54 protein-coding genes, 4 tRNA genes and 6 pseudogenes (1 of these 64 only partly in view) are annotated in these 56,520 nt (G+C 64.6%); 30 read left to right on the forward strand and 34 right to left on the reverse strand.

Annotation, left to right across the window (positions count from 1 at the left end; genetic code table 11):
• Positions 1-286 (forward strand): annotated as a pseudogene (locus tag N415_RS31480) (hypothetical protein); the annotation flags it as partial.
• Between the two features lie 191 nt (positions 287-477).
• On the opposite strand, the gene msrB reads toward N415_RS31480, so the two are convergent.
• From msrB to N415_RS14620, 4 genes are read right to left on the reverse strand one after another with little or no spacing between them, the layout of a single operon-like run.
• Positions 478-888 carry a peptide-methionine (R)-S-oxide reductase MsrB gene (gene msrB, locus N415_RS14605; RefSeq protein ID WP_068107097.1) on the reverse strand — a complete coding sequence of 137 codons (411 nt, stop codon included), beginning with the start codon at positions 886-888 and terminating at the stop codon, positions 478-480.
• Positions 889-897: 9 nt separating this feature from the next.
• Positions 898-2,235 (reverse strand): arabinofuranan 3-O-arabinosyltransferase, encoded by a 1,338-nt coding sequence (gene aftC, locus N415_RS14610; protein ID WP_239645552.1) that lies wholly within the window; start codon positions 2,233-2,235, stop codon positions 898-900.
• A gap of 13 nt (positions 2,236-2,248) precedes the next feature.
• A complete protein-coding gene (locus N415_RS14615; RefSeq protein ID WP_068183051.1) occupies positions 2,249-3,808 on the reverse strand; it encodes an alpha/beta fold hydrolase in 1,560 nt (519 codons plus the stop codon).
• Positions 3,809-3,832: 24 nt separating this feature from the next.
• Positions 3,833-4,588, reverse strand: coding sequence for a pyrimidine reductase family protein (locus N415_RS14620; RefSeq protein ID WP_068182896.1), 756 nt, complete (start codon positions 4,586-4,588; stop codon positions 3,833-3,835).
• Between N415_RS14620 and zapE the strand changes: the two genes are divergently transcribed.
• Complete coding sequence (gene zapE, locus N415_RS14625; RefSeq protein ID WP_068182898.1) at positions 4,587-5,663, forward strand: cell division protein ZapE; 1,077 nt, start codon at positions 4,587-4,589, stop codon at positions 5,661-5,663. The genes N415_RS14620 and zapE overlap by 2 nt on opposite strands.
• Here the strand turns inward: zapE and N415_RS14630 are convergent.
• The 3 genes from N415_RS14630 to N415_RS14640 are packed head-to-tail and all read right to left on the reverse strand — an operon-like array spanning position 5,620 to position 7,412.
• A complete protein-coding gene (locus tag N415_RS14630; protein ID WP_068182901.1) occupies positions 5,620-6,156 on the reverse strand; it encodes a GNAT family N-acetyltransferase in 537 nt (178 codons plus the stop codon). The two genes, zapE and N415_RS14630, sit on opposite strands and share 44 nt — an antisense overlap.
• Complete coding sequence (locus N415_RS14635; protein ID WP_068182904.1) at positions 6,144-6,653, reverse strand: hypothetical protein; 510 nt, start codon at positions 6,651-6,653, stop codon at positions 6,144-6,146. The genes N415_RS14630 and N415_RS14635 overlap by 13 nt, the downstream gene beginning before the upstream one ends.
• Positions 6,654-6,674: 21 nt before the next feature.
• Positions 6,675-7,412 (reverse strand): Clp protease N-terminal domain-containing protein, encoded by a 738-nt coding sequence (locus tag N415_RS14640; protein ID WP_068182907.1) that lies wholly within the window; start codon positions 7,410-7,412, stop codon positions 6,675-6,677.
• Between the two features lie 147 nt (positions 7,413-7,559).
• On the opposite strand from N415_RS14640, the gene N415_RS14645 reads away from it, so the two are divergent.
• The 5 genes from N415_RS14645 (at position 7,560) to N415_RS14670 (ending at position 13,023) form a co-directional block, all read left to right on the forward strand.
• Positions 7,560-7,844: a DUF732 domain-containing protein gene (locus N415_RS14645; protein WP_068183054.1), complete on the forward strand. Its 285-nt coding sequence runs from the start codon at positions 7,560-7,562 to the stop codon at positions 7,842-7,844.
• Positions 7,845-7,946: 102 nt separating this feature from the next.
• The gene (locus N415_RS14650) at positions 7,947-9,437 is read left to right on the forward strand and encodes a sodium:alanine symporter family protein (protein WP_193376453.1); all 1,491 of its coding nucleotides are present in this window, start codon (positions 7,947-7,949) and stop codon (positions 9,435-9,437) included.
• 222 nt (positions 9,438-9,659) lie between these two features.
• Complete coding sequence (locus N415_RS14655) at positions 9,660-11,294, forward strand: fatty acyl-AMP ligase (protein ID WP_068182911.1); 1,635 nt, start codon at positions 9,660-9,662, stop codon at positions 11,292-11,294.
• A gap of 375 nt (positions 11,295-11,669) precedes the next feature.
• On the forward strand, positions 11,670-12,596 hold the full coding sequence (locus N415_RS14665; RefSeq protein WP_068182916.1) for a cytochrome c oxidase assembly protein: 927 nt from the start codon (positions 11,670-11,672) through the stop codon (positions 12,594-12,596).
• Between the two features lie 49 nt (positions 12,597-12,645).
• Positions 12,646-13,023, forward strand: coding sequence for a DUF732 domain-containing protein (locus tag N415_RS14670; protein WP_068182919.1), 378 nt, complete (start codon positions 12,646-12,648; stop codon positions 13,021-13,023).
• Between the two features lie 6 nt (positions 13,024-13,029).
• Here the strand turns inward: N415_RS14670 and N415_RS14675 are convergent.
• A pseudogene (locus tag N415_RS14675) lies at positions 13,030-13,242 on the reverse strand (methyltransferase); the annotation flags it as partial.
• Between the two features lie 122 nt (positions 13,243-13,364).
• On the opposite strand from N415_RS14675, the gene N415_RS14680 reads away from it, so the two are divergent.
• Both N415_RS14680 and N415_RS14685 read left to right on the forward strand, forming a co-directional pair.
• Complete coding sequence (locus N415_RS14680; RefSeq protein ID WP_239645554.1) at positions 13,365-14,012, forward strand: hypothetical protein; 648 nt, start codon at positions 13,365-13,367, stop codon at positions 14,010-14,012.
• On the forward strand, positions 14,009-14,962 hold the full coding sequence (locus N415_RS14685; RefSeq protein ID WP_068182929.1) for an alpha/beta hydrolase: 954 nt from the start codon (positions 14,009-14,011) through the stop codon (positions 14,960-14,962). The genes N415_RS14680 and N415_RS14685 overlap by 4 nt, the downstream gene beginning before the upstream one ends.
• Here N415_RS14685 and N415_RS14690 read toward each other — a convergent pair.
• Entirely contained in the window at positions 14,959-15,879 is a 921-nt protein-coding gene (locus N415_RS14690; protein ID WP_068182930.1) for a cation diffusion facilitator family transporter, read from the reverse strand. The genes N415_RS14685 and N415_RS14690 overlap by 4 nt on opposite strands.
• Positions 15,880-15,929: 50 nt before the next feature.
• On the opposite strand from N415_RS14690, the gene N415_RS14695 reads away from it, so the two are divergent.
• The 6 genes from N415_RS14695 to N415_RS14720 all read left to right on the forward strand — a co-directional run bounded on the left by N415_RS14695 (position 15,930) and on the right by N415_RS14720 (position 19,496).
• Positions 15,930-17,099 (forward strand): glycosyltransferase, encoded by a 1,170-nt coding sequence (locus N415_RS14695; RefSeq protein ID WP_068182933.1) that lies wholly within the window; start codon positions 15,930-15,932, stop codon positions 17,097-17,099.
• 269 nt (positions 17,100-17,368) lie between these two features.
• Positions 17,369-17,659 (forward strand): hypothetical protein, encoded by a 291-nt coding sequence (locus tag N415_RS32260; protein ID WP_068182936.1) that lies wholly within the window; start codon positions 17,369-17,371, stop codon positions 17,657-17,659.
• Between the two features lie 123 nt (positions 17,660-17,782).
• Positions 17,783-18,085 (forward strand): hypothetical protein, encoded by a 303-nt coding sequence (locus N415_RS14705; protein WP_068182940.1) that lies wholly within the window; start codon positions 17,783-17,785, stop codon positions 18,083-18,085.
• A gap of 109 nt (positions 18,086-18,194) precedes the next feature.
• Entirely contained in the window at positions 18,195-18,542 is a 348-nt protein-coding gene (locus tag N415_RS14710; RefSeq protein WP_068182943.1) for a DUF732 domain-containing protein, read from the forward strand.
• Between the two features lie 93 nt (positions 18,543-18,635).
• Entirely contained in the window at positions 18,636-19,136 is a 501-nt protein-coding gene (locus N415_RS14715; protein ID WP_068182946.1) for a hypothetical protein, read from the forward strand.
• 75 nt (positions 19,137-19,211) lie between these two features.
• Positions 19,212-19,496, forward strand: a complete 285-nt coding sequence (locus N415_RS14720) for a hypothetical protein (RefSeq protein WP_068182947.1) — start codon at positions 19,212-19,214, stop codon at positions 19,494-19,496.
• 21 nt (positions 19,497-19,517) lie between these two features.
• On the opposite strand, the gene N415_RS14725 is transcribed toward N415_RS14720, so the two are convergent.
• On the reverse strand, positions 19,518-19,907 hold the full coding sequence (locus tag N415_RS14725) for a hypothetical protein (RefSeq protein ID WP_068182951.1): 390 nt from the start codon (positions 19,905-19,907) through the stop codon (positions 19,518-19,520).
• Positions 19,908-19,976: 69 nt separating this feature from the next.
• Here N415_RS14725 and N415_RS14730 point away from each other — a divergent pair, with 69 nt between their 5' ends.
• Both N415_RS14730 and N415_RS33235 read left to right on the forward strand, forming a co-directional pair.
• Positions 19,977-20,420, forward strand: a complete 444-nt coding sequence (locus N415_RS14730) for a hypothetical protein (protein WP_152531391.1) — start codon at positions 19,977-19,979, stop codon at positions 20,418-20,420.
• Between the two features lie 161 nt (positions 20,421-20,581).
• The gene (locus N415_RS33235; RefSeq protein ID WP_068182956.1) at positions 20,582-21,148 is read left to right on the forward strand and encodes a PE family protein; all 567 of its coding nucleotides are present in this window, start codon (positions 20,582-20,584) and stop codon (positions 21,146-21,148) included.
• An 815-nt stretch (positions 21,149-21,963) separates the two neighbouring features.
• Here the strand turns inward: N415_RS33235 and N415_RS14740 are convergent.
• The 3 genes from N415_RS14740 to N415_RS14750 all read right to left on the reverse strand — a co-directional run bounded on the left by N415_RS14740 (position 21,964) and on the right by N415_RS14750 (position 22,228).
• Positions 21,964-22,038, reverse strand: a tRNA-Val gene (locus N415_RS14740).
• A 14-nt stretch (positions 22,039-22,052) separates the two neighbouring features.
• A tRNA-Cys gene (locus N415_RS14745) sits at positions 22,053-22,126 on the reverse strand.
• A 29-nt stretch (positions 22,127-22,155) separates the two neighbouring features.
• Positions 22,156-22,228: transfer RNA gene (locus tag N415_RS14750), tRNA-Gly, on the reverse strand.
• Positions 22,229-22,405: 177 nt separating this feature from the next.
• Here N415_RS14750 and N415_RS14755 point away from each other — a divergent pair.
• A tRNA-Val gene (locus N415_RS14755) sits at positions 22,406-22,477 on the forward strand.
• A 97-nt stretch (positions 22,478-22,574) separates the two neighbouring features.
• Here N415_RS14755 and N415_RS14760 read toward each other — a convergent pair.
• Entirely contained in the window at positions 22,575-23,675 is a 1,101-nt protein-coding gene (locus N415_RS14760; RefSeq protein ID WP_068182959.1) for a site-specific integrase, read from the reverse strand.
• 1,086 nt (positions 23,676-24,761) lie between these two features.
• On the opposite strand from N415_RS14760, the gene N415_RS30740 reads away from it, so the two are divergent.
• Positions 24,762-24,920: a hypothetical protein gene (locus N415_RS30740; RefSeq protein ID WP_239645555.1), complete on the forward strand. Its 159-nt coding sequence runs from the start codon at positions 24,762-24,764 to the stop codon at positions 24,918-24,920.
• 689 nt (positions 24,921-25,609) lie between these two features.
• Positions 25,610-26,212, forward strand: coding sequence for a septation ring formation regulator EzrA (locus tag N415_RS14765; RefSeq protein WP_239645556.1), 603 nt, complete (start codon positions 25,610-25,612; stop codon positions 26,210-26,212).
• Positions 26,213-26,361: 149 nt separating this feature from the next.
• On the opposite strand, the pseudogene N415_RS30745 reads toward N415_RS14765, so the two are convergent.
• From N415_RS30745 to N415_RS14770, 3 genes and pseudogenes are all read right to left on the reverse strand, one after another.
• Positions 26,362-26,669: pseudogene (locus tag N415_RS30745) on the reverse strand (type II toxin-antitoxin system PemK/MazF family toxin).
• Positions 26,656-26,745, reverse strand: a pseudogene (locus N415_RS30750) (antitoxin); the annotation flags it as partial. The pseudogenes N415_RS30750 and N415_RS30745, both read right to left, overlap by 14 nt.
• 330 nt (positions 26,746-27,075) lie before the next feature.
• Positions 27,076-28,578, reverse strand: coding sequence for a fatty acid--CoA ligase family protein (locus N415_RS14770; protein ID WP_068182961.1), 1,503 nt, complete (start codon positions 28,576-28,578; stop codon positions 27,076-27,078).
• A gap of 975 nt (positions 28,579-29,553) precedes the next feature.
• Here N415_RS14770 and N415_RS14775 point away from each other — a divergent pair.
• Together N415_RS14775 and N415_RS14780 are read left to right on the forward strand one after the other, a co-directional pair.
• Positions 29,554-30,726, forward strand: a complete 1,173-nt coding sequence (locus N415_RS14775; RefSeq protein ID WP_068182964.1) for an acyl-CoA dehydrogenase family protein — start codon at positions 29,554-29,556, stop codon at positions 30,724-30,726.
• Positions 30,727-30,926: 200 nt separating this feature from the next.
• A complete protein-coding gene (locus tag N415_RS14780) occupies positions 30,927-31,619 on the forward strand; it encodes a GntR family transcriptional regulator (RefSeq protein ID WP_068182966.1) in 693 nt (230 codons plus the stop codon).
• A gap of 406 nt (positions 31,620-32,025) precedes the next feature.
• Here the strand turns inward: N415_RS14780 and N415_RS14785 are convergent, their stop codons facing one another.
• Positions 32,026-33,168, reverse strand: coding sequence for a cytochrome P450 (locus N415_RS14785; protein WP_239645557.1), 1,143 nt, complete (start codon positions 33,166-33,168; stop codon positions 32,026-32,028).
• 347 nt (positions 33,169-33,515) lie between these two features.
• Entirely contained in the window at positions 33,516-34,253 is a 738-nt protein-coding gene (locus N415_RS14790; protein WP_068182968.1) for an FCD domain-containing protein, read from the reverse strand.
• Between the two features lie 828 nt (positions 34,254-35,081).
• On the opposite strand from N415_RS14790, the gene N415_RS14795 reads away from it, so the two are divergent.
• The gene (locus N415_RS14795; protein ID WP_068183065.1) at positions 35,082-36,311 is read left to right on the forward strand and encodes a CoA transferase; all 1,230 of its coding nucleotides are present in this window, start codon (positions 35,082-35,084) and stop codon (positions 36,309-36,311) included.
• A gap of 277 nt (positions 36,312-36,588) precedes the next feature.
• Here N415_RS14795 and N415_RS14800 read toward each other — a convergent pair whose 3' ends face one another.
• From N415_RS14800 to N415_RS14835, 8 genes are all read right to left on the reverse strand, one after another.
• A complete protein-coding gene (locus N415_RS14800; RefSeq protein WP_068182971.1) occupies positions 36,589-38,109 on the reverse strand; it encodes a class I adenylate-forming enzyme family protein in 1,521 nt (506 codons plus the stop codon).
• 8 nt (positions 38,110-38,117) lie between these two features.
• On the reverse strand, positions 38,118-39,281 hold the full coding sequence (locus tag N415_RS14805; protein WP_068183068.1) for a CaiB/BaiF CoA-transferase family protein: 1,164 nt from the start codon (positions 39,279-39,281) through the stop codon (positions 38,118-38,120).
• A gap of 198 nt (positions 39,282-39,479) precedes the next feature.
• Positions 39,480-39,941, reverse strand: coding sequence for a MaoC/PaaZ C-terminal domain-containing protein (locus N415_RS14810; protein WP_068182975.1), 462 nt, complete (start codon positions 39,939-39,941; stop codon positions 39,480-39,482).
• Entirely contained in the window at positions 39,938-40,354 is a 417-nt protein-coding gene (locus N415_RS14815; RefSeq protein ID WP_239645559.1) for a MaoC family dehydratase N-terminal domain-containing protein, read from the reverse strand. Before N415_RS14815 ends, N415_RS14810 begins: the two co-directional genes overlap by 4 nt.
• A gap of 23 nt (positions 40,355-40,377) precedes the next feature.
• The gene (locus N415_RS14820) at positions 40,378-41,463 is read right to left on the reverse strand and encodes a zinc-binding dehydrogenase (RefSeq protein ID WP_068182981.1); all 1,086 of its coding nucleotides are present in this window, start codon (positions 41,461-41,463) and stop codon (positions 40,378-40,380) included.
• Positions 41,463-41,894 carry a PaaI family thioesterase gene (locus N415_RS14825; RefSeq protein ID WP_068182983.1) on the reverse strand — a complete coding sequence of 144 codons (432 nt, stop codon included), beginning with the start codon at positions 41,892-41,894 and terminating at the stop codon, positions 41,463-41,465. Before N415_RS14825 ends, N415_RS14820 begins: the two co-directional genes overlap by 1 nt.
• A gap of 177 nt (positions 41,895-42,071) precedes the next feature.
• Positions 42,072-43,220 carry a thiolase family protein gene (locus N415_RS14830; protein WP_068182986.1) on the reverse strand — a complete coding sequence of 383 codons (1,149 nt, stop codon included), beginning with the start codon at positions 43,218-43,220 and terminating at the stop codon, positions 42,072-42,074.
• A 33-nt stretch (positions 43,221-43,253) separates the two neighbouring features.
• The gene (locus N415_RS14835) at positions 43,254-44,117 is read right to left on the reverse strand and encodes an enoyl-CoA hydratase-related protein (RefSeq protein WP_068182990.1); all 864 of its coding nucleotides are present in this window, start codon (positions 44,115-44,117) and stop codon (positions 43,254-43,256) included.
• Positions 44,118-44,450: 333 nt separating this feature from the next.
• Between N415_RS14835 and N415_RS32710 the strand changes: the two are divergent.
• Positions 44,451-45,131: pseudogene (locus N415_RS32710) on the forward strand (glucose 1-dehydrogenase); the annotation flags it as partial.
• A gap of 12 nt (positions 45,132-45,143) precedes the next feature.
• Here the strand turns inward: N415_RS32710 and N415_RS14840 are convergent.
• Positions 45,144-45,908, reverse strand: coding sequence for an SDR family oxidoreductase (locus N415_RS14840; RefSeq protein WP_068182993.1), 765 nt, complete (start codon positions 45,906-45,908; stop codon positions 45,144-45,146).
• A 433-nt stretch (positions 45,909-46,341) separates the two neighbouring features.
• On the opposite strand from N415_RS14840, the gene N415_RS14845 reads away from it, so the two are divergent.
• The 5 genes from N415_RS14845 to N415_RS14870 all read left to right on the forward strand — a co-directional run bounded on the left by N415_RS14845 (position 46,342) and on the right by N415_RS14870 (position 52,013).
• The gene (locus N415_RS14845; protein ID WP_239645561.1) at positions 46,342-47,262 is read left to right on the forward strand and encodes an acyl-CoA dehydrogenase family protein; all 921 of its coding nucleotides are present in this window, start codon (positions 46,342-46,344) and stop codon (positions 47,260-47,262) included.
• A 17-nt stretch (positions 47,263-47,279) separates the two neighbouring features.
• Positions 47,280-48,266, forward strand: coding sequence for an acyl-CoA dehydrogenase family protein (locus tag N415_RS14850; RefSeq protein ID WP_161630311.1), 987 nt, complete (start codon positions 47,280-47,282; stop codon positions 48,264-48,266).
• Positions 48,263-49,864: an AMP-binding protein gene (locus N415_RS14855; protein WP_081665264.1), complete on the forward strand. Its 1,602-nt coding sequence runs from the start codon at positions 48,263-48,265 to the stop codon at positions 49,862-49,864. The genes N415_RS14850 and N415_RS14855 overlap by 4 nt, the downstream gene beginning before the upstream one ends.
• A 181-nt stretch (positions 49,865-50,045) precedes the next feature.
• Positions 50,046-51,197, forward strand: a complete 1,152-nt coding sequence (locus N415_RS14865) for an acyl-CoA dehydrogenase family protein (RefSeq protein ID WP_068183011.1) — start codon at positions 50,046-50,048, stop codon at positions 51,195-51,197.
• 36 nt (positions 51,198-51,233) lie between these two features.
• Positions 51,234-52,013, forward strand: coding sequence for an enoyl-CoA hydratase-related protein (locus N415_RS14870; protein WP_068183014.1), 780 nt, complete (start codon positions 51,234-51,236; stop codon positions 52,011-52,013).
• Positions 52,014-52,034: 21 nt separating this feature from the next.
• Here the strand turns inward: N415_RS14870 and N415_RS31930 are convergent, their stop codons facing one another.
• A complete protein-coding gene (locus N415_RS31930) occupies positions 52,035-52,466 on the reverse strand; it encodes a carboxymuconolactone decarboxylase family protein (protein WP_161630312.1) in 432 nt (143 codons plus the stop codon).
• A gap of 147 nt (positions 52,467-52,613) precedes the next feature.
• On the opposite strand from N415_RS31930, the gene N415_RS14880 reads away from it, so the two are divergent.
• A complete protein-coding gene (locus tag N415_RS14880) occupies positions 52,614-53,447 on the forward strand; it encodes an acyl-CoA thioesterase domain-containing protein (RefSeq protein WP_068183019.1) in 834 nt (277 codons plus the stop codon).
• A gap of 30 nt (positions 53,448-53,477) precedes the next feature.
• On the opposite strand, the gene N415_RS14885 is transcribed toward N415_RS14880, so the two are convergent.
• The 5 genes and pseudogenes from N415_RS14885 to N415_RS14905 all read right to left on the reverse strand — a co-directional run.
• Positions 53,478-54,308 (reverse strand): SDR family NAD(P)-dependent oxidoreductase, encoded by an 831-nt coding sequence (locus N415_RS14885; protein WP_068183022.1) that lies wholly within the window; start codon positions 54,306-54,308, stop codon positions 53,478-53,480.
• Entirely contained in the window at positions 54,305-55,534 is a 1,230-nt protein-coding gene (locus N415_RS14890; protein ID WP_068183025.1) for a cytochrome P450, read from the reverse strand. Before N415_RS14890 ends, N415_RS14885 begins: the two co-directional genes overlap by 4 nt.
• Before the next feature lie 4 nt (positions 55,535-55,538).
• A pseudogene (locus tag N415_RS32715) lies at positions 55,539-55,652 on the reverse strand (SDR family mycofactocin-dependent oxidoreductase); the annotation flags it as partial.
• Positions 55,653-55,889: 237 nt separating this feature from the next.
• Entirely contained in the window at positions 55,890-56,483 is a 594-nt protein-coding gene (locus N415_RS14900; protein WP_068183031.1) for an acyl-CoA dehydrogenase family protein, read from the reverse strand.
• 15 nt (positions 56,484-56,498) lie between these two features.
• Positions 56,499-56,520, reverse strand: the 3' end of a protein-coding gene (locus N415_RS14905) for an acyl-CoA dehydrogenase family protein (protein WP_068183035.1). 1,127 nt of this gene lie beyond the right edge of the window; 22 of the gene's 1,149 nt are visible here — the last part of the coding sequence; its start codon lies off the right edge, out of view — the gene reads right to left on this strand; it ends in the stop codon at positions 56,499-56,501.

Below are 56,520 nucleotides of genomic sequence, written 5' to 3' on the forward strand. Positions count from 1 at the left end.
CATCTCCGGCAATGGCGGCGCCGGCGGCATCGGTGGGTTCGGCTACACGACCGGCGGGCACGGCGGGGCCGGCGGTACGGCTGGGCCGATCGGCAACGGCGGAGTCGGCGGCGCCGGCGGGGAGGGCCTGGTCACCGGGGGCAACGGCGGTGACGGCGGCGTGGCCGTGCTGATCGGCAACGGCGGCAACGGCGGCAGCGCCGGGGGCGGCCCGACCCCGGGCACGCCCGGCAAAGGCGGCGCCGGCGGCAGCCTGTTCGGTCAGCCCGGGATGGACGGGGTGTAGGCGCCGGGCGCGCCGGGTGGGCGGTTCACGCCTCACCCGTCACTTTTGTCACCGGACGGTCGGGGTTGGCTTTCTGCCCGCCTCACAGCGACAACTCGCGGGGGGGCGCCGCGCGGGCACCTACCGCGCGGCCAATCACGTTGTCGCTCTGAGGCGGGCACAGCGGCACATCCCGCAACCGGAGAACGCCCTTACGCGCCCGTCGGCACCAGGCGCAGCGAGATCGAGTTGATGCAGTACCGCTGATCGGTCGGCGTCGGATAGCCCTCGCCGGCGAACACGTGGCCCAGGTGGCTGTGGCAGTTCGCGCACAGCACCTCGGTGCGCGTCGTGCCCATCGAGTGGTCGGGGCGCAGGATCACCGCGTCCGAGTTCGCCGGGTCGAAGAACGACGGCCAGCCGCAGTGCGACTCGAATTTCTCTGTGCTGCGGAACAATTCGGCGCCGCAGGCCCGACACTGGTAGATGCCTTCCGTCTTGGTGTCGGTGTACTCACCGGTGAACGGCCGCTCGGTGCCGGCCTGGCGCAGCACGTGAAACTCTTCGGGGGTGAGCTTCTGGCGCCACTCGTCGTCGGTCAGCTGAAGCTTGGGGGAAGTCATGCGTCCACGCTAGCTCGAATGGCGGTGACCCGCTGCGCCCGGCTCCGCCGCGCTTGCGATCACCGCGTCGCGCTCGCGGTCAACGGGCACCCACGCCGGATCGATGCCTTCGTCCAGCCGGTTTTCGGCCTTGGCGTCCAGGTAGCGGAAGTAGAGCACCGTGAACACCACGATCAGCAGCAGCGACCAGCCGTAGGTGATCTTGAGGTAGTGCAGCGCGCGGCCGTACCGCATGTGTTGGTAGATCAGCCAGTCGTCCAGCGCCAGGAACCCGTAGACACCCAGCCACGCCGGCCAATTGCGGATCAGCGAGTTAGGCAGCACCACCGTCATCAAGAAGGGGAACAGCATCATCGAGTAGTAGCCCTGGGCCAGCGGCAGCACCAGCCAGGACCACAGCAGCAGCACGCCCGACGAGCTGGTGTACCAGAACAGCGGGTCCAGGGTTCGGTAGTAGCGGTACAGCAGCCACAGCGCGCCGATCGCGAGCAGCGTGAACAGAACCCGCAGGAACACGATCAGCCAGGTGGGCAGCCCGAAGTACACCCCGTTGCCCTCGATCGAGCTGTTGAAGTAGTCCCGGACGCCGCCGATGTAGGGAAGCGTGCGGGTGACGAAGTCCATCGGGTCGCTGACCAACGGCCACGCGGCCGCGTTGATGACGACCGGGACCACGATCGCGGGCACCAGGGTCCGCCACTGGCGGTTCAGCAGCGGCAGCAACAGCAGCGGTCCCAGCACGGGTTTGAGCGTCAGCGTCAGCCCGATGACCGCCCCCGCCCACCACTGATCGCCCACCTGGCCGTCCAGCAGCCACCTCAGGAAAAGCACCTCGGCCAGCAGCACGCAGCCGTTGATGTTGGTGAACACCAGGGTGCTGGTCACGCTTTCGGTGCAGAACATGGCCAGCAGTAAGGCGGGCGCGGCCACCGAGGACAGCGTGAATTTGAACAACCGCAGCAACAGATACCAGGCGAGCAGGATCGCGACGGTGTTGATTCCGATGAACAGATACCGCGACGGCGTGAAGGACAGGTACCCGAAGGGCGCCATCAAGAGCGTGCCGCCGGGCGGATACAGGTAGTGCGGGTCGACGTAGTCGAAGTGCTCGTTGTAGATGTCCCAGCCGCGCCGGAAGTTCAGCACCGCCCGGTAGACCGGCTTGAAGTCATCGGTGATGTTGCCGTTGAGCGTGAGGATGATGCTGCGGTGCAGCACTGACATGATGGCCAACGGCCACAACACCGACCGCACTACCGTCGCGGTGCTCGGTGCGCTGGTGCGGGGACGGAACGCGGCCAGCACCGAATCGCGCAGGCCGGTTCGGGTCGAGTCAGCTGCCGTCACGAAGCGCAAAGTATCAGGCGGGACAGTAGGTGTCGGTCCCGGGCAGTTTGCCGCTGTTGAGATAGCCGATCAGCGGCGCGACGGCGCAGGGCGAATAGATGCTGGCGCCGTGGCCGATGCCCTGCCACATCACCCGCTTGCTGGCCGCGTTGGCGTTGATGATCATGGCCGCGGTCGCGGCGGCTCCCTCGTTGCCGACGATCGGGTCGTTCTGCACGCCCGCCAGCAGGACGTCCACCTTGAGGTCCTTGGGCGGCGCGGGCGGCGGAATCGTCGGCCAGTGCACGCATTTCACCAAGTTCAGCGCGGCTACGGTGCCGAACTGGGGATACAGCTTCGCCCACGCCACCACGAGCTCGCGCACCCGGTCCGGGGTCGGCCGGTTGATGGAATCGCTGCAGGAGTTGACGAACTGGCCGTCCGAATCGGTGAGGGAGTAGGCGTGGGCGATCAGGTTGTTCAGCTGGTTGGCGTCCCCGGAGCGGGCGGCCGCCAGCGCGCCGGCCAGGCTCTGGGTGGCGCCGACGCGTCCGCCGGAGGGGAATCCCAACGCGACGGTGATCGCAGTGGCCACCGCGGACACCGGCGCGCCGCCGGGCCCCTTGCCCGCGCGGGCGTCGGCCAGCATCGCGCTGATGGCGCCCTTGGGGTCCGGGCCCAGCGGGCAGTTGACGGCGACGCACTGGGCGGCGAACGCGTCGAGCGCGGCCTGCTGGCCCTTGACCTGTTGCTCGGCGGCGGCCTCGGCGTTGACGCCCAAGGCAATTGGGGAGTCGAGGATCAGCCGGGCGACCCGGTCGGGCCGCGACGCGGCATAGGCCAGCGCCACCTGGGCGCCGTTGCCGATCCCCACCAGCGCGACCGCCGGCACGTCCCACAGGCTGCGCAGCCGCTCGATGTCGGAGGCGGCGTGCGAGTTGTCGTAGGCCGAGGAGCCCGGGGCGATGGCGTCGGTGCAGTTGGTGGTGGCGGTGTTGGAGAGGTCGGACAGGTTGGCGACCGGGTCGTCGCCGGCCTGGAACTGCGCCTGGTCGCGCATGGCCTGGCGGTCGAGCTGGTCGCGGCAGTCGATGGGGCTCGACATGCCGATGCCACGGCGGTCGACGGCCACGATCGGGTGGGTTTGCAGCACGTCGGCGCCGCCCCGGGCGAGCCAGGCGGGCAACTGCGTCGACGACGGCAGGTCCGAGCCGGTGGTGAAGACGAGCGGCCCGGCGTCGTGCGGCGTCTTGTCCGAGCGCGCGCGGACCACGCCGATGCTCAGCGTTCCCGACCCGCCGCCCGTCGGGTCGAGGTCGGCGTCGTAGTTCGCGCAGTCCAGCTGCACGCCGGGCGCCGCGGGGACAGCCGCGTCGCCGAACACCTTCGCCGTGCAGTCGCGCCAGGACAGGTCGTTCTTGGGGGCGGCGATCGGCGGCGGACCGGCCGGCGGGGGCTTCGAGGTGGGCACGCCCTGGGGGCGGGCGCCGGAATTGGTGGCGAAGCGCGGGTCCGCGCCCAGGCCGGGGACGCAGCCGGCGATCAGCGCGCTCACCGCCACCAGGATTGTGGCGGACGCGATCTGCCGACTCATGCCGACCACAGTAGCTTCGACTTTTCAGCCCCGGACGTAACGGGCGTATAGGTAGCCGGCGTCGTCGGTGAGCAGGTGGGCGCGGCGCATCCGGGTCAGCACCTGGCCCGGGCCCGTCGCGATGCGCCGGGCCAGCCCGCCGACCAGGTAGGGCGCGATCGTCAGGCACAGCTCGTCGAGCAGGTCGCGGTCGACGAACGCGCCGAGCAGCATCGGCCCGCCCTCGGTCAGCACGTGGCGCATTCCGCGCGCCGCCAGGGCCGCCAGCAGGGCGGCCTCGTCGACCTGACCGGGATCGCCGCCGGAGCACTCGAGCACCTCGCACAGGTCGCCGAGTCGCCGGCTCGTCTCCGCGGCCGACGCCGCGCAGGTGAGCACCAGGGGCGGCACCTCGGTGCGGGTGAACACCGCCATGTCGCGGTCGAGGCGGCCGGACTTGGTGACGATCGCCAGCTGCGGGACCTCGCTTTGCCCGCGGGTCTGCCGGGCCTGTCGCTGCGCGACGGCCAGGTGCGCGCCGGAATAGCCCTCGATGCGCACGGTGCCCGCGCCGACCACGATCACGTCGGCCAGTTCGCGCAGCAGGTTGAAGATGTGCCGGTCGCCGGGCCCGCCCATGGTGCCGCTGCTGCCGTCGGCGGTGGCGCCGCCGTCCACGCTGGTGATGAAATTCGCCCGCACGCATGTGCCGTCGGTGTCCGGATAGCCGTACAGGCGGGCGAGTTCGGCGTCGTCGATTTCCCGCGTCGACCCGAGCAGCGTCAACCGGGTCTCTGGCATGAGCTTGATTGCAGCACGCCGCTACAGTTCGTGCATGCACGGGGGCCGCGTGGGGCATCTGGTGGATCGGCATCCGACCGTGTCGCCGGAGCGATTGATCGCCCAATTGCGGCCGCCGCCAACGTTCGCCGACGTGAGCTTCGCGTCGTATCGGCCCGATCCAAGGGAACCGAGCCAGGCGGCCGCCGTCGCGGCCTGCCAGGACTTCTGCCGGCAGGCCGTGGAGCGGCGGGCCGGCCGCCGAAAACTGTTGGGCAAGCGCGCCGTGCTGCCCGGCGTCGGGCTGTATCTCGACGGCGGCTTCGGCGTGGGCAAGACCCACCTGCTCGCCTCGGCCTACTACCAGCTGCCGGGGGAAGGGCCCGAGCCGCCAACGCCCAAGGCCTTCGCCACCTTTGGCGAGCTCACCCAGCTCGCCGGGGTGTTCGGCTACGTCGAATGCATCGACATGCTGGCGGGTTACACCGCGGTGTGCATCGACGAGTTCGAGCTCGACGACCCCGGCAACACCACCCTGATCTCGCGGCTGCTGTCCTCGTTGGTGGAGCGGGGGGTGTCGGTGGCGGCCACCTCGAACACCCTGCCCGAGCAGCTCGGCGAGGGCCGCTTCGCCGCCCAGGACTTCCTGCGCGAGATCAACACGCTGGCAAGCATTTTCACCACGGTGCGGATCGAGGGGCCCGACTACCGGCATCGCGGGCTGCCGCTGGCGCCGCAGCCGCTGTCGGACGAGGAGGTCGCCGCGCGTGCCGCGACCGTCGACGGGGCGACGCTGGACGATTTCGACGCGCTGTGCGCGCACCTGGCCACCATGCACCCTTCGCGGTATCTGACGCTGATCGAGGGCGTGACGGCGGTGTTCCTGACCGGCGTGCACGGCATCGACGACCAGAACGTGGCACTGAGGCTGGTGTCGTTGACCGACCGGCTTTACGACGCCGGCATCCCGGTTGTCGCCTCCGGCGCGCCGCTGGACACGGTGTTCAGCGAGGAGATGCTGGCCGGTGGCTATCGAAAGAAATATCTGCGGGCTACGTCGCGGCTGGTGGCGCTGACCCAAGCTCGCGAACCATGAGGTAGTCGTTCTCGAGGCGGGCGCCCACCCGAAAGGTCCTGGTGCCGTTGACCGTAAAGCCATGCTTGGCGTAAAAGCGTTGCGCGCGTTGGTTTGCCTGGTTGACGCCCAGCCAGACGCGCTGCGCGCCCCACTTCTCGGCGGTGGCCACGCTGAGCTCCATCAGCGCCGCCGCCGCCCCGGTGCCGTGGTGTTCGGGCAGCACGTAGATCTTCGACAGCTCGGCGGAGTCGGTGCCATCGCGAATCACCATGGCGTAGCCGATGATTCGGCCGCCGCGCGCGGCGGTGATGATCGCGCGGTCCGGGTCGGCCAGGTATTCGGCGAAGCGCTCCGCCGACAGGTTGGCGTCGATGAACGACGCGATGTCTTCAGGAGCGGTAGTGGGCGGGCAGGCTAGCGGAAAGGTTTGCGCGGCAACGGTAGCCAGGTCCCCGGCGTCAACCGGGCCCGTGGCGACCGTCAGAGATTCCCCGCGGATCAAAGATTCCATTGGGCGAGGTGATAGCCCGTCTTCTTGTCCAGCAGGACCACGGTGGAGACCGGGTCGCGGTAGGCGTCCCAATACACCGCTCCGCGCACGATCGCCCCGTTCGGCGCGTTGACGAGCACGTTGTCCAGCGCGTCGGGCGCGTCGGAGGCCCGCGGCTTGTAGGCGTCGGCGAACGGGGTGACGCCGTCGAAGCTGAACTCGGTCGCCATGATGAACGGATTGGGCACCCGGACCGCGCGAATCGTCACATCGGCGCGGTCGACGGTGCTGCCCGGGAAGCTTTTGATCGGAACGCCCTCGCGGGTGTAGCCGAATCCCGGCGGCGGGTCGCACGGGGCCACGCTGCTGACGGTGACGTCGGCGACGTACTTGCCGGTGTCCACCCGCAGGGTGTCACCGAGGTGACCGATCGGCGCGTCACCCGCCCACGCGCGCGGCGCGGAGACGTTCGCGACCGCGACGATCAAGATGGACAAGGCAATCAGCCAGCGGTGCATCCTCGCATGATTGCACAGGCGCTACGGCGAAGGGGAGGGGTCGGTCCCGGCGCTCAGCGATTCGAGCGCATCGACCAAATCCGTTTCGACGCGCTCCTTGTCGACGCCGCACCGGTGCAGCGGTCCCGCTCCGTCCTCGAGTTCGAGCAGCGCCAGCAGCAGGTGTTCGGTGCCGATGTAGTTGTGGCCCAGCCGAAGTGCCTCGCGGAAGGTCAGCTCCAGCGCCTTGCGCGCCGGGCCGCTGGACGGGATGAGCTCAGGGGGTTCGCCGGCCGCCGGGGGCAGGCTGACGGCCGCCCGGATGGTGTCGGGGTCCACCTTCTGCCGCTTCAGCAGCACCGTCGCCAGCGCGGCCGGGTCGGTGAGCAGGCCGAGCAGCAGGTGGTCGGGGGTGATCTCGCTGTTGCCGGCCTCGTGCGCGGCGTTCTGGGCCGCCACCACCGCGCTGCGGGCCCGGGGCGTGAACCGCCCGAAGCCCTGCTCGGGGTCCAGCGTGGTGGGCTCGGCGCGGGGAACGAACCGCTTTTGGGCGGCCTGCTTTGTGACGCCCATGCTTTTGCCGATGTCGGTCCAGGAGGCGCCCGACCGGCGGGCCTGGTCGACGAAGTGCCCGATCAGGTGGTCGGCGACCTCGCCGAGGTGCTCGGCGGCCAGGACGGCGTCGGCGAGCTGGTCCAGCACGTCCGGGTGCACCCGTTTGATGGCGTTGATCAGCTCGTCGAGGCGGACGGGATAGGCGATCGGGGTCGGTTCGGACATGCCGTCAACGGTAGGTTGACGAACGCGCGGTTGTCAACCTCAAGTTGACGCCTCGTTTCGGGTGCGGCCGTCCGTCCCCTCTGGCACGATCAGGGGGCTGTGAAACCGCTGATTCTCACGCTTACGAGCCTTGCCGCCCTGGTCGGCATGGCCGCGCCCGCGCGGGCGGACTACACCGACGACGCCTTCCTCACCTCGCTGCGCGCGGCCGGCATCACCTTCCCCGACCCGGGGCCCGCAATCGGTGCCGGGAAATGGGTGTGCGACGCGGTGGGCAAGGGGACGCAGATGGTGGACGTCGTCAAGACGATCCAGGCCCAGAATCCCGGGCTGCACGGGGACAACGCGGCCCGGTTCACCGCGATCGCGGCCAACGTGTATTGCCCGCAAACCCTGGCCGCCAGCGGCGGGAAGGTCGACGGCGTCTCGTAGCGTCACTGGATCTTTACAAACACGCCGGCCAACGGCGGGTTAACGAAACCTGACGTCAACATTTCACGCTTAGTCTGCTGCGAACAGCGGCCCAGGTGGGGGATGGATTTGGACTTCGTTCAGTCACGGGTCATCGACCCGCTGAGCAATGCCCTGAGTTGTCATGTCCTCGTTTACCTGTTGATCGGCGTCGGCGTCTATTTCACGGTCCGCACCCGATTCATTCAGATCCGTTACTTCGGGCGCATGCTTCGCCAGCTCCGCAGGTCCCATCGCCAAGACGGTGGGATCTCGTCTTTTCAGGCCTTCTGTGTCGGCCTCGCGTCCCGGGTAGGCACCGGAAACATCGCCGGCGTCGCGATCGCGCTCACCGTGGGAGGGCCGGGCGCGATCTTTTGGATGTGGGTGGTGGCCGGGGTCGGCATGGCGACCGCGTTGATCGAGGCCACCCTCGCCCAGGTCTTCAAGGTCCGCTCGGGCGACGGCGCCTTCCGGGGCGGGCCGGCGTTCTACATCCAGCGCGGCCTGCGCTCGCGGGCGGGCGGCGTCTTCTTCGCCGTTCTGCTCGTGGTCACGTTCTCGACCGCGTTCAACATGGTGGAGACCAACGCGATCAGCGGGGTGCTGAAGTCGTCGCACGGCGTCGACATCGGTTGGACGACAATGGGTCTGGCCGTGCTGGCGGCGGCGGTCCTGTTCGGCGGGGTGCGCAGCGTCGCCAAGTTCGCGGAATGGGTCATCCCGGTCGCCGCGCTGACGTACGCGTCGCTGGCGTTGGCGATCGTGGCGGTCAACATCTCCGCGCTGCCGGGGGTGCTCGAGGAGATCGTCGGCGGGGCCTTCGGGATCAGGCAGCTGGCGGGTGGTTTCGCCGGCGGCATCGCGACGGCCATGCTGACCGGGGTCAAGCGCGGCCTGTTCGCCTGCGAGGCGGGGATGGGCAGTTCGCCCAACATCGCCGGCGCCGCGACGGTGTCACATCCCGTGGAGCAGGGCCTGATTCAGTCGCTCGCCGTGTTCGTCGACACCATGGTGATCTGCACGGCGACGGCGTTCATCGTGCTCATGGCGGGTCCGGGCGTTTACGATCCGGCGCGTACCGGCTCGATCGCGGGCGCCAGCCTGACCCAGTCGGCGATCGCCGCCGGCCTCGGATCGTGGACCACCGCGGTGATGACCGCCGTCGTCTTCGTGTTCGGATTCGCCTCGGTGCTCAGCAATTACGTGTGCGCCGAGGCCAATCTGTTCTTCCTGGGCGGACGGCACCTGGCAACCAACGGGCTGAAAGTCGTGACGCTAGGGGCGATCGTGTTCGGCGCGATGTCCCAGCTGAAGTTCGTCTGGGCGCTCGCCGATCTGACGATGGCGCTGATGGCCATCGCCAACCTGGTCGCGATCTGCCTGCTGAGCAAGTGGGCGTTCGCGACGGTGCGCGACTATCACCGCCAGTCCATGCGCGGCGGCCATCCCGTCTTCATCGCCAGCGAGGCCGGGCTGCCCGGCACGCTCGCCGGCGACATCTGGGAAGTCCCGGAGCGCCGGCAGGTCGGTGCACTGCCCGAGTCGTTGCGGCTGAGCCGGCCCGCGGCGTAGCCGACGACCGGGCTCGGCGCCGATTGTCACAATTAGGACCGCGTTCCGCGCGCTGCGCTGTGTGCAGGGCATCGGCTCGATAAAGTCGGCGCGTCTGACACGCCATCTGGGCTGAATACGAAGGGTTTTAGCACTCTCGCAGTCATCGTCGACGCCAAAAGTGCTCGACGACGGCCGACCCCCAGCGGCTTGCCCCAAAAACACCTAAGCCGAAGGAATGTCGTGAGCCGATTCACCGAAACGATGTACTACAACGCCCGGTGGAGTCCCAAGGGGATGGTCACCGGGGAGCCGCACGCGCCCGCAAGACATACCTGGGCCGAGGTGCACGAGCGGGCCCGCCGCGTGGCGGGTGGACTGGCCGCGGCGGGCATCGGGCACGGCGACGCTGTTGCCGTGCTGGCAGGCGCACCCGTCGAGATCGCGCCCACCGCGCAAGGCATCTGGATGCGCGGCGCCAGCGTGACCATGTTGCATCAGCCCACCCCCCGCACCGACCTGGCGCGTTGGGCCGAGGAGACAACCGGCGTCATCAACATGATTTCGGCGAAAGCCGTTGTCATCTCGGAGCCGTTCATGGCCGCAGCGCCGGTGCTGTCGGGTCTCGGAATCACGGTGCTCACCGCCGCGACGCTGCTCGCGAACGCCCCCGTCGGCCCCGTCGACACCGGCGACGACGACGTGGCGCTGATGCAGCTGACGTCGGGCTCGACGGGGTCGCCCAAGGCGGTTCAGATCACGCACGCCAACATCGTCGCCAACGCGGAAGCGATGATGGTCGGCTGCGACTTCGACCTCGATACCGACGTGATCGTCAGTTGGCTGCCGTGCTTCCACGACATGGGCATGACGGGCTACCTGACGGTGCCCATGTACGTCGGTGCTGAGCTGGTGAAGGTCACGCCGATGGACTTCCTGCGCGATACGTTGTTGTGGGCCAAGCTGATTGACAAATACAAGGGCACCATGACCGCCGCGCCCAACTTTGCGTACAACCTGCTGGCCAATCGGTTGCGTAGACAGGCCACGCCCGGGGACTTCGACCTGTCCTCACTGCGGTGGGCGCTCTCGGGCGCCGAGCAGGTGGACCCGCTCGACGTCGAGGACCTCTGCGAGGCCGGGGCGCCGTTCGGCTTGAAGCCCGAAGCGATCGTCCCCGCCTACGGCATGGCCGAGACGACGGTTGCGGTGTCGTTCTCCGCGTGCGGAGGCGGCATGCTCGTCGACGAGGTGGACGCCGACCTGCTGGCCATCCTGCACCGCGCGGTCCCCGCGACCCGGGGACATACCCGCCGGCTCGCCTCACTGGGCCGGCCGCTGGAGGGGTTGGAGCTGCGGATCCTCGACGAGGAGGGGAGCGTCCTGCCGGCGCGCGGCGTGGGCGTCATCGAGGTACGCGGCGAACCCGTGACGAATGGCTACACCACAGTGGCCGGGTTCGTCGCCGCGCGGGATGAGCGGGGCTGGTATGACACCGGCGACCTGGGCTATCTCACTGAGGACGGCAATGTCGTGGTGTGCGGGCGGCTCAAGGACGTCATCATCATGGCTGGCCGCAACATCTACCCGACCGACATCGAGCGCGCCGCCTGCCGGGTGGCCGGGGTGCGGCCGGGCTGTTCGGTCGCGGTGCGACTCGACGCCGGGCAATCGCGCGAGACGTTCGTGGTGGCGGTGGAATCCAGGGAGTACGACGACCAGGCGCAAATGCGCCGCATCGAGCGCCAGGTGGCGCACGAGGTGTTCGCCGAAGTCGATGTCCGCCCCCGAAACGTGGTGGTGCTGCAGCCCGGGATGATCCCGAAAACCCCGTCGGGCAAGCTGCGGCGCACCCACGCGCTGGGCCTCGTCAGCTGAATCGGCAATCTTGGTCTCACATCGAAACCACGCGGGCCGGCACCAACCCGCGGTCGCGGCCAAGCGCGGCGCCGCGCCTTTTACGACGGTGGCGTAGCCGAGGAATCGCTCTTCGGGCCGTCGGAGAACGTAGGAAGTTGCACCGGTTCCGAATCGCGACTGGCGTCGGGGACGACCTCAGGTTCGTAGCGATGTGAAAACAATTCGGACGAATTCATGTATGCGCGGTCCTCAAATTGGTTCGTGCGATCGATTCGTGAGCTGCTCATCTCCACAGAAAATGTCGATGGTGGCAGTGCCCAAGACGAACGTCTTACCAACCAATCTACATGCGAGCCCCGAAGCGGCGGCTGAGCCGGCAATAAGCTAAGGACCATGCGCGTCGATCCGGGCCCGCTGACGTGGTCCGCCCTGGTGCAGAGCTGGCAGCTGGACCTCGCCTCCGCGGCGGCGATCGTGCTGGTGGCCGCCGCCTACGCCTGGTGTGCCCGGCGCGGTCGCAGCGTGGGATCCGCGCAGGCCGGCTGCCTCGTGGCCGGCGTGGCGGTGTGGGCGCTGGCGACGATGAGCGCGATCGGCGTCTACGCCTACGCCCTGTTCTGGGTGCGCGCGCTGCAGGTCCTGCTGCTGCTCTACGTCGTGCCGTTCTTCATCGCGCAGGCCAAGCCGGTCACCGTGCTGCGCGACGCGCTCGGCCAGCCCGGGCGCGATCGCCTCGACCGGCTGCTGGCGAGCCGGTTCGCGCGGGCGCTCGCGCACCCGCTGACCACGTCGCTGGCGATGCTGGGCACGCCGTGGCTGCTCTACCTGACGCCCTGGTATACCGCGTCCCTGCAGAACGAGTGGGTCGGCGCACCCACCCGAATCCTGTTGGTAGCGATCGGTTTTGGCTACTTCTACGCTCGACTGCAGGCAGACCCCGTTCCGCGCCGGTACTCCCAGGCGATCTCGCTGCTGATCACCGTCGTCGAGGCCCTCGGCGACGGGGTGCTCGGGTTGGTCGTCTGGCAGGGCTCGTTGATCGGCGCGGCGTACTACGCGCAGCTGCACCGATCCTGGGGTCCCGATCAGCGCCTCGATCAGACGATCGGCGCGGGCGTCCTGTGGATTCTCGGGGACCTGGTCGGCTGGCCGTTCGTGCTGCTGCTGATGCGTGCCCTGACCCGGGACGAGAAGGCGCACGCGGTCGCCGTCGACGCGGAGCTGGACGCGGCCGAAGCGACCGAGACCGAAAGCGCCGAGCCGTCGGGATTGTGGTGGGAAAACGATCCCCAACTGCGCGAGCGATTCCGGCGCGGCTAGGTCGGCCGAGGATGCGGGAACCGCACGAGTCTGGCACGATGGCGGCGTCATGAGACTGCTGTGGGGGATAGCAACCGTGGTCGCCGTGCTCGGCCTGGCCGCGCCGGCGCACGCCGATCCCGACGCCGACCCCAACGCCGCCGCCGCTAGCGACCCGGCAACCGACGCGGACTTCCTTACCGCGCTCAAATTCGCCGGGATCTCCTACCAGGACCCGAACGCCGCGATATCGGCCGCCAAGACGCTGTGCCAGTTGGAGGACACCGGGGCGACCGAGGACGAAATCATCGGAAACCTTCAGCAGCGCAACGGGTTTAGCGGAAATGGCGCCGCCAAGTTCACGGTGATCGCGGTCGGGGCCTACTGCCCCAAGTACATCACCGGCGAGGGCCGCGGCCCCAAGCCCGAGGGCGCCGTCGGCGACTAGCCCCGGTTAGACCGCGCGGCCCTCGATGATGCTGAACCGCGACGCGGTGTCGATGACGCCCGTCATCTCGAAACCGGCCTCGTCGAACAGGCGGCGGTATTCCGCGGCGGTGCGTTCGCGGCCGTTGTTGATGACGAGCATTTCGATGTCCACCCATTTGGCGACCGACTCGCAGTCGTCTTCGGGCATGACCGTCTCGACGAGCAGCACGGCGGCCCCGGGGGGTGGCCGCCGGCTTGTCGAGTGAAGTCATGTGCGGATTCTTACCACGGAAGGGATTCGGCATCCGCTATGTTGCGCGTGACGTCGGCAACCGCCGACCACGGCGACAGGAGCCAATGGTGAGCAAAGCATCGGTTATGGCGGCCGGGATCGCGGCGAGCGCGCTGGTGGTCGGCGCCGCGGCCACCGGCTGTCAAAGCAACAAGTCGTCCAGCCCGTCGTCGGCACCGGCGTCGGCGACATCCTCGACAACGTCGACCCCGGCCGCGTCATCGAGCAGCGCCACCCCGCGGCCCTTCGACTACAGCAACATGCTGATCAAGCCGACCGACATCGTCATGCCCGGCGATACGTTCACCCTGTCGCAGACCCTGCCGGTTCCCAATCCGGCGGGAACCGAAGGCGTGTTCATGAATCAGGCCGGCACCCGCAAGGTCGACGACACCATCTACGTCTATCCCGACGCCGCCGCGGCATCTCAGGCGCTCGACCAGAGCGCCAAGGGGATTCAGGAGCTCAGTGTGAAGGCGGCGCCGACACCGGCCGACGTGGGCACCGGCGGCCAGCTCGCCGTCGGCCCGTCGCCGGACGGCGCGAAGTCGAAGGCGATCGTGATGTTCACCGAGGGCAAGGTCTTTGCGGTCCTCGAATTCGAGAGCCCGCCGGACGATCCCGTGCCGTCGGACGTTGCGCTCGACCTCGCGAAGAAGCAGGACGCCGCAATCAAGAGCGGGCTGCCCGACTGCTGCGCCGCGAGGCCGTCGTGAGAACGGGTTTGGCCTCGCTCGGTGCGGCCGGCCTATTGGGGTGGGGGGCCGCGCGGGCGATGGCGTCGCGAATAGCGCGCAACCCGGATCCCCTTCCGCGGGAACGGCTTCTGGCCGAGCCCGAGGGTGAGCAGGTTTCCATCACCCGGCCCGACGGCACCGTCCTGAACGCGTTGGTCGCGGGGCAGGGGCCGCCGGTGGTTCTCGTGCACGGCTACACCGCCCGGATCCTCGAGTGGAATTTCGTGTGGGACGAGCTGCAGGCCAGGGGCTTTCGCGTCATCGCGTTCGACCAGCGCGGCCACGGACGTTCCACACTCGGTTCCGACGGCATCGGGTCGGAGCCGATGGCGGCCGACCTCGCCGCGGTGCTGCAGCACTTCGACGTTCACGACGGCGTGCTCGTCGGGCACTCGATGGGCGGATTCGTCACCATCCGCACCGTGCTCGACCACGCCGACGTGGCGCCCCGGCTCCGCGGGCTGGTGCTGTTCGCCACCTGGGCGGGTCGCATCCTCGACGGGGCACCGCAGAACCGGCTGCAGATCCCGCTCCTGCAATACGGCATCCTTCAACGGATGATGCGCAACGACACCGTCGCGACGCTGTTCGGTGCCGCACAATGCGGCACGCGCCCCGCACCGACGATGGTCTCGGTGTTCATCGACTTCTTCAACCAGCACCTGGACGAACACGGGCCGCTGCTCCCGATCGTGCGGGCCTTCTCGCAGGAGGACCGGTATCCGCGGCTGGGCGAAATATCGGTACCGACGGCGGTGATGGTCGGCTCCGCGGATCGCACCACGCCGACCAGTCATTCGCGCCGCCTCGCCGAGGGCATTCCCGGCGCCCGGCTGGTGACGGTGCCCGACGCGGGACACCTGCTGAACTGGGAAGCGCCCGACGAACTGATCAAGGTCGTCGAATCGTTTCCGGCGCAACGGGTTTAGGCGGCCCGCGCGGTCCAGCTGAAGCTGTGCATCTCGGGAATCAGAGGCGTCAGCGCGGACGCGACGCTGCGACCGACGCGATCAGCTTCCGCGAGTGGGGTTTTCGGGTCAAGGAAGCCTTCGACCTCGACCCGTAGGGTGCGACCGGTCCAACGGGCCCGCGCGTGCGCGTGCACGACGCCGGCAACCGAGGCGGCCGCGGTTTCGGCCGTCGTGATGATTTCCGGGTCGACGCCGTCGAGCAGCCGGTGCGCGATGTCGGCGGTCACCTCCCAGCCGACGTGGCAGATGAACGCCGTGACGACGATTCCGGCGACCGCGTCCGCCCAGCCCCAGCCGAGCGCCACGCCGATCAGGCCCAGCATCGCCCCGGCCGAGGACAATGCGTCGAGCCAGGAATGCTTGGCGTCGGCCACCATGGTCGCCGAGCGAATCCGCCGGCCCACCGCCAGCTTGTAGCGGGCCACCAGTTGATTGCCCGCGATGCCCACCGCCGCGGCGGCGATGCCCCAGCCCACGTGCCCGGTCCCGCCGTGGCGGAGCAGCTTGGTGACGCTTTCGAATCCGGCGACCGCGGCGCTGCCCCAAATCACCAGCGCCACACCGATGCCGGCGAGGTCCTCGGCGCGTTCGTAGCCGTACGGATAACGCTCCGTGGGCAGTTTGCGGGACGCCCGGAAACCGACGAACACCAGGGCGCTGGTCGAAACGTCCGACAGGTTGTGCAGCGCGTCGCCGAGCAGCGCCACCGACCCGGACACCAGCGCGATGGCCAGTTCGACGAGGCCGGTCAGCGCCAACCCGACCGCGCTGACGGCGACGGCGCGATTGGCCTGGCGGCGCTCGCCCGCATCGTCGGCCAGGGTCTCGAGGGGAAAGCTCGCCGCGGGGTCGCGGACTCCGTTGATCACGTGCATACCGCCAAGGCTACGAGCTTGCGACCACCGCCGTGCGTTAGGTTCCGTCCGTGAAGTTCGTGGTGGCAGGCTACGGAAGCAGGGGCGATGTCGAGCCCTGCGTGGCCGTCGGCCGCGAGCTGCTGCGCCGGGGCCACGAGGTTCGCATGGCAGTCTCGCCCGACAAGCTCGGCTTCGTCGAGTCGGCCGGGCTTACCGCGGTCGCCTACGGGGAAGACACGCGCGAGCGGATGGATTCCGCCGAGCGATTCGTTCGCAAGGTGGACAACCCGTTCGCCGCGCTGCCCGAAGTGATGGAGCAACTCACCAGGGTTTGGGCGGACAAGACCGCCACGCTGACGTCGCTCGCGACCGACGCCGACCTGCTGTTGGCGGGATTCAACGAGCAGGAGCTGGCCGCCACCGTGGCGGAGTATCGCGGCATTCCGCTGGCCGCGCTGCATTTCTTCCCCACGCGCGTGTACTCCACCGGGGTGCTGTATTCGAACATCGTCAAGGACGTCGCGGCGGCCCAGCGCCGCTCGCTCGGGTTGCCCGAAGCGCCCCCGCCGGCGTCGTCGTTGGAAATCCAGGCCTATGACGAGCTCTGCCTGCCCGGGCCTGCGTCCGACTGGGTGGAAGCGGACGAGCGGCGGCCGTTCGTCGGCGCGCTGACGCTGGAGTTGCCCGCCGACGCCGACGACGAGGCCCTGTCGTGGATCGCCGCGGGGACGCCGCCGATCTGCTTCGGCCTGGGCAGCACGCCGGTCTCGGCCCCGGCGGAGCTGGCCGCCATGATCGGCGCGGCCTGCGCGCAGCTGGGGGAGCGGGCGCTGATTTGCAGCGGCCCCAACAACTTTGCCGATCTGCCGCGCCCCGATCATGTCAAGATCGTCGATGCGGTCAACCATGCGGCCGTGCTGCCGGTGTGTCGCGCCGTCGTGCACCATGGCGGCGCCGGTGTGACGGCGGCGGGTCTACGCGCCGGAATCCCGGCCCTGGCGCTCTGGCTCTGGCTCGATCAGCCGATGTGGGCCGCCGGCCTCGAACGACTGAAAGCCGGTGCCGCGCGCCAGCTTTCGATGACGACCCAGGAATCGCTCGTCGCCGACCTTCGCCGCATCCTCGCCCCGGACTACGCCGCGCGGGCCCGCGACGTCGCCGCCCTTATGACCAAATCCGCCGAAAGCGTCGCCCGCGCCGCCGATCTGCTCGAAGATGCCGCCTCGAGTTGCGCCTAGCCCTCGCGTATCCCACGCTTGGAAAATGGGGTGGCTCGTCTCGCGTCTGATTCTTCCGGCAATGGTTACCGGCGTGATTGCGAGCGTTGTCGCGCCGGCGAATGCACCGGGCGTGGTGCCGCTCGGCTGCGGGATCACGTGGACGCGCACCGGTGGTGTGTGGATCTACCAACCGGACTGTCCGCAACAGCCGCCGCCTTCGCAGCCGTCACCGGAGAGCCCGCCGCCTGGCCCGCCACCGCCGCCGCCGACTCCGTAAGCTTCCGCTCGTGGCATATGACGTTCACATCCGAACCGCCGACGGCGGTGTCCAATACCCCAACGCATTCAGCTACGACATCAAAGACGGGATCCTGATGGTCGAGGTCGGCGACGACGTCGACCATGCGGACAAGATCTACTTCTCGCCGGGCTACTGGCAGCAATATGTGGTCGACCCATTCGGCGACGACCCCCTCGACCTGGAGCTCGATGTCTTCGACGACGAAGACGAAGACGAGGACTACGACGAAGACGAAGACGTCGAAGAAGAAGACGAGGACGAGGAAGGCGACGAATAGCCGTCGCCTGACTTGGTGACGTCGGTCACCTTTGCCTCCGATTTGGGCAGCCCTGCCGTCGCTCCGGTGTTGCACAGGACGGTTGTCGCATCAGACGGCCACCCTGATCGGAGCGAGGCAGACATGGGGCACATCACGACCACGACCGGTGGACACCACAGGACCCGCGACTTGGAGGCCGCCGCGTTCTGGATCTTCGGCGGCATCATCCTGTTGGTCGCCTTCGGCGACGCGGTGGCGGTATTGGCCGTCGCGGTCGCGGTGGTGGCGTCGGTCGCGTGGATCTACCGCAAGATTGCGCACCGCTGGGTGCGACACGACGCGCACCCGGCTCCCGTGACCCATCTTCGCTCAGAGTGGGCGGGGCAATTCGACGTGAAAGAGGCTCCGGCACAAGCGCTGTCGCACCACCCGCACGCCGCCTAGATAATCGCTTCAAAAGCCGACTATTCAACTCTTCATAATCTGCTTTTTCCCGGCTCTCCACTATTCTTCTACGGCAACCTCAACGCCGAGGAGAGAGAGAGCGCATCAAATGTCCTCACTTCGCTGGCTCGCCGGGCTGGCCATTCCCGTCGTGACCGGCGCCGCCCTGGTTTCCGGCGCCGCGATCGCGACGGCCGATCCTGTTGACGACGCGTACCTGTCCCAACTGCGCGCCGCCGGCTTCAGCTGGCCGCCGGACCACGACGAGGCCCTCACCGCGATGGGCCGGCTCATCTGCGACGATCTCGGGTGGGGTTGGACCTATGACCAGATCACCCAAAACATCCACTCCACTTTGGACCCGAGGAACGTCACGTTCGGGGAGATCGGATCCATGGTGAGAATCGCGCACGCGACCTATTGCCCCCTGCAGCAATGCTGGGCCGCTCATTGCTGAGCGGTCCCTTTTCCGGCGTGAAATAAAGGTATAGAAGGGGTATATGCACTTCGCTCTAGTTCCGCAGTTGTCGCGGACTGAGAGGAGAAGCCGATGACCCCGAATGGTCTGAGCGGTCTTGTTGGTTTGTGTGCCGCACCGCTCGCTATCGCCCTGTACGTTGCCCCGGCCGCATCCGCCGACGCCGCGTCGTGGAACGGCACCTACGCGATCACGTTCATGGTCGGCCCGAAATCCGGGACCAGCATGGCGGTCGGCGACCCCGAGGTGCAGCACACCGACACCTACGGGTTCCGCTCGAGCTGTTCGAGCGGAAAGTGCGTCGCCACCATCGTCAGCGGCCCCCCGCCAAGCAACCCGACGGTTCCGCAACCGGTCCAATTCACCTGGGACGGGTCGTCGTGGACCCAGGTCAGCGATTTTCAGTGGGACTGCATGATGCCTGACACCAGCATCCAATGGAATCCGGCCCACTCCACCGTGCGCTACACGCCCCAGCCCGACGGGTCGCTTTCCGGCGTCATGCACACCGAGATCCTCAGCGGCGCGTGCCAGGGCACCATCGACATGGATATGAAGGCCGAGCGGGCGTGACACGCTAAGCCATTGCGCTGCAATGCAATTTGCCTAATCCTTTGTCTCCAACATGCGCGGCGATACGATACGACCATGCGTTTCACCTATTTCGCTGCCGCGGTGGGCATCGCCATCGCGCTGCTGGGAGCGTCGCCCGCCCACGCTGACTACAGCGGTTTCACTCGTTGCGTGGGAGGCATCAAGCAACTACCGCTGAATGAACCGGACCCACAAAACTTCCAACGCGTTGGCGTTATCGAGCAGGACCTCAAATCTGGTGTTTCCCCCGCCGCGGAAGCTCAGAAGGTGGCGGGGATGGGATTCGACCAGCAGACCGCCGCCACGATTGTGCAGTGCATCATCGAGGAGAACCCGTAGTCGCGACGCTTTGAAGGCAATTCAGTCGGTCTTGTGCCAGGTTTGGCAGCTGCGCGTCAAGAACGCCTTGTCGGTTGGCGCGATCATCACCACCTGAGGGCCTGTGCCGATGTCGCTATCGATGATGTGGGTCGAATTCAGGCTGCTTAGCCGCGCCCAATAGCAATCGGATCCTCCCTCAGGGCTGGGACCGCCCGAGCGATAGGTGCCCGCCACGATGTCGATGCCGACCCGATAGGTCCCGTCGGTTTCGATGACGGTCCTGGGGGCGAACGGTGGCGGGGGAGCGGTCACGGTGACCGTTTTGGTGATTTCCACAGCGGACGTCACCGTCGTCGCCGTCTTGCCCGACCCGCCGCAACCTGCGAGAACTATCGCCGCGCCCGCGATGGCGATCTGCTTGCCGTGCATTGAAGGAGGGTAAGCAACGGATGCTCGGACCTCCAGTGCAGGCGGAGGTGGTGATGTCAAGCTAAACGCGTGTCGAGGGTTGATCTGCCGGCCGCCCGGACGTTTGCCACAGCGGCCACCTTCGCCGCCGTCGCTGTCGGGGCGGCCGCTCCCGCGTCTGCCGCTCCCGTGATGAGCGGCCATTACCTCAAGACCACCACCGATCCCGGCGGCGGCCGCGCTTTCACCGAGAATTGGTACTTCACCCCCTGCGGTGACGGATGCGCCGACATGTCGAGCCCAGCGTCCGGCGTCAGCGGCCGGGCGATGTTGGTGGATGGTCAGTGGACGCTTGATAGCACCGAGGACATCGTGTGTAAGGGCGGTGTCACTGAAGGTAATGCGGCGAACGCCCACTACACCTGGGATCCGAACACCCTTGCCGGCACGGTCCAAGTCGTCCAAAACCGGGGCGTCTGCGACCATCCGCCGCAGTCGTATTCGTTGAGCTTCCGACTCACGAAGGCGCCCTGAAAAAGGCGCTCTGAACGGCGTTTGCCCAAGACTCCGGTCGTGGAAGGGGCCGGCGTCGCAAGTAAGGCTTTCGCCCGCCGGTTGTCGAAAGAGTAGTCGCCTACTCATACCGATCCCCGAGGAAGACCGCATCCTGAGTGGGCGGCCAAGGAGGTAGCGAGATGTCCTATGTGATTGCGGACCCAGAGATGATGACGGCGGCGGCAGGGGACTTGGCAGCCATCGGCTTGAACGTCAACGCGGCCCACATGGTGGCGGCGGCTCCAACCGTCGCGGTGATACCCGCCGCCGCCGATGAAGTGTCGACAGGTATCGCGCACCTGTTCTCCCAGCACGCTGCGAACTATCAGGCGCTGGCCGGTCAGGCGGCTGCATCTTATGAGCAGTTTGCTCAGCACTTGACTGCCAGTGCGGGCGCGTATGCCAGTGCTGAGGACGCCATCGCCGCGTTGTTGCAGAACAATTTGTTGTCTGAGATCGCAACCGGGTGGTCCGCCTTTCTTGCCACGTTGCCTGAAGGTTCACTGGAAACAGCCCTTCTGTTACTTCTGGGCGTTATTTCAATTCCATTTTTATTCGCTCTTGGCATTCTACTTCTTGGCGTTGTGTTGCCACTCGCCATAGCGATTTTCCTGCCACTCGGCATCGTTTTTCCGTGGGCATTCGTCGGGCTCGTAGTCGGAGGGTTCATTTTGGGTTCGCTTTCGGAGTCACTGGCGGCTCTTTAGGCGGGCGTCGACGACCGACCAGCATTCAAAAGCCCGCAAAGGACAAATGAGAGCCATGACGGCCCAGGAAATAGGCGGACGCAGTTCCACAGGGTGATACTTACCGCATCGCCCGCCATCTCGGCATAACAGGCTTCAGGGTATTAACGGCGATACCCACCAGGCTTTCTCGCCGCTTATCGACGCCGCTCCTAACGGACCCGCCGAGGTAACCCGCATCGGAAAGCCGAACAGTGCCTCATGGCACGCACCACCCGACACGCTGCCGCTCACTCCGGTGATCCGCATTAAGCGTGTCCGCTGGTTAGACGGGGCTCTTTGAGCCATTCCCAACTAACCGTGAAAGTACAACTCGACAACGAAAAATGAGTACTACAAAAGAATATGACGCGATGTCCGAGACATCTTATTCGGGCATCTACAGAATGCTTCAAGCAGCTTATGGACAAGGAGAACCAGCAGCTTCATGCTCCGCCTTCGCCTCGACGACTAGTCGGAGATTGTCCGGTAGCTGCCTGGAAGAAAAGATGGCCATATTGCGCCGTATTTACCATCCGTCCGGCATCGAGGCTGCGGGGGGAGCGCTTGGGTCGTCGCGGTCCGCGCGCCTTAGAAGGTCTATTAGGTCGTGCGGCTGTTCTTCGTCCTCGTCCAACGCTTCAACACCTTCCAAAAAGCGCTTCACCCTTCGATGCTTGGCCGCAAGATCCCGTTCCGCCTCTTTACGTTCCCGTATGAGGCGCTGACTCTCAGATACCTTTTGCGCGACCCGCTGAGCCTATTCCCGGGTACTGCTTTTCTAGCTGCGAAAACTCTGGTGCGCGATACTGGGATTGAACCAGTGACCTCTTCCGTGTCAGGGAAGCGCTCTCCCGCTGAGCTAATCGCGCCTGGGGGTCAAACTTGGAGGTGGAGACGGGAATCGAACCCGTGTGCACGGCTTTGCAGGCCGTTGCCTCACCACTCGGCCACTCCACCGCGGGGGATTGATGCCACTTGCACCTTCGAGCGGACGACGGGATTCGAACCCGCGACCCTCACCTTGGCAAGGTGATGCGCTACCAACTGCGCTACGTCCGCGCGCAACGAGCGAGATCGTCGCCCGGTGCGAAGGACGACGATAGTCCACCCGAGCGGGCGCACACAAATCTCTTGGTTACGTTGCGGCTCTAGGCTAGCGCGCTCTCCGACGCACGCGGCGAGTTCGGCGCTGCCCGATTCGTGCTACCCTTCGACGTCGTTCGCCCGTCGGCGCCGGGTCCCGTGGCTCAGTGGAAGAGCGTCCGCTTCACACGCGGAAGGTCGCTGGTTCGATCCCAGCCGGGACCACACTCATCAGTGCAGCTCATGGCATGTTCCGCTGTCCACAAACCGATCCAGCTCTCACAACGGCCCAGGCTTATCCGCCGTTTATCCGCCGCGACGGTTAATCGCCGAGCCCGTCGAGCGCGTCCGCCACACGATCCAGGTCGGAGTCGTAGAGATCGGCGTAGGTGTGCGCGGTGACCACGATCGAGGCGTGGCCCATTGTTACCTGCAGGAGTTTCATGTCGGCGCCGGCCGATCGGGCCAGCGACGCATAGGTATGCCGGAGGTCGTGCACGCGCATCGTCGGATGCCCGAGTTCGCCGATGCGGGTCCGCCAGCCAACGGCGCGTTTCCAGTTTTCGAGCCCTAGTCGCGCCCCCTTCGGCGACACGATCGCCGGCTCGCTGGCCGTACGTCCGGCGATTCGGCGTTCAAGGGTTGCGATCAGCCGTTCCGGAATCGGCACACTACGACGACCCGCACGGCTTTTGGGCGGTCCTTCAAGGAGGCGGCCAGACAGTTGCGTGATGGATCGGCGAACGCGAATACGCCGCGCCGGCAGGTCGACATCTTCGACGTTGAGTCCGGTTAGCTCTCCGAACCGCAGTCCGGTGTAGGCGAGGATGAGCACCACATCGCCTTGCTTTGCGGCTCTTGAGGACTCGCCCGAGGCCGTGTCACAAAGTTCGGCCAGCTTCGCCACTTCCACCGCGGTCAGATAGACATGGCTCGTTTCACCCATCGCCGGGAACCGCACATTCGCCGCGGGGTTTTTGCCACGCAGTTTCTTGTCCGTGACGGCGTGGTCCAGGGTCATCCGAAGGACGCTGTGCGTCCAGCGCACCGTGCGGGGCCCGAGGCCGTCAGCGGTCATTCCGTTAATCCATTCCTGGACGTCCTCTCGCAAGATTCGCCCAATCGGCCAGTTGCCGAACTTTGGCTCAATCCGCAGCCGCCAGTTGTCCTCGTAGCCGCGGCGTACTTTCGGCGACAGATCGGGCCGGGATGCAAGCCAGCTCTTGTACACAAGGCGCAGTTCGGTTTTGCCGCCGCGGGGATCGACCGCCTCGCCATCTTCGCGAGCGGAGCGCACTTCGCCGTCGAACAACTTGGCAGCCCGCAGGGTCTTGAATGTCTTGGATCGCTTGGTCCCATCGGGCAGCAGCCACTCGACATCCCAGCGGGTGCCAGACTTCGCTTCACGTCTGCGAATTGTCATGGCTCAACACCGCGCGGCGGCAAGCCATTCCACGACATCGGCGCGCATCCAGCGTCGATGCCGAGACGACAACTTACAGTGACGCGGTCCCGGCGACTCCAGCCCTCGCTCTCGTTTCGCCGCCCAATCATGCAGTGTGGAGACCGGGATGCCTGTCATACGTGACACCTCGCCCGCGGTGAGCACATCGTCCGCTGCCATGGTCATGGCTCCTGCCCTCCTATCCCGTCGCCGAACTTTGTTGTCTGCCTGGTGGTCCGGCAACCACAAGGACCTTGTTGCAGTTGGCTCTCCAGGCGACCCGTTGGGAGACGGCACCCGTGATGAGTCCATCCCGATGCGGTGCGCTGCGGTCACCCGAATCGACTCGGTAGATGGGTACATTGTCGCGGTCGCGGTCGGATGTGTGCCATGCCGTTGCGGCGGCCGTCAAGTGTTTTCGCTCTCGCGCTCCTGGGGACCGCAGCGCATTAATGACGTCCTTGGCAGTCACCAGTTGCCTGCACGCGTTCGGGTCAACTAGATCGCGCTGGCTAATGGAGGTGCTCATTTACCCACTGTACGAATGCTGAAGAGCCTACGCGACGGTCGCAGGAAACGTTTTCCGCATGAACATCGCTGTGCGAAGCGCGGGCTAAAGTCGATGCATTGCAGTAAGTCCCGCTAATTCTCTGTCGAGCGGCAGAAAATCGGAATCTTTGACGAGTCGCTCGATTGCGTCCCAAACGAACACGTCTCGACCGTCGTGCGGTCGCGGCGACAGTCGTGAGGGTTGGAAGTGGCGAGAGAACGTCGGGCTCTGGATCCGAACCGGCGGCAACACGGGTTTCACCGCTAATGCCCTCGCGAGTACGGGCAAGCGCCCCGTGCTGCTCACCAACCCGGCATCTCAGCTTCGGTGCCGTGATTGCAGTCGGTCCGCCACGCCGCGCCAGCGGCGCGCCAGCCCGGCGCCGCTGACGTTTTCTCGTCGCGTTTCCAACGGCCAATCCACCGACGATGTTGCGCCGCGTTCTCAGCCGTTGGTGTGCCGCTCTCTGCGTTTCGCCGGTACCGCCGATGAGACCTCTCGGTAGCCTTCCGAGGGTGGAGCAGGCACTGCTGCAGCTGTTGGTGAGGGCTGATCCCGTGCCGCTTTCACTGCTGCACTTTGTCATCACCGGAACCTGGCCACCCGAGGCGATGCAGCCCCGCTTTGACGTGTCATTCCCCAAACGAAGCGGCTCGGGCGCAGTTCCCATCTGAGGTAGACGGCCCACGAGGTACAGCAGGGCGGGCGATTGCACTTCCCGGCCCGCTGGGCGGCTGCGGGCAGCACGTCTGAGGGGAGTCGTAGGGGCGGGTTGAGGCGTCCTGTCAGCGTGTAGCTGGCTCGGCGAGTCATCCGACGGCCCGCACCGGCTCGGCAGCTATGCCACTGACTCGGATTGCACAGGCACGGAGCAGGTGACGCCCGGCGTTGTCACAGCCCACCTCCGCCCAGCAGAGCCTGGGTCCGCTGGGACGGCTGCTCGCCTGGTAGGCCACGGGGTCCACAACCATGCACGGCTGGAGGGGATGCAGGTAAGCCGCCGAGCTGGGCGCCGGCCGTGTCTCCGTACCGGCTCGCTGACGTCCTACCGGCCGCACGCGTCCTCATGACCGCGCACCCTCCCAGCCCTCACGCCGGTCGCATCCGTCAGCACTGACGCCTGCCGCCTCCTACGTGACCTGGGCGGAGCCCGTCCCGTGCCCCGCCAGCCCACCGGAACTTAGGTTCCCCTCACTTGACCGCCCTTACAGACATCACACCTCTTGCACCAAGGTCACGCTTAGATAACAATATGTCCCGACGTAATTGAGAGCAGGGACTTCGGGTGGGCGCTGAGCCGGTGGTTTTGGAGGCACGGACGGACTCGGTGCGAATCTGCCCACGCTGCGGAGAGACATTCGACGTGCCCAAAAAGGGCCGGGGCAGGCGCCCGGTGTGGTGCTCGGCGCGATGCCGGCGGCAGGCCTCCGCCGAACGCATCGCCGCCCGCAATGCCGGTGCGGCGGCGCGCGTCGTCGAGGTACCGCGCGCGCATCGACCCGACCCCAATGCGCGCCTGCCGCTGCCCTCGATGCACACGCTGCAGCGCTTGTTTCTTAGCTCGGACTACCAGTGCCAAACCTTGCTGGAAGACCTGGCGCGCCGGTACACCTCGGGGGCAATGGGTGAGCAGTTGCGGGCGGCGGTGCAGCGGTTCGTGGCCGCGATAGCGCTTGAACAAGCCCTCGCCGACGATCCCGTCTATCGGCGGGCCCGCGAGGACGTCGAGCGGCTGCGGGAGCGTCTGTGCCGCGAGGTCGAGCGTGCCGAGCGGCGCGACCGCGAGTTGGCCCGGTTGCGTCGAGACGCCGAGGAGCTGTGGCGCCTGCGTGCGCGTGTTGCGGAGTTGGAGTCCGCTCTTGCCGGTGTCGCCCACCCACTGCACCAAGCCGGCCAGCACGACCAGGTGCCGGTGAGCCGCCAGCAGCGCCGCGCCGCCCAACGCGCCGCCCGCAAGACCTGCTAACCCAGCATGTTGCACTAGGGCCCGCCCGCGATGTCGGCGACAACACTCCCGGGTTTCAGGGCTGTGCGTTCCGACCAACGTCTCACCGCAGTTGCTATCTCTCTTGTAGACAAACGAGGCTGATCAGAGCTCTTGTCCGGATAGAGGTTTCAGCAGCCGGTGGCCGCTCGAAGTGTTCGACACATCTGGTGTACCCGCGCCGCAGACAAGCGAGTGATCCGGCGTCGGAACGCGGTGCGCGGCAACGTATAAATTTGTCGAAATTGACGACGCAATCGCTTGGCAGGCGGTCGTCGGGGGCGGTCAGTGCCAGCTCGGACACCAGTCCCGTCCGGGTGCGAGTCAATGCGGCCACGACGAACGCGCCGATCCGGTCAGCAACCGGATCCCTGGTGAGAATGAGCACGGGCCGGTCACCGCCCGGTGTCGCGGCGAACCACAGTTCACCGCGCCGCATCGGCCCAGTCAGCCCAGTCCTCGGCAGGCCCCCAATCGGCGATCTCGGCGCGGGCCACAGACGACGTAAGCGGGCGCATGTCAGCCAAGTAGCGCTGCGGCGAGTTCAGTCCGCCATCAAGGTTGATAATCTGCCCTGTGATGGAGCCTTGCAGGTGGTGAACTGAGAAACACCGACAAAGCTGCCACGTCTTTGAGCTGGCCCGAGCGAGGCGTCAAATAATGGCCGGTCCTGTGTCGAGGCCGGCTTTGTGTCAGATTGCGGCCATGCAAACCACCCCTGGAACGTCGCCCGTTCCAAGCCTGCTCCCGCACTTGTGGAAGTTCGCGCTGGTACCTCTACCGTTGCCGCCGCGGTCGTCGGCGGCCCGCTAAACACCGCATCCGGAAGCTTAGCCTTCTGGAGATCATGCGAATTCGTCTGTGACGGAACTAAATTCGACGATAAGTTGGCGGCGCAGCACTTTACCAGTTGCGTTGGTGGGCAATTCGTTCCGGAAGACCACCCGGTCAGGTGTGCGGGAACCGCGCAAATGCTTACGCACGTGCGCGCGCAGCTCTTCGGGATCGGGATCGGTGCCTTCCGCGGGGACGACCACAGCCAGGATTGTCTGACCCCATTGTGGGTCCTCCGTGCCGACCACCGCGACGTCGCGGACGTGGGGATGTTCGATCAGGACATCTTCGATCTCGGCGGGCGCGATGTTCTCGCCTCCGCGAATGATTGTGTCGTCGGAGCGGCCTCCGATAAACAAGTAGCCCTCTTCGTCGATCTCGGCGATGTCGTTCGTGGCGAACCAGCCATCGGCGTCGAGCACCGATCCGATATCGGCGTAATTACCGGAGATTTGCGCGCCGCGGACGAACAGCTCACCGCGTTGTCCGGGGCCCAATATGCTGCCGTCCTCACCCCGGATCTGCGCTTCGATGCCGGGTACTACCTTCCCCACCGAGCCGAGCCGGCGCGCCACCGCCGGATCCGGCGAGCACAGCGCGGCACGGTGGTCCTCGGGGCCAAGGACTGCGACGGTGGAGCTGGTTTCGGTCAACCCGTAGGCGTTAACGAAGCCGACGTGCGGCAGGAGCTGAAGAGCTTTGCGCACCAACGGCAACGCAACTTTGGAGCCGCCGTACGCCAGGTTTCGAAGCGTAGGCAGTTCCACCGGCTTGTCTTCGAGTACAGCGATGATGCGGGCGAGCATGGTGGGCACCACCGTTGCGGTGGTTACCCCTTCGGCGCCGATCAGTTCGAGCCATTTGCGCTCATCGAAATTGCGCAAATAGACCATTTTGCGACCGGCGTACAGGTTCGACAGCGCCGCCCCGATGCCGGCGATGTGGTAGGGCGGCACGCAGATTAGCGTCGCATCTTCGGCTGCCGCGGAGTCGAATTCGACGGTGCCGGTGACATAGCTGGTCAGATTGTTGTGGGTGATCTGGACCGCTTTCGGCCGCGACGTGGTGCCCGAGGTGAACAGCATGACCGCGACGTCGTCGGGGTCGATGAAATTGGATACCGGTTCGGCCGTGCGGGCTGCCGTGATGAAGTCGTAAGAGTGCATCGTCAGGGCCCCGACGCCGGCGACCTGACCGGCGAAGGCGACGTCGACGATGAGTAGGGGTTCGGGTAACCGAGCGATCAGTTCGCGCAGACTCTCGCCCGACAGCCGATAGTTCAACGGCGTAAATGGCACGCCCGCGCGTGCCGAAGCGAACAGCAACAGCGGCAACAGCGCTCCGCCGGTTCCCACATAGGCCACGTGCCGGGCGGCGCATGAAGTGATCACCCCAGCGCCGCCGTCGGCCAACACGCTCAGCTCATCGACAGTCAGCCGAGCATCTCCGGAGACGACCGCCCCGCGATGCGGATTTGTGGAGGCTGCCATCTCGAGCAGCAGGGAAATACTCATGGCTTAATCCCTGATACCCATAACCGACGCATGGCGCAGGCCCGGATAGGACGAGCCACGGTCGCGGCCACGGCGGGCGGTTTCTCGACCCAGCCAGCACTCATCAGTAAAATATATATAGGTTTTCTAGAATCCGGCAATCCGTAGTAGTCCGCGGGTAATCGCCGACACTGGAATGGCCTTCCGATCAGGATGCCGATTTAGCCGCCAACCGCGCCTGCAGGCCTGCAATGATCGTGTCGACGGCGTAGAAGAAGTCGCGGCCGCGCAAGCGCGCCAGCTGTGGCACCAGGCGCTCATCGATGGCAGGATCCCGGTTAATCCGCATGGCGGATCGCTGTCGGGGGCGCTACCATTTGGTCACATCCGGGAGGCGGTACACCAACTCCAGGGGTTGGCGGGTGAGCGCCAGGTACCAGATGTGCGGTGTGCGTTGATCATTGCCTGGAGTTTTTCCTCAATGCCCAAGGCCTCGCCCTGCGCGCCGCGTGAGGGGCGCGCAGGGCGATGACCACGAATCGCGACGACTGGGAATTCGTGACACGTGTCGCGACCGCATCGATTGTCCACACATTGCCGAGGCGAGGCGACTTCGAGGGCAAAACGCGAGTGGGCCCCTTGAGTCCGCGCCGCCTCAATAGATTCACTGGGGTGGACGGTTGCTGGCCTCGGGGGTTCTCCTTGAGGGACAGTGTCGGAGCGACCGGGCCCGCGTGACGGACGGTGGCCGGGGACGGCATCATCACACTTTTCGAAGGGTCCCGGCACTACGAAAGCTGGCGTCTCGTGATCACCAACACAAGTAGATTGCTCCTAGTTGAATACTTTGCGGCGCAGGTCCGCATGACAGGTATGCAGCCGGTCTACAGTAGTTTGGAAGAGCTGACCCGGCTTACAAGGGCACCCTTGGATTCAATCCATCGCCCTGTGTCGGTGTCGGTGCTTGGTTTTTGCGCGTCGGTAGGAGGACCTCGGATGGTGAATGCGCAGTCGGCGGAAGTGGCCGACATAATCAAGGCTGTACGGAGCTTTGTGCGTGATCACGTTGTTGCGTTGGAACCCAAGATCGAGGCCGATGACGACATCCCGCCGCAGCTACGCCAGGCGTGCGCGGAGATGGGGTTGTTCGGCACTGCCATCCCCGAGGAGTACGGCGGATTGGGTGCCGACGTCGAAACCGAGGTGTTGCTGGCCTTTGAACTTGGTTGGACGACGCCCGCGCTGCGAGCGATGTTCGGGACCAACAACGGCATCGCCGGCGAGGTGCTGATCTCCGCCGGCAGCGACGAGCAGCGCAGCGCGTGGCTGCCCCGGTTAGCTAGCGGTGCGGCCATCGCATCATTCGCGCTGACCGAATCAGAGGCCGGATCGGACCCGTCGACGATGAAGACGTCGGCTCGTCGCGATGGTGGTGACTGGATCATCGACGGTGCCAAGCGGTTCATCACCAACGCGCCGTACGCCGACATATTCGTCGTCTTCGCTCGAACCAACCCGGAAGTGCCAGCAGCTCAAGGTATTTCGGCGTTCCTCGTGCCGAAGGGAACACGTGGACTCCAGATCGGTCCCCGCGACGCGAAGATGGGCCAGGCCGGTGAGGTGACTGCTCCGGTGTACATGGACGGGGTTCGAGTACCCGGCGAGGCCATGGTTGGTGGAGAGGGTCAGGGGTACGCCGCCGCGATGCGCAGCCTCGGGCCTGGCCGGATCAGAATCGCGGCGCTGTGCGTCGGCATGGCCGAGCGCCTTCTCGAGGAATCGCTGGCCTACGCCACCACTCATCATCAGTCTGGTCGGCCGATCGCCGAATTCCAGCTGATTCAAGCGATGTTGGCGGACAGCCAAACCGACATCTACGCGGGACGCGCGCTCGCTCTGGAGGCGGCCCGCGCGTTCGACGCCGGCACCGACCGAAGGACCGGACCGTCGGTTGCGAAATACTTCTGCAGCGAAATGGTCGGTCGCGTTGCCGATCGCGCCGTGCAGCTTCACGGAGGCACCGGATACATGAAGGGCGTAACCGTAGAACGGCTATATCGCGACGCGCGGGTTTTTCGGCTCTACGAGGGAACCAGCCAGATCCAGCAGTTGATCATCGCCGGACAGTCGGTGCGGCAATACCGTAATCGCGCCGGAATCCCGTCGTGAGCAAGGCGGCGAACGGCAAGTCGACAAGCAATGGGGAAGGGGACGGCTGATGTCACCGATTCACCATCTGGCAGCGCAGTGCCTTGAGAAGATTGCGCAACTCAAAGCCCAAAGGAATGGCTGCGCGTCGACCAAGCGCCGCGCACGCCCGTCGGCAAGCCCGACTATCGGACCATCAAAACGTTGATGAGGACGACCTAATGCCCAAACGATACGGTACGAAGGAAAAAGACCAGGCCGTCGAATACATTATCGACCGCCTGCTGACCGGCAAGTTGCGCACCGGTGATCGGGTCGACCGCAACGAGATCGCCAGAGATCTCGGGCTGAGCCGGGTCCCGGTGACCGAGGCCATCGGACAACTGGAACACGACGGAATAGTAACGTCTCGCTATCACCGCGGTACTTTCGTCGAACGTTTCGACCCGGCCACGGTGCTTGAGCACCACGAGGTGTACGGCTTGCTCAGCGGCATGGCATCGGCGCGTGCGGCGACCTACCCGACGCCGCGCCTGATCGACAAGCTTAACGAGCTGATCCGCGTTCTTCGGACGGCAACCGACTCGGAGATCTTCGAACAGACCACCTGGGAATATCGCCGCACAATCAACCACGAGTATGCCGGTCCGCGGCTGCAAGCTGCCATCCGCACGTCGCAGAGCTTCATTCCCAAGGCTTTCTGGGTGAACTTCGAGGACAACCAGAGATTCATGCTGCCTTCCTACGAGCGGGAGCACGCCGCGATCCTGCGTCATGATTCCACCGCTGCACGTGCCGCGTGCGAGGACCGTTCGATGACCACGGCGCGTGTGGTCGTCACCGAGCTGGTACGCCGCGGTGTGTTTGAAAGCACCGATGCTGTCGCCCCGGTCGACGGCCTGTTGTCGCCATGAGCACGACTTAGCCGAGGGAGCGGCGACGCGGCGCGCCCTTTGATTGGGGCACGAGGAATTTCGCCTGCTGGCACGCGACTTCATCGCCAGGAATGTCACCTCTTACTACGACTGGATCACGGACGGCATCTTCCCCGCGCAATCTGTACCGCCAACTCACCAGATCGGCGTCATGGGCTTTCGCGATTCCTGAGTACGGCGCGACCTCGGTGACCAACTCGACGTCGAAGAAGTTTTCGGAGGGCGTGAGAAGGTCACTGTGCCAATATGATCGCCGCCCAAGTGCGCACGGACTCCGTCGAATTTCGGCGGCCTCGCCATTGCTCGCCGTATCGGGGCACAGTATTCAAGCCAGCCTTTCCGATGACGCGGTCGACAGGGCGATAGCGCCTCTCGGACTGAACCGTCACGACTTCCACTGCACAGGCAAGCTGATCAGCGCAGCTGTATTCGCCGGCCATTCGATCTGCGGTGTGAACCCGGGTTTCACCTCGAAGTCTGGGATGCGGCTCAGCCATTCGTTGACAACGAGTGTGAGCTCGATGCGGGCTAGATGCGAACCCAGGCAGCGATGCGGACCGCCACCGAATCCCCAGTGCCGGTGGACCTTCCCGTCCAGCACCATCCGATCGGTCGAGATATCGTCGCTGCCGTCACGGTTGATGGCGCCGATACACAGCCGTATCGGTGAACCCGGTGGCAACCTGAATCCGCCGACAGTGACTTCCTCGGTCGTGATCCGCGGCAGGATGGGTGCGGCCGATTCCAAACGAACGATCTCCTCCACAAAAACGTTGGTCTGTTTGGGGTCTTCGCGCAGCTGCCCCCGTAGTGCCGGGTCGCAGGCCAGTTTTTCCAACGCGAAACCGATTGTGGCGGTAACGGTGTCAAGGCCAGCTAGCACGAAAAGAAAGCTCAGCCCGATCGCTTCAGCTTCATCGAGCGGTTCCTCGCCGGTGAGAACTTGCGACAGGATGTCTGGGCCGGGATTGGCTTTGCGTTCGGTGATCGCGTTGGTCAGATAGGCGAACAGCTCGAGCGCCGGCCCGAGCTTGTCCTCTCCGGGTACACCAGGCAGGTCGGCCAGCGCGATCACGGTGTCCTTCCAGTTGACGAGCTTGTCACGGTCGGCCAGCGGTAGCCCGTACAGCGTCAGGAATACCTGTGAGGGGTAGGGGATGGCGATATCGGTCACCACGTCGCACTCACCCTTGGCGGCGACGTTGTCGATGATGTCGATCACTTGTTGCTGTAAGGACGGCATCATCTTGCCGAGGGCATGGGGACTGAAGAACGGCTGAAGGACCTTGCGAAAGCGGGTGTGTTCAGGTGGGTCATAGGAGATCGGCACCAGGGGCAGCGGGCTGCCGAGCATGTCGAAGGCCTTCTTGGACGAGTAGATCTCAGGGGTGCGCAGTGCGTTGAGCACGTCATCGCGATGAGTGAAGTAATACCACTCGTTCATAAGCACCACCGGGCCTATATCCCTCAACGCGGCCCACCCGGCTCCCCTATCAGCTGCCATCGGCAAGGCGTCGAGCTCGACCATTGGGACGCCAAGCGCGTCGGTCCCGATGGGATGTACAGCTGTCATGTGCATCGACTTCCGTTAATTGGCGAACTATCTACCTATTTAAGCCGATGAAGGTGAACTCCGGTACCCCCGATGTTCAGATACCCATCTCAGCGCCACAATCGGGTCGTCGGATGACGGCCTCGGGTCGGGTATCGCATCGGGAGGAGACGCCCGACCATCCTTAGAAACACGGCCAGCCCTGTTCAGACTGATAGCCGAACTAAGTAACTGCTTGCCGATTACAGCAATCGGAGCAAGAAATCGTGGGGAGGGGCAAACGACCTCGGCATGACATCCGCCATCGATGTCGGGCGAATGGCTTAGAGCGCCGCGGAGAGCACATCGACGACTGCGACTCTGGAGTCTTCAATCATGTACTTCTGCACCCCGTCGAGGTGCCGCCGCCAATGCCGTTGAGCACCTTCTAAGTCGCCCTCGATGAGTAGACGCACCAATTTGTTGTGGCCGCGCTGATGCGTGCGGCAGGCTGGGACGTCATACCCCGCCGGGTGGTCGGCCAAGTGCGCTCGATTGTGGGCCTCGATGATGCTGTACAGCTGATCGGCCAGCACAGACAGTGTCGTATTGCCTGCCAGCGCCATTATGGAGTGGTGGAAAACCACATCGAACTCGGCGTAAGCAGCGGGATCCTCGATGAGCCCGGCGCCGCGAGTCGAAAGTTCTTCGAGTTCTCTGATCTGGCGGCTGAGTCCTCTCCCAGAAGCAAGACCGATGGCGGATTCCTCGAGAGCCGCGCGTGCTTGGTAGACGTCGTCCAGTGTGGTTCCGCGTGATTGCAGCAAGGCGCCGGTGTAGCGGCCGGCGGCACCGGGGTCTGGGCGACGGGCACGTGCACCACCTCGGGCGCCACGCAGCACTTCGATGAGTTGTTCGGACTCGAGTATCCGGAAGGCCTCGCGCAGGGTGGGGCGGGAAACGCCGAACTGCGTCATCAGAGTCGCCTCCGAGGGCAATGCGTCGCCCACGTCTATATCACCCATCACGATCTGCCGTCGCAGTTTGGCGGCCACGAGCTCGCCGGCCTTTGGTACCTTCACCGCGTAAGCGTCTAATGGCACGCGTCGTACGTCCTCTCGTCTCACCCGCGGCGGGGGCTACTGGCGCTCTATGTGAGCTTGGCTGCCGAGACGCCGTGGCCCATAGCGTCAATAAAGAACAAAATACTAATTTATCTAGATTATAACTCTAAGTCGAGAAGCTGGGCCTCGGCAGCGAAGACCCCCACGAGCTGGAGATCTGCGGCGCAGACCCACGCCGTCGCGGCGCTCGTCCCGACACTCACTTCACTGTGGTCCGCGCGCTGGTCGCGGGACAGGAAGACGACGTGGACGACGAGTTCCTGTCAATCCATGGCGCGACCATCCGTCCGGCGCCCGATCCGCCGGTGCCAATCCTCATCGGGGGCCGATCGGATGCGGTGCTTGAACGAGTAGGGCGTGCAGGCGACGGCTGGATCGCGATCTGGCTCACGGCTCAGCGTGCGGCGAGCTCACTGGGCGGCCATGGACCAGTACGCGGCCCATCATGGGCGCAATGAGGACGGGAATGGCTATCCACTGATGGTACGGAGTGGGGTGGGCGACTCGGTCGAGCAGCCGTTCTCGAGCACATGGTCCAGCTTGCGCAACGGATTGGCCGGCGCACATAGGAACGTTTGCGCAGGCGCTGATGACGGGGGCGGGCGGGCCGACCGAATGGAACAGGACCACGTGGGCGGCCTACCATAACGTGAATAAGTAGGACTACAATTTAACTGATTGCGTTTGGGGCGAGGCCCCAAGAGCCAATCAAACTGCTATCGCGCGCAGCCGGCGCGATGCGAGGAGATGGTCGATGACCTCACCGGCTTCGAGGAGGCGGTTGCCTTGAAGAAACCCATGACAGGCGTTCGAGTCATCGAGGTCGCCGAGTACACGTTCGTGCCGTCGGCGGGCGCGGTGTTGGCCGACTGGGGTGCCGATGTCGTCAAGATCGAAAATCCCGTGACTGGTGATGCTCAGCGCGGCTTGGTCAGCGTTCTGAGCCGTTCCGCGTCCCGGCAAGGCGTCCCATTCGCGCCGATGATGGAAGCGCCAAATCGCGGCAAGCGCAGCATCGGACTGTCCCTGGCTCTTTCCGAGTCGCGTCCGGCGTTCGAGGAGCTCATTCGGCGCAGCGATGTCTTCCTTACCAGCTACCTGCCACGAACACGCGCGAAACTGCGCATTGACGTCACCGACGTTCGGCGGGTGAATCCGGACATCATCTACGTCGCGGGAAGCGGCTTCGGCCATCACGGGCCCGACCGCGACCGCGGGGGCTATGACGCGACGGCGTTCTGGGCTCGCGGCGGCAGTGCGCAAAGCGTCACGCAGATCGACGACGATTCGCCTGCGCCAATGCCAGCCGGTGCGTACGGTGACAACATCGGTGGCCTCACCATTGCCGGGGCCGTGGCCGCGGCCCTGTTTGGCCGGCAGAACACCGGCGAAACGTCAAGCATCGACGTGTCACTGCTTTCCGTCGGAGCATGGGCGATGCAAGCCAACATCAATTTGGCAATGCTTTACGGATGTCCGTTACCGGTCATCGGTGGCCGCGCCCCCGCCCCAGGTAACCCGCTGACTGGGACATATCGGTGCAAGGACGGCCGGTTCATTCAGTTATCGATGTTGCAACCGACGCGCTACTGGCCGGAATTCTGTTCACTGTTCGGCTTGGCATCAGCTGCGACCGATCCTCGGTTCGCGTCGATGGAAGCCCTGGCGCAGCACAACGACGAGGCGATCCGTCTGGTCGCCGAGGCCATCGGCTCCCGTCCGTTCGAGGAATGCAACCGGCTGCTCGATCAATCCTCCGGGCCATGGGCGCCGTTGCAGGACGCTTGGGAGGTTGCCAACGATGAAGCACTCATCGCCAATGGGCGAATCGCCGATATTATCGACTCTCAAGGCCATCCTCAGAGGCTAGTAGCCAACCCGGCGCAATTCGACGGCGCACCAACGAGATTGAATAGGGCGCCATTGTTTGCCGAGCACACCGACGAAGTGCTGCGCGATCTGGGTGTCGATGAGACTGAACTACTGCAGTTGAAGTATGCAGGCGCCATTACCTGATTCGCTTTTCCTACCGTGCGCGCGGCGGCATCGATAGCTTCACCCAGACCAACCCGAAAGCGTATAGGCAGAAGCCGCACGACCTTCAGAACGCGTTAGCGGCCCCATAGCGGCGAATCCCAGCGCAAGCGGCAGGGCGCAAGCGCCAACCTTTCACGCCCCGAAGGCGCACACGACGTGCTCGCCGGAATTTGGGCACCTCGATCGTCACGAAGTCACCCTGGCCGATGCCACGCTGAGCGAGTGAACGGGAATCCCGGCTGCCGCGGCGGTCCAGTTATTGCCAAATCACCCGATGTCCCTTTGCACCGCAGGACGTTCGGCGCGCGAGTTCGCGAGATAGTTCGCCTCGCAACAGTTTCCCGTTCGGATTTCGCGGAAGTCGATCCACGAAGATCCACTCGACGGGAACCTTGAACCCCGCCAGTTGCGCCCGGCAATGCACCCGCAGGTTTTCGGAATCCGGGGGCTCCTCAACGTCGACTGGTACCACGAAGGCGACGATTGTCTCACCAAGCCGGCGGTCCGGTTTGCCGACGACTCCAGCCGACACGACGTCGGGATGCGTCTCTAGTATTTGTTCCACCTCGAGAGGAAAGACGTTCTCGCCGCCGCGGATGATCTTGTCTCCTCGACGTCCCACCAGGTAGACGAAGTCGTCGACCACCCGACCCAGGTCGCCGGTACGTTGCCACCCCTGCTCGTCAACGACGAACGAGTGGTCGCTACGCGCCCATATCTCTCCGATTCCGTTAGCATCCGGTTCGTTCAGCCGCAGTTCTACTCCCGGCGCAGGTCTTCCGACCGATGAGAGCAATCCCTCTTGTCCCGCCGCGGCTCGTCGATGGTCGTCGGCGTTGAGTACCGTCACGGGGCTGCCCTCGGTCTGGCCGAATAGGTTGATGAGGTCAACTGCGGGCATCACCTTCTGCATTCGCCGCACGGTGTCGGGGTGAATCGACGAGCCACCGTAGGCAAGGACTCTCAGGCTCGGCGGCGCGGGCACGCCTTCCTCCAAGAGCATCTCAATGACGGACGGTACCAGCGTCGTGTGCGTTGGAGCCGCAGATGCGAGATTACGCCAGAGATCGACGGAGAGGGGCGGTATCAGGATGATGCTCGCGCCGTTGGCCAGCGCGGGCATGAGGTTGCCGAGGCCGGCAACGTGATGGAAAAGGGCCGCGGTCACATACCGTGCGTCGCCGTTGAAACCGCAGAGCTGGCCGAGTATTTCGGCGCGGCGTTCGAAGGGGCCCTCGGGCACCGGAACCGGTTTCGGCAAGCCCGTAGTCCCGGACGTGTGTAGCATGCAGGCGATGTCCTCAGGCCGACGTGCATCAGCACCCAAAGCAACATTGCCAGCGCCGATTTCATCGACGACGGCGATCCGCTTGCCGGTTGCCTTGGCCAACTCGGAAGCGAAATCACGGTACTGCGGTTCGGTGACCAAGACAGGGCCAGAGATATTTTTTAGGGACGCGAACACTTCTCTGTGAGTCACACGCGGCGCGAGAGGAGCCAGCGGACGACGAGTGAGCGCGCCTGCAATCAAGAGGGCCACCGAGTGCGGCTGACTGGTGAGTAGCGCAGGAACGCAGTCTCCGGCCTGGACACCGTGTACGTCGAGGTAGTCACTGGCACCTGCCGTTCTGGCGACGAGTTCGGCTCGCGTCCACGATTCGATGCGCTCATGATTCATCGAGACGATCGCATCTCGATCGGAATCGCTGAGCAGGTGGTGCAGAATGCGTTGTGACCACGTGGCGAATTGGCGTGGTGGTGCGGGGGCGGGTTCCATCGCGTGCCCTAAACCCGTTGGGAGCCAGTAGCAGCCACTATTTCCTCGTCGGTCAGGCCCAATTCACGAAGCACTTCTTCGGTGTGCTCACCACGATCCGGCGGTGCTGACGGCACGTCGGCAGGCGTCGCGCTGAACCGTGGTGCGGGGGCGGGTTGTTCGATGCCGCCGACGGTGATGAACGCGGAGCGAGCCTTCGCGTGCGGATGTGCGGGGGCCTCGTCGATGCTGAGCACCGGCGTGACGCATGCATCGGACCCGTCGAACATGGCAGCCCACTCGTCTCGAGTCTTGGTGCGGAACACCTTGGCGAGCGCTTCCTTGCCCTGTGGCCACAGCGCGGGGTCATCCCGGGACGGCACGGCGCCGGCAGGCTGATCGAGGATCCGGAGGAATTCGGACCAGAACGGACCCTCGAGCGCACCGACGGCAACGAACTTGCCATCGGCGCATTCGTAGACCTCATACTGCGGGGCGCCGGTGTCGGAGTAGTTGGATCCGGGTTCGCCAGGCCAACGGCCTTGCGCGCGACCGCCGAGGACGACGGCCATCTGCAGAGCAGCACCGTCCACCATTGCCGCGTCGATGACTTGCCCTTCGCCCGTGCGTGCGGCGTGTACGAGCGCAGCGGTGATGCCGAAGGCCAACATCATTCCGCCGCCGCCCATGTCACCGACGAGGTTCAGGGGGGGCATCGGGCGCTCGCCGGTGCGGCGGAAATTGTCCAGAACGCCGGCCAGTGCGATGTAGTTGATGTCGTGGCCTGCCGTGGACGCCAACGGCCCGCTCTGCCCCCACCCGGTCATGCGCGCATACACGAGCCGCGAATTGCGAGCCAGGCAGTCGTCCGGGCCCACACCCAGCCGCTCGGTTACGCCGGGCCGGAATCCCTCAACGAAGACGTCTGCAGTCTCCACCAGTCGTAGCAGGGCGTCACGACCCTCTGCTGACTTGAGATCGAGTGAGATCGATCGACGTCCCCGGTGCGGTATGTACCGACGGGGGTCAGCCTGTGATCGGCCGCCATCATCGATGGATGCAAGCGCAGCCGCCGACATGGCCCGTTCGACTCGCACAACCTCGGCGCCCAGGTCCGCAAGCAGCATGCAACCGAACGGCGCAGGCCCAATCCCCGCCAACTCGATTATTCGTGTGCCGCGCAGTGGTCCCATGTCGGCGTCCTTCCTGTACACGCACCAGTTAATCAGATAGATAAATGTGTTGTATCGACCCTGTCGCTTGCACCCGGATCGCATGTTTCCGCTCGTACGTTGGGCGAATCGAACCAGGGCACGATCGTGACCGGTGTTGACTCGACGCCGCCCGGCGCCCACAAAACACTGACGATAACGGCCAAGCGTTGCCGCGGTTCAGTCACTCGACGGGGGACCCCCGTCGTCCGTTTCGTCGGTAGTGGGCGTCTTCAGGGCTACCGTCGCCCAACCGGTGAGGTGCACCCCACCGGTATGACGAGTGCAGACCAAGTCGAGATCGACGACGCGTTCGTTCTCATCGGTGCGGGAGTCGACAACGGTTGCAGTGTATGTCAGTTCGTCACCAGGCCACGCCTGCTCCTTGAAGCGGACCCCGAACTTACGGACGTTTTCTGGGCCCAGCCAGTCGGTCACGTAAGTGGCTAGCCTCCCGGCTGCGAGCATGCCAACGGCGAACACTTGGTCATACCCTGCCCTTGCGGCGTATTCGGGGTCATGGTGGATAGGGTTCATGTCGCCCGATGCGCCCTGATACCGAACGAAATCGGTGACTTTGAGCGGCTTGTCGGTTCGCGGCGGTGGCGAATAGCCGACGACAACGCTTCCAGTTTCGGTCAATGGTCTCCTCCGGTGGGTTTCGATGTCTCAACGAACGTGTTGCGGACTTCTGCCACCAGATCGCCCTTTTCATCACGAAATTCGGTGAGCAGAGTCGTGAAGGTCAGGGTGCCGCCGCGTTTACCTTCCTTAGTATGACTACCTTCGATGCGTTGCTGGCCCGTCAGCTGCATCCCGATGCGGGGTGGTCCCTTGGGAAACGCGAACTCTTGACTAGCGTGCAACACGCGCCGCATGTCGCGATCCTTTGGCCATGCGTTGTTGTCGGGGCCCTGCCAAAGGATCGCGGTCATCAGAAACGTGGGCGGCGTTACTCCGCCCGGCGAATAGTGCGCGGGATGCTTCGAGCCGGTCGCCTTTGCGAACTCGCGCGACTTGCCGAGTTCGATTGGGATGTCAAATGGCTCGGCCACGTTACTCCTTTCGACGTCGTGACTCATGGAACGATGACTGCGTGCAGGGGAGGTGCTTCGCCGTGGGCCATGTCGCCCAGAAGATCGGCCACAGAGCCAGCGTCGAGTGCGCAGGTCACTCGCGGGATGGCCTCGAACCGATCGTCGGTAGCCAGTAGTTCGAGCGCGCGCGCGTAGGCGGTGCCGTCGACGCCGCGTGCCCCGAGCAACGTCAACTCCTTCAGCACGAACCGGTCGGGGTTGAAGTCCTTGAGGGCGTGCAACCCGCGGGTTCCGGCGACCACCACGGTTCCGCCAGGCCTCGCCAGATCGATGGCTTGAAGGAAAGCGGCGGGCGCGGCAGCAGTGACGTCGACGACGACATCGGCCAGACCGCCCGTCCTTTCCTTGAGCAACGCCCTTGCGTCTGTAGTGGTGACGTCGACGGTCTCGGTTGCACCCAGAGTGCGCCCGAGTTCCATGCGCTCGCGGTCGCGGCTCCCCGCCCCCGTCAGCAGAGTGAACGCGGCACCGGCGATGGACACGACGGCAACCGAACTCAGCCCACGGAGGCCCGGCCCGAGCACGGCCACTACGTCACCTTGTTGAACCTGCGGCAGCACGTGGGCCCACCGCACGCCGGCGCCCAGCGGGTTGAAGAGGGTGGCATAGGCCGCATCAAGTCCAGGCGGCACCCTGTGTACGAGGGCATCGCATCCCAGCAAGAGGTGCGTTGCAAAGCCGCCCCACAGCCCGGAGCCCCATTCGATGGAGGTGTTCCCATAGGACCGCGCGAGTCCGTAGGTTCGACAGAGTGGATATGCGCCTCGACGGCAGGCATCGCACTGTTCGCAGCGTTGGAACACCTCGAGCGCCACGACTTCACCCTGCTCGAGGCCGCGAGCCGATAGGAATTCGTCGGTGGCTCGTTCGACGACGCCGACGACCTCGTGGCCGGGTATCAAAGGAAGGCTGCCGGGCATTGCGCCGGTGAACAATTCGTGATCGCTTCCGCAGAGTCCGCATGCCAACACACGCAAGATGGCTTCGCCGGCCGCGGGGGCGGGAATCTCGATGTGCCGCTCGATCAGGTGGTTGGGAGTCTCAAGTACGAGAGCGGTCGCTTTCATCACGTGGCGATCCGGTAGATGACAGTGCCCGAAGCCACTGGCCGACCGCTTTCGCTAACGATCGAGACCTCGGTGAAGTTGAGTTCCCTGGCTCGGCGCACGCAACGTGCGGTCGCGATCACCGCCTCACCGCGGGCGGCGCCGGTGAAGTTGATCGTGACGCTCACGGTCGCCCCCCGAGTGCCCTTCTCATAGTCGTGGCCATTCCAGGCGGCGGCACTGCCGGCGACGTCGGCGAGGGTGGCGATCGCCCCACCGTGCGCAGTGCCACCGCTGTTGTCGATCGCCTCGCTGAAGGGCAACCTCACCACAGCGACATCTGGCTCCGACCAATCGATGAGTTCGAGGCCGACGACCTTGTTGAACGGCACCTTGGTGAACATGAACCGCAGCGACTTTCCATGGCGCTCGCGCTGCTCATCTTCGCTCACCGCGACGCCCTAATAAATGAATACATATGGAGCTTCCTTTTCCTCTGCTTAACCTCTGTCAACAGTAAGTTGGTTCTTGAGCTTGGCCGCTTTGCGAATGAACTTGGATTCAAATGATATGGGCATCGAATAGTGCGTGATCGTGCGTGTCGGCGCAACGCGCGGATTCCGGAGGCATTAGTCGCCGAAGAGCTCAACAATGGTTGCGTTCGCGGTTCCGCCGCCTTCGCACATGGTCTGCAGGCCGTATCGAATTCCCTTGTCGCGCATGTGATGAACGAGGCGTGTCATCAAGATCGCGCCCGATGCGCCAAGTGGATGTCCAACCGCTATCGCCCCGCCGAGTGGGTTGAGCCGAGCCGGATCTGCGCCGGTCTCCGCCAACCATGCCAACGGTACGGGGGCAAACGCCTCGTTCACCTCGAAGGCGCCGACGTCACCGATGGTGAGGCCGGACTTGGCCAGGACCTGTTGGGTGGCCGGGATGGGACCGGTGAGCACCAACCGTGGGTCGGCCCCCACCGCGACGCCCCGAACGTATCGCGCCAGCGGTCGCAGATTGAGTGATTTGGCCTTCTCGGGCGTCGTCACGAGCATCGCAGCAGCGCCATCAGAGATCTGTGATGAATTGCCCGCGTGAATGACGCCGTCGGGACCGGACACCGAGCTCAGCTTGGCCAGGGTCTCCGGCGTGGTGCCCCGCCGCAGTCCCTCATCGACGCGAAAGTGTCCGTCAGATGTTTCGACTGCCACGATCTGCTCGTCGAACTTACCGTGATCTGCGGCCTCCGCACTCAATTCGTGTGAGCGGGATGAGTACTCGTCAAGGCGTCGCCTGGAGAGTCCCCACTTCTCCGCAATGGCCTGTGCGCCCGTGATCTGGTTGAAGTCCGCACCCGGAAAGCGGTCGTAAGCCGCAGGACCATAAGGCATCCCGGTGGCGCGCCCGGCTCCGAGCGGTACTCGACTCATGGATTCGCATCCGCCGGCAACCACGATCTCCTGTTGTCCCGACATGACGGCATAAGCGGCGTGGTCGAGAGCCTGTTGACTGGATCCGCATGCCCGATTGATGGTGACCGCGGGTACCGTTTCCGGCCACCCCGCCGCCAGCACGGTGAACCGGCCGACGTTGCTGGACTGGTCACCGAGTTGGGTGACGCATCCCCACTGAACGTCGTCGACGTCGGCCGGGTCAACACCGGTTCGGGCAACGAGTTCGCCCAAGACGACAGCGCCCAGGGTGGTTGGATGAACCCCGGACAGCGCCCCGTTCCGCTTGCCTATCGCGGTCCGGACCGCTTCGACGATGACGGCCTCCGGCATCGCACATTCCTCCCTCGTTCGAAACCTGTCGCCTCAAGACTTATCGGCGAACTCTTCGTCGGCGAACCACGGGTAGAACGCCGGCAGATCGTCTGGGACCGCCGTCGTGAAGTGCGGCTTGCGCTTCTCCTTGAACGCGGCGATTCCCTCTTTCGTGTCAGCCGACCCGCCGAGGCTCAAAAATGCCTGTGACTCTAAGCGATTGGCACTCATGGGGTGTGGTGAGCCAAGCTGTCGCCACAGCATTTGTCGAGTCAACGCGACGGATAGTGGGGACGCCTGTTCGGCGATCTGAGCGGCGATCTCACGCGCCCGCGGCAATACCTGTTCGGCAGGCAACAGTTCACTGACCAGACCCCGGGCCGCCGCCTCCTGCGCGTCGAAGACGCGACCCGTGACACACCATTCGATGGCCGTGGCGATGCCCACGATGCGCGGAAGGAACCATGTCGCGCATGATTCCGGCACGATGCCACGGCGCGTGAATGGCAGTCCGAAGCGGGCGGAATCAGCTGCGATGCGCACATCCATCGGCAGAATCATCGTGACGCCCACCCCGACGGCAGTTCCGTTGACCGCCGCTATGACGGGTTTGGTGCAGCTGAATAGGCGCAGCGCCAACACTCCACCGACATCGCGTTTGGTTCCGCGAAGAGGCTTGAACCCGGGTGCGTTCACGTCGAGGCCGCCACCACCAGCGGCCAGGTCGGTCCCATAGGAAAAGCTGTCGCCGCTACCGGTCACGATGATGGCACGTATCGACGGGTCGGAGTCCGCAGCTTCGAATGCTTCGATCAGATTGTCGAGCAAGCTGTAGCTCACTGCGTTTCGCGATTGCGGCCGGTTCAAGGTGAGGGTCAGCACTCCCGCTTCCGCATCGGACAACAGTTCAGGCATCGCTTCGTTGCTCTTCCGGTAATCACATTTGCGCGTTGAGGTCGTTCGCCCGCACTCGGTGGCCGCCGCTTCAAGCCCAGCTCGTCCACCTGGCAGACGTCCGCCTGCTGCCGTGGCGTTTCGTGCTCGGCCTTCGTCGGCGTTACCTCCTGTTCGTACCGACCATCTATACGGTACTATTATTTAGTTGTTTATACCAGCGCCGCGTCCGGCGTCGGAAGCGATCCGGCTCGTAGCGCGTGACGGCCAGGGCGATCTGGGGACTTGAACATATAGTTAGATGAGATGACTTAATAGGGATCAGCCAGGATAGGTGAGCTCGACGTCGTGGATATGCGTCTGGACGGAAAGGTGGCCCTCGTCACCGGTGCGTCGCGGGGTATCGGCCTCGCGATTGCCAACTGCTACGCCGTGAACGGGGCGAAGGTCATGCTGGCCAGCCGAAAAGCCGATGGCCTGGCCGCCGCAGCGGCCACGCTCGACGGTCAGGTTGCGGTTAAGGTGGCTAACACACGGAACCTCGATGACATCGAAGGCCTGGTTGATGCCGTACTTGACCGATGGGGACGGCTAGATGTGCTCGTCAACAACGCCGCCACCTGTCCCTACGTAGGACCGGTCGTAGACGTGGAGCCGGGGCAGCGGGACCGCAATTTCGAAGTCAATCTGCGGGGTTCTTTGTTCCTGATCCAAAAGGCTTGGCGCGCGTGGATGGTCTCCAACGGCGGAAGCATCATCAACATCTCCTCCGTCGGCGCCTTCCGAACGCATAGGACCATGGGCTTCTATGACATCGGCAAAGCCGCTCTGGCTCAGCTGACCAGGCACCTGGCGGGTGAGCTCGGACCCCGAGTGCGGATCAATGCGATAGTGCCAGGTCTGGTGGAGACACGGATGGCCGAGTCGATCATCAAGACCAGGGGCGTCGACATCGCCGCTCGTATTCCGCTGCAGCGCAACGGTATTCCTGAAGACATCGCGGGAGCCGCGTTGTTTCCAGCAGGCGCTGCCTGGTCCTGGATGACGCTACCGCGGCGCCATGCGAAGGGCGCCATCGAGCCGGATCGTCTCGCCGTTGACGTAGGGGTTCTCGAGCAATTCGCACGCCATGCGGCCGAACTCCTCCGGTCTTCCCAGCCGTCGAGGGTGAGGGATGTCGGCTGCGAGGGCCGAACGCACTTCGTCACTGAGTCGTCCGAGCATCGCGGTATCGAAGACCCCTGGCGCGATTGTGTTCACCCGGATGCCCTTCGACGCCAAATCGCGCGCCAAGACGAGTGTCATTCCGCGCACACCGGCTTTCGCGGCCGAATAGGCCGTCTGACCAATCTGACCCTCGAACGCAGCGGCCGACGACGTCATCACCACGGCGCCCCGGTCGCCATCGGTCGTCGGTGGATTGCGCGAGATTCGTTCAGCCGCGAGCCGGACGACGTTGTAGCTGCCGATGAGATTCACTCGGACGACTTCTTCGAAACTGTTCAACGGGTTTGCGTTTCCGTCACGGTCGAGTACACGCAACCGATCGCCGCCCCGTCCCGCGCAATGTACGACCGCCCGCAGCGGTCCTGCATCAACCGCGGTGTCGAGCGCCTGACTCAGACTCTCGGTATCAGTGATATCCGCCGCGACAAAGGTTGCGCCGATGTGCTCGGCGGCAGCAGAGCCGTCCGACGTCGGGAGGTCGGCGATAACCACGCGGGCGCCACGCCGCGTCAGCGCAGACGCACTCGCGAATCCCAGCCCAGACGCTCCTCCGGTCACCAGGGCAGCCGCGTCATTCAAATCCACCTCGGACTCCTTTACACATCGAGACAATGGATCCATATCAACGTCAAGCATCTTCTAGCCCGCGTCGACGGTACGAAGTCGGATCGGATAGTAGCAGGTAGACGAGGCGTGGTGTTAGCGGACAGTAATCTATGGTTGAATCCAACTGCTGGCGGCCGCCGAGGGTGGATCCCCCGGCATGAGTTGACGGGAGAGGCTCCTGAACACGCCCACGCTTGATATTTCGTTGCCTACCTTTCGTGCGGCGTTGGGGGGATGGCTGTCAGCCAACGCCGAAAGCCTCGACGAGTTCCGCCATCACCGCGCCGAGGCCGCCGAAGAGCGCTGGGCCCGCGACCTCCGATTCATTCGGGTGCTGTATGCCGCGGGGTGGAACCGACACGGTTGGCCCGCGGAGTACGGCGGAGTCGGCGGCCCCGCGGTTCTGCGCAACGTGCTCTACGAGGAACTGGAAAACGCCGGATACCGCGTTCCCGACTGCGTGATCCAACTCGAATTGCAGGGCGAAGCCTTCATGAAGTTCGCCCCCGAGATCGCGGCGGCCCGCATCCCGGCTGCGCTACGCGGCGACGAGATGTGGACGCAGGGCTTCTCGGAGCCGGAGGCGGGCAGTGACCTCGCTTCGCTTCGTTGCAAGGCGGTGCAGGATGGCGACGAATGGGTGATCACCGGCCAAAAGACTTGGTCGAGTTACGCACTTTCGGCGCGGTGGATGGGGGTGCTCACGCGGACTGGGACACCCGAGTCGCGCCACCGCGGGATCACCATGTTCTTGGTCGATCTCGAGTCCCCTGGCGTCGAGGTGCGGCCCTTGCGGCTCGCCAACGGAGTTGATGAGTGTGCCGACGTCTTCTTCGACAACGTCCGCGTGTCAGCAGACAACCGCATCGGAGAGGTCGGCGGCGGCTGGGACGTCGCCATGTACTTGCTTCAATTCGAGAGGGCCAATTATGGATGGCTGCGCCAAGCTCATCTGGCCCGACGGCTCCGTGAACTCGTCAGCAATATCGACGCTCCGGACCGCCATACGGCGAACGTGTTGGGCAACTGTTGGTTGGCCAACCTCGCGTTGCGCCTTCGCTGCGGTGACACCGTACGTCGACTCTTCGCCGGGCAGAGAATCGGACCGGAGGCATCGATCGACAAAGTCCTCATCGCGCAGGCAGAGCAGCCTTTGAACGACGCCTTCCGCGATCTGTTTCCTGCGCAATTCCTCTTCGATCCGGGCGAGGAGTCCGAAGTGTGGCGATCGGAGTGGTACTACAGTCGCGCGGCATCGATCTACGGGGGCGCAGGTGAGATTCAGCGGGGCATCATCGCCGACCGCTTACTGGGACTTCCCAAAGAGGTATGAGGATGCGATCGACTCTGATGAGCACGGCCGATATCGAGGCGTTGCGAGACGGGATCCGGGCGTCAGCTCGACACAGCGGCGACGCGGCTGCGGTGGCCCGTGACGTTGGCTTTGAAGATGTGCTTAACGAAGACAGGGCTGTTGCGGCCGTCTTCTTCGAAGAGTTCGGTCGACTTGGTTTGGACCATCGCCTGAATGATGCAATTGCCGCCAACGCATTGGGTTGTTCCGGGCCGGATACGCCGTCGTTGGGTTATCCCCTTCCTGGAATCGACGTCCCGAATCGTCGCACCGGAGGTGGATTAGGCGTTGACGTCCTCGTGCGCGGTGTGGACGGTGATTCCGTCAGCTCCATCCTCCTACTGGCCGGCGAGGAGGCCGTGTTGGTACCGACGTCGGGTCTGCAATGCTCGCCTGCAAAGGGATTCGACATCGTCGATGGCTGGACGAGGTGGCGGGGCAGTGTGTCGGCGGATGATTCGGACGTTCTGTCGACCGACGGCGCAAGACATGTCCGCGCCGTGGTGCGTGCCGCGCTTGCCAGCGAACTCAACGGGATTGCTTCCAAGGTTAACGAGCTGGCCGTCGACCACGTGACCAGCAGGCACCAATTCGGCCAGGCGCTTGGCAGCTTTCAAAGCGTCCGGCACCGGCTGGCTGAGACACACGTCGCCATTCATGCCGCTATGCCCGTGATCGAGTTGGCCTGGCAGGCTACCGCCTGTGGGGATGCCGGTTCGGCGGAACTGGCGACGGCAGCCAAAGCCCTCGCCGGACGTGCCTTCGAGATTGCAGCCAAGAACGCCCATCAGGTATGCGGTGGAATGGGCTTGAGCTGGGAGCACCCGCTCCACCGGTGGGTCCGTCGAGGAACTGTCCTCAATTCGTTGATCGGATCACCGGACGAATTGGCGGCCGATTTGGGTGGCATGCTCGCCCGCGGCGCAGCCTTGCCGGTCCCGAATGCGCTGTGCGACGACGAGAATCAGTCCACCCCTGCATGACACGGCAACCCGGGGTCGAGGTCGACCCACGACACGACGGCGTCACTCCGCTTGGCGAGAACGTCGATAGTCCATCGCACCATTATGTGACAAGCCTGCGGCATTTTGCGGTCAAGCGTCCACAGGATCTCGCCATCGTTACGCCAGCCCGGTCGGTCACGTTCGCCGAACTCTCGGAGAGGGCGAACTCTCTTGCGGGCTACCTGCATTCGCGCGGCGTGGCCGCAGGCACGCCCGTCGCGCTGATGTCGGCGAACAGTGCCGAACTGATCGAAGCGTTTTACGCCGCGCTCGTCTTGGGTGCGCCGCCAGCCAACGTCAACCCTCGTTACCACGCACACGAGGTGCGATACGTGCTGGAAAACTGTGCGGCGGGCGCCGTGCTCTTCGACCCGACAAGCGCGACGGTGGTGGCCGAGGCGGTATCCGCTATGGAGGAACCCCCGTTTCCCCTCGAGTTCGGCAGCAGTAGGTGGCGCGCTGCGATCAGCTCGACCACGGACTACGTGCGCCCGCAGTCCGTCGACGATCGACTCCTGATCTATACCGGAGGGACGACCGGTCTTCCTCGAGCCGTGGAATGGCGTGTCGTTGACCACTTTCGAATGATTTGGCAGATGGTCAAACCCACTGAACCGCCTCCGACGCCCGAGGCGTTGATCGACTCGGGTCGCAGGGCTCCGACGGCGAGTCCGTGTTCCCCGATTCTGCACGGCGTCGGGTTGTCGCTCACGCTGAACACTCTCAACGGCGGTGGCACGGTGGTCGTCTCGGACCGTCTGACATTCGACGCTGCAGACACGTTCGACTTGGTCCGCCGATATGACGTGGCTGTGCTTGGCATCGTGGGAGACGCATTCGCGCGGCCCATGTTGGATGAACTCGAGACCGGCAGGTGGAACGGGAAACTGCCCTCGCTGCGGGCGATCTCATCGGCGGGCGCGTCGTGGACCTCCTCAATTCGTGACCGGATGGCGAATCTGCTGCCGGGCGTGAAGATGGTCAGCAATTTCGGCTCGACCGAGGCGCTGGTGGCCCGAGACATCAGCAGCGACCATTCGATAGATCCAGGCGATGGGCTAGTGGTCATCGGTGAAAACGACAGGCCGGCGCAGCCCGGCGAGGTGGGGGTGGTCGCGACAGCAGGTTACCTGCCGCTGGGTTATCTGGGCGACCCGCAGAAGACGGCCGAAACGTTTCGGACGATCAACGGCCGCCGTTACGCAGTGACCGGGGATGAGGCTCGAGTTGAGGCGGACGGGCGGATTACACTGCTCGGCCGCGGCAGTGCCGTGATCAACACGGGCGGCGAGAAGGTGTGGCCCGACGAGGTCGAAGCTGTGCTGCGATCCGTCCCAGGCGTACTAGATGCGGTGGTCGTAGGTCGACCGGACGAACGCTGGGGTCAGCGTGTTGCGGCCGTTCTCCGGATCGCCGGTACGGCCGAAATCAGCGACCAACGCCTCAGCCAGGGGTGTCGTGAAAGGCTTGCGCCATACAAGTGTCCCCGACAATATGTGCGCGTCGACGAGATTCCGCGCACCCCGGTCGGGAAGCCCGACTACCGCGCCATCGATTCTCTACTTGAGGAATCTTGATGCCGAAACGGTATGGCACCAAGGAAAAGGAGCAAGAGTCGGCCGCGCGCGAGGAGCGCTCGACCATGATGGGGCGCGTCGCGGTGACCGAATTGGTCAATCGTGGGGGCTCCGAGACCTACCGAGGGCGTCACGCCCGGTACCGGGATCTTGACACAGAACTGGTTGGAGGTTATTGAGCGTGCGGCGAACACTATTCGACCAAGAGCACGAAGAATTCCGTGTGCTCGTCCGAGACTTCATCGCGAAACGGGTAGTTCCTCATTTCGACGAGTGGGTTGACGAGGGAATCGTTCCGCGCCAGTTGTATCGAGAACTCGGTGCGATTGGTGCGATGGGCTTCGCCATTCCAGAGCAATACGGAGGTGGGGGAGTCGACGATTATCGCTACAACGCCGTTTTACAGGAAGAGGCGGCGCGCGCGAACGTGACTTTGGGAACGATGCGAACGCACCTGGACGTCGTCTTGCCATACCTGCTGAAATACGCCAACGACGAGCAGCGTGAGCGATGGTTCCCGGGGCTGGTAAGCGGTGACCTCTTTTTGGCCATCGCCATGACCGAGCCGGGCACGGGATCGGACCTCGCCGGAGTCAAAACCACTGCCAAACGTGACGGTAGCGACTTCATTGTCAATGGTGCCAAGACGTTCATCACAGGTGCCGCGCATGCCGACCTCATAATCGTGCTTGCAAGGACCGGCGAGCCCATCGACGGCAACCGTCGCTCTGGTTTGAGTCTGCTCGTCGTCGAGGACGGTGTTGCGGGTTTCACCAAGGGCCGCCGCCTGCCCAAGCTCGGACTTCGGGTGCAGGACACGGTTGAACTGTCGTTCGAAGATGTGCGGGTCCCGGCCATCAACCTGCTCGGTGAAGTCGATCAAGCCTTTTCCTACCTGGGACATAACCTCGCCCAGGAGCGCCTGGCCATCGCCGTCGGATCGGTGGCGCAGAGCCGCGCCGCCATGGAGATGACGATCGACTACGTCAAGAACCGGAACCTCTTCGGCACAACCGTTTCGGCCATGCAGAACACCAAGTTCGAGATTGCGGCGGTTGCCACTGAGATTGAGGCCGCGCAAGCGATGTGCGACAACGGGGTCAGAGATCTCGTCGACGGCGAGCTCAGCGGAGCGGACGCGGCGAAGATCAAGCTCTTCTGCACGGAGATGCAAGCCCGGACCGTCGATCGCTGCCTACAACTGCATGGCGGCTACGGCTACATCCTCGAGTACCCCATCTCGCGGCTCTACGCCGATGCCCGCGTGAGCCGTATCTATGGCGGAACAAGCGAAGTGTTGAAGTCAATCATCAGTAAGTCGTTGGGACTATGAGAAGGTCGCCGACGGCAACGCGAATAGGAGCCGCCCATGTCTGACGTCCTCATCGTCCGTGACGAAGCCGGCGTTCGGCAAATCACCATGAACCGGCCGGAACGCAGGAACGCAATGGACATCGACACCCGTCGTCGGTTCGCGGATCTGATTGTCGAATCGCACGATAACCCCGACGTTAGATCAATCGTCATTACGGGAGCGGGCGGCCATTTCTGTGCCGGCGCGGACGTGACCAGGATGGCTCGGTCGGTCGACGAGGAGGCGGCGTACGAACGCGTCCAGACCGCGCAGGAAATTGCTCAAGTCATGGCGGAGGGAGCGAAGCCGCAGATCGCCGCTGTGACCGGGTCTGCGGTGGGACTGGGGATGGGCATCGCGCTGGCCTGTGACTACATCGTGGCGGGGCCGGACGCGCGCTTCGCTGGCGGGTTCGTCAGGGTGGGTTTGTGCGCCGACAACGGCGTGCTGTTCACCCTTCCCCAGCGCGTGGGGCCGGCGCGTGCTCGAACGATGATGCTCCTTTCCGAGACGGTGCCCGCTGACGAGGCGTTACGCATCGGGTTGATCGACAAGCTGACAGCTTCCGACGATCAGGTGCTGCCAGCCGCCATCGAGGTGGCTGCCACGCTGGCGGCGGGTCCACCGCTTGCGCTGGCGACGATCAGCCGGGCATTTACCGCACTGCCCATGACCTTCATGGATGCACTTGTGCGAGAAGCGGAACTGCAGGCGCCTCTGTTGTGTTCTGACGACCATCAAGAAGCCGCAACGGCTTTCCGGGAGAAGCGGCGACCGGTGTTCACGGGACGCTGAGCGTCGCGAACGCTTGCGGGGTCAGCGACCGGAAGCTGAACCCGGCGCGTTCTCTGGGTGGGTCGTCGTTGTCCTGGCCTCACGTGCGACGACCTCGGACAGCACGTTGAGCGCTTGGATGGCGACCGGGAAACCCGCATATACAGTCAGCATCGAGAGTGCGTGGCGTAGCGCTGGCTCGCTTACGCCTCCTTGCAGGGCGCCGTGCAGGTAGTTGCGCAATTGGGTGTGGTGGCCCAGGGTGGCCAGTGCCGTGATGGCCACGAGAATTTGCTGCTCCCAGGGGATGTCGGAGTCAGTCCATACCTGACCGAAGACGAATTCGTCCGACCACCGGGCCACGTTCTGATCAATAGCCGTTAGCGAACGCTGAAGTGCTTCGTGTTTGACTCCCTGGGCGCGCCTTCGTCGCGTTGCGCCGTCGCGTCGAAGCTCCTCGCGATTGGGATCCATTGAACGCCTCCCTTTGATTACGTGCCTTGCAATGCCCTCGATGACCCAGAGTACGAATCGCGAGTCGACTACCCTGGCGCACCGCGACGGCCAAATATAGTTTAATGGTTTAAAGGAAAGGGTGAGAGAGAGGGCCCGGAGACGGACGTGAGTGATCGCCTTCAGGAGCGGTTGCAACTCGACGATGTCGGGAACGATCGCTTCTCGAGCTCGGCCCCAGGGGCGCCGGTGAACATCTATGGCGGCGAATTGGCCGCGCATGCGCTGGTCGCGGCCAACATGACGGTGACCGACGACCGCCTTCCTCACAGCCTGCATTGCACTTATCTAGCCGCAGGAGATCCGGCGCATGGTTTGGAGCACCAGGTCACTCGGATCAGGGATGGGCGTTCGTTCTCCGTGCGCAGGGTCGACGTCTTCAATGGTGGTCGCCTGTCGGTTTCGGCGACTGTGAGTTATCAAACGAAAAGTGCAGGCGTCGAGCACCGTAGGACGGCTCCCAGGGTTCCTTGCCCTGACGACCTTCCGACGTTCCACGGGGCGTCAAACGCGGCATGGATTCCGTGGGCCGAGGAGAACCCCGAACTAGAAATGCGGGTGGCGCCTCATGATCCGGGTGACTCGCTGGGACGCAGGACTTTCTGGCTCAAGATCCGGCATGATCCGGCGATCGGATCCGCTGACGATCTGCTGGAAGCCGCTTATGCTGCATATGCGAGCGATTTCACCATGATTGCGTCGATTCGGTTGCCGCACGAGGAGCCAGACGTCAAGACCCATGTCATGACCACGTTGACGCACAGCCTGTACTTCCACAAGCCGTTCGCAGCCTCTCAGTGGCATTTGGTCGACCATTGGTCGCCCGCTGCGGCGGGAGGGCGAGGCCTGTCCATCGCGCACGCCTACAACGCGAGCGGTGACTTAACTATGACAGCCGTCCAAGAGAGTCTCGTGCGGTCGGCGTCGAAGAAGGCAGGTTGAGCATCGTCGTCGACGAGCGGCACTCTAGGTTCACTCGGATGCCTGCGGCTCGTAGGGTGCGTCGCAGCCGGTGAGTTCGGCTGAGAGTTCCCAAAGACGTAGCGCTGTCCGCGGATTGCGCGCTTTTCGATGGGGGATCACCACCTTGGGTTTACCCCACTGATGCATGAGACCCCCAGGTGCAAAGCAAGTTCCGCTGGGAGCGGTGGTTTCGATCGCCAGCAGGGTTGAACGCGCCCCGTTGCCGGTGGTTTGTCCGATGATGGGATGCATGTATTTGCCCGACCAGCGTAGGATCGCCCCACCGTCACGGGTGATGTCACTGAAGACGATTCCCGGATCTGCTGCGTATGCACGCACCCCACGCCGCGCGAGCTCGTTGATGAAGAGCATCGTTGCCAACTTGGATTCGCCATAGGCCTGCGACTTCGAGTACTTACGTCGCTCCCAGTTCAGATCGTCCAAATGCGGAGTCGCATATTTGTAGGCGCTGCTCGACAACGACACCACGCGATCGGTGGTGCGGTCAGCGAGCAAACATGTCAGGGCGAAATGCCCGAGATGATTGGTGCCCATGTGCGCCTCAAACCCGTCCACGGTTCGTGTATACGGCAGACCCAGCACGCCGGCATTGTTCACCAGTACATCGACGGTATCCACAGCGTCCGCGAATCTTCGCACACTGGCCAGGTCCGCCAAGTCCAAATGCTGCACACGGACATCGCCGGACATCTGCGCGGCCGCCTCTTCGCCCTTCTTCAGGGTTCGGCAGGCGATGACGACCTGGTGGCCACGCGCAGCAAGGGCAGTCGCCGTCGCTTTGCCGATGCCGCTGCTGGCCCCGGTGATGATGATCTTCACCGGTCTCTCAGCGAGGGGGAGGCGACGACGGGCAGCTTCTCCCAGCCGCGGACAGTGGAGGTATGGGACTGAACGGCATTGTCCCAGTCGACATCCCATTCGGGGAAGCGTTTGAACACCTCTTCGAGTCCCACCCGAGCCTCGAGGCGGGCGAGATGAGCCCCCAGGCAGTGATGAATCCCGAACCCAAACGAGACATGGTTCTTGGTCTTGCGGTGGATGTCGAAGCGATCCGGGTCTTCGAAGGCCCGTTCGTCACGGTTGGCCGACGCGGTCAGCAGGAGCACAACGCTTCCTTGGGGCATCGTGCGGCCGTGGTGCTCGACGTCGCGCGCAACGTATCGCGCCTGCACCGGCGAGGGCGCCTCGAAACGCAACAGCTCTTCGATCGCCGCTGGGATCAGACTCGGGTCGTTGGCGAGTTCGCGGCGTTGATCCGGATGCTCGGCCAGCACCTTGCCTGCCCAACTAAACAAGCGCACCGTGGTTTCGTTGCCTGCCGCGGCCAGCAGCCCCACGTAGGTTTGAATCGTTGAATCCTGGAGCTGTCGCTCGTGACCGCCGGAGTCGGTGCACGTCGCGGTGAGGAGATCGGTCATCAGATCATCGGCGGGATGCCGCCGCCGAAAGTTGATGTAGTCACCGATGCGCTGTGTGTCGGTCAACGTCAGCAGAGCGCTACCGTCGACCGGGGCTTGCCCGTCCGCCAGCTTGATGCCTTCGTTGGTGCGATCGCGATGGCTCACTTGATCAGAGTCGGGTATCCCCAGCATCATGCCGATCGTCCGCATCGGGATCTCCGAACCCAGATCGGCGACGAAATCGAATCGGCCGGTGTCGACGAACTTGTCCAGCGTGGCCGTGCATACGGTGCGGACCTTGTCCTCGATCTGTGCGATACGACGCATCGTGAATACGCGGGCGAGCAGACCCCGGTGCACATCGTGGCGAGGGGGGTCTTCCCAGAGAATAAAGCCCGGGGGGATCGCCGCTCCGCTCTTGATCAACTCCAGAACGCTTCCACGACCTGAGGGGTAGGTCTCCCACTCGACGCTGGCTTGCTTCACGTCGTGGAATCGGCTCAGCGCATAAAAGTCATATTCGTCGTTGTAGTACAACGGCGCCTCGTCGCGTAGCCGACGAAACGTCGGATACGGATCGTTGTCGATCTCGAAATCGTATGGGTCATAACGAACGTCGGGCTTACCGACAGCAGTTTCGGTCATCGCTTCAGATTCTTGTCGGTCCGTTAGGGAATTCGATCAGCGCGCCGCCGTCGATGCGGATCTGTTGCCCGGTGATATAGCGCGCCTCGCCGGCGGCCAGGTTGGCGACTTCTTCGGGGCTCGATGTAGGGAATCGATGGGCACGACCCTGTCCGCGAGCCGCGCCAGTGACGAACGCCACTTTGCCGTCAAGTCTCGAGCCCATACTCCGTCCTCGTGTCATCAACTTAAATATTGAACTATTAGCAGTTGGTTGACAAAGTAGCTAGGCCAGCGCCACAGCGCAAGCATGCGCATCGACACCGAAGGCTCGAAGCGCACTAGTCGAAACGCATGAGTCAGCACTTCCCGGCGCTCACCTCCGTGAGGGCCACAACATCGGCGGCCTGAGTTGTCGTGCTGGAATTTTCCGGCGCGTCTGCGCCGGAAAGTTCCAGCTGAGCGACGAGCTCGATCTGAGCCACCGACTCGTTGGCCGGGTGGGCGCCTCGGGGTCAACCGCGGCTGCCTGACGAGCAGACATATAACCAGGTATGAAGGCGACTCGTTGAGCGCTGAATCCGCAACGGTCGACGGCTCGGTAAAGGCCCAGGCCGCAACGCTTCGCCGCCCAAAACGCGAAGAACCGTCTTGAATGCTCGGGGTTGCCATGCTGCAGTAGCGCCATCGCCACCTGAATGGAGGTGCCCGGATAGAGCGATGCGACTGCACAATACTCGGCCGGCTCGGTCGATGCGATCGTGTAGGCGCGAAAGGTGCCCCCGTCCCCACCGTGGTCCTCCGGGAAGTGAATCCGGCTCAGTCCCAGCTCGCGCACCGCGGCCCACAATTCCCAGGAAAACTTCTGCTCGCGGTCCACCTGAGCCGCCAGTGGACGCACCGTCGACTTGGCGCGAGCGGCGATCGCCGCGCGCAGGCTCTCGAGCTCGGGCTCGACCGGCAGCTTCACAGCACCCCCGCCGAGCTAGTAGCCCATGCCTTTGCCG

Source organism: Mycobacterium sp. UM_CSW (genome assembly GCF_000455205.1).
Taxonomy (GTDB): domain Bacteria; phylum Actinomycetota; class Actinomycetes; order Mycobacteriales; family Mycobacteriaceae; genus Mycobacterium.

Excerpts from the sequence above, each read along its gene's own strand:
- msrB (WP_068107097.1), bottom strand. The coding sequence starts at position 888 with ATGACTTCCCCCAAGCTTCAGCTGACCGACGACGAGTGGCGCCAGAAG.
- N415_RS14615 (WP_068183051.1), bottom strand. The coding sequence starts at position 3,808 with ATGAGTCGGCAGATCGCGTCCGCCACAATCCTGGTGGCGGTGAGCGCG.
- zapE (WP_068182898.1), top strand. The coding sequence starts at position 4,587 with ATGAGCTTGATTGCAGCACGCCGCTACAGTTCGTGCATGCACGGGGGC.
- N415_RS14620 (WP_068182896.1), bottom strand. The coding sequence starts at position 4,588 with ATGCCAGAGACCCGGTTGACGCTGCTCGGGTCGACGCGGGAAATCGAC.
- N415_RS14630 (WP_068182901.1), bottom strand. The coding sequence starts at position 6,156 with ATGGAATCTTTGATCCGCGGGGAATCTCTGACGGTCGCCACGGGCCCG.
- N415_RS14635 (WP_068182904.1), bottom strand. The coding sequence starts at position 6,653 with ATGCACCGCTGGCTGATTGCCTTGTCCATCTTGATCGTCGCGGTCGCG.
- N415_RS14640 (WP_068182907.1), bottom strand. The coding sequence starts at position 7,412 with ATGTCCGAACCGACCCCGATCGCCTATCCCGTCCGCCTCGACGAGCTG.
- N415_RS14645 (WP_068183054.1), top strand. The coding sequence starts at position 7,560 with ATGGCCGCGCCCGCGCGGGCGGACTACACCGACGACGCCTTCCTCACC.
- N415_RS14650 (WP_193376453.1), top strand. The coding sequence starts at position 7,947 with ATGGATTTGGACTTCGTTCAGTCACGGGTCATCGACCCGCTGAGCAAT.
- N415_RS14665 (WP_068182916.1), top strand. The coding sequence starts at position 11,670 with ATGCGCGTCGATCCGGGCCCGCTGACGTGGTCCGCCCTGGTGCAGAGC.
- N415_RS14670 (WP_068182919.1), top strand. The coding sequence starts at position 12,646 with ATGAGACTGCTGTGGGGGATAGCAACCGTGGTCGCCGTGCTCGGCCTG.
- N415_RS14690 (WP_068182930.1), bottom strand. The coding sequence starts at position 15,879 with ATGCACGTGATCAACGGAGTCCGCGACCCCGCGGCGAGCTTTCCCCTC.
- N415_RS14705 (WP_068182940.1), top strand. The coding sequence starts at position 17,783 with ATGGGGCACATCACGACCACGACCGGTGGACACCACAGGACCCGCGAC.
- N415_RS14710 (WP_068182943.1), top strand. The coding sequence starts at position 18,195 with ATGTCCTCACTTCGCTGGCTCGCCGGGCTGGCCATTCCCGTCGTGACC.
- N415_RS14715 (WP_068182946.1), top strand. The coding sequence starts at position 18,636 with ATGACCCCGAATGGTCTGAGCGGTCTTGTTGGTTTGTGTGCCGCACCG.
- N415_RS14720 (WP_068182947.1), top strand. The coding sequence starts at position 19,212 with ATGCGTTTCACCTATTTCGCTGCCGCGGTGGGCATCGCCATCGCGCTG.
- N415_RS14725 (WP_068182951.1), bottom strand. The coding sequence starts at position 19,907 with ATGCACGGCAAGCAGATCGCCATCGCGGGCGCGGCGATAGTTCTCGCA.
- N415_RS33235 (WP_068182956.1), top strand. The coding sequence starts at position 20,582 with ATGTCCTATGTGATTGCGGACCCAGAGATGATGACGGCGGCGGCAGGG.
- N415_RS14760 (WP_068182959.1), bottom strand. The coding sequence starts at position 23,675 with ATGACAATTCGCAGACGTGAAGCGAAGTCTGGCACCCGCTGGGATGTC.
- N415_RS14770 (WP_068182961.1), bottom strand. The coding sequence starts at position 28,578 with ATGAGTATTTCCCTGCTGCTCGAGATGGCAGCCTCCACAAATCCGCAT.
- N415_RS14775 (WP_068182964.1), top strand. The coding sequence starts at position 29,554 with ATGGTGAATGCGCAGTCGGCGGAAGTGGCCGACATAATCAAGGCTGTA.
- N415_RS14780 (WP_068182966.1), top strand. The coding sequence starts at position 30,927 with ATGCCCAAACGATACGGTACGAAGGAAAAAGACCAGGCCGTCGAATAC.
- N415_RS14785 (WP_239645557.1), bottom strand. The coding sequence starts at position 33,168 with ATGGTCGAGCTCGACGCCTTGCCGATGGCAGCTGATAGGGGAGCCGGG.
- N415_RS14800 (WP_068182971.1), bottom strand. The coding sequence starts at position 38,109 with ATGGAACCCGCCCCCGCACCACCACGCCAATTCGCCACGTGGTCACAA.
- N415_RS14805 (WP_068183068.1), bottom strand. The coding sequence starts at position 39,281 with ATGGGACCACTGCGCGGCACACGAATAATCGAGTTGGCGGGGATTGGG.
- N415_RS14820 (WP_068182981.1), bottom strand. The coding sequence starts at position 41,463 with ATGAAAGCGACCGCTCTCGTACTTGAGACTCCCAACCACCTGATCGAG.
- N415_RS14830 (WP_068182986.1), bottom strand. The coding sequence starts at position 43,220 with ATGCCGGAGGCCGTCATCGTCGAAGCGGTCCGGACCGCGATAGGCAAG.
- N415_RS14835 (WP_068182990.1), bottom strand. The coding sequence starts at position 44,117 with ATGCCTGAACTGTTGTCCGATGCGGAAGCGGGAGTGCTGACCCTCACC.
- N415_RS14850 (WP_161630311.1), top strand. The coding sequence starts at position 47,280 with ATGAGCACGGCCGATATCGAGGCGTTGCGAGACGGGATCCGGGCGTCA.
- N415_RS14855 (WP_081665264.1), top strand. The coding sequence starts at position 48,263 with ATGACACGGCAACCCGGGGTCGAGGTCGACCCACGACACGACGGCGTC.
- N415_RS14870 (WP_068183014.1), top strand. The coding sequence starts at position 51,234 with ATGTCTGACGTCCTCATCGTCCGTGACGAAGCCGGCGTTCGGCAAATC.
- N415_RS31930 (WP_161630312.1), bottom strand. The coding sequence starts at position 52,466 with ATGGATCCCAATCGCGAGGAGCTTCGACGCGACGGCGCAACGCGACGA.
- N415_RS14890 (WP_068183025.1), bottom strand. The coding sequence starts at position 55,534 with ATGACCGAAACTGCTGTCGGTAAGCCCGACGTTCGTTATGACCCATAC.